Source organism: uncultured Planktomarina sp., assembly GCA_943788425.1.
Lineage (GTDB): Bacteria > Pseudomonadota > Alphaproteobacteria > Rhodobacterales > Rhodobacteraceae > Planktomarina.
In genome coordinates, this window is sequence record CALSQF010000001.1 from 56,626 (window position 1) to 112,910 (window position 56,285).

Here is a 56,285-nt window from a genome sequence, read left to right on the forward strand (position 1 = left end):
TCCATTCTTCAAAATATTGCAGGAGTATAAGTCCCGTTAGGTGTGGGCTATCTTTGGGCACGGGCCATAAACGCCAAACGCTCAAACAGATGTACGTCTTGCTCGTTCTTAAGCAATGCGCCGTGCAACCGGGGTAGGGCATTGACGCCATCCCGCCGCAGATCTTCAGCGGTGAGATCTTCGGCCAACAGCAGCTTGAGCCAATCGAGCACTTCGCTGGTAGAGGGTTTTTTCTTCAAACCCGGCGTCTCGCGCACTTCGAAAAACTGCGTCAGAGCAGCTTCCAAAAGCTGAGGTTTCAGCCCGGGGTGGTGCACTTCGATAATTTGGCGCAAAGTATCTGGCTCAGGAAAACTTATGTAATGGAAAAAACACCGGCGCAGGAAGGCATCGGGCAGCTCTTTTTCATTGTTGGAGGTGATAATCACCACTGGGCGATGGCGCGCTTTTACGGTTTCGCTGGTTTCATAGACATGAAAGGCCATTCGGTCGAGTTCTTGCAGCAGATCATTTGGAAATTCGATATCAGCTTTGTCAATCTCATCAATGAGCAAGACGACTTTTTTGTCGCTCTCAAAGGCCTGCCAAATTTTGCCTTTCTTAATATAGTTTGAAACATTGCGCACCCGTTCATCGCCCAGCTGACTGTCGCGCAGCCGGCTGACCGCATCGTATTCGTAAAGACCCTGTTGGGCGCGGGTGGTGGATTTGATGTTCCACTCTATCATGTCCATGCCAAGCGCGGATGCCACTTGCCGGGCCAATTCGGTTTTACCGGTCCCCGGTTCACCCTTGACCAAAAGCGGCCGTTCCAAAGTCACGGCGGCGTTCACAGCGACCGCTAAATCATCCGCGGCAATATAGGTATCTGTGGAGGTAAATTTCAAAGTACGACTCTCTACTTGTTTTTTTCGAACCTAACATGCTCTTGACGCTCTTCCAATCGCGGTTTTCTGCGTGACAAATGTATTAACCTTGGATACATCCGGCTCAAAGGCTGCATTATGGTGCGCCGCTTCGTTAAGAATAAGAGGTTTGCTGTATGAAAGCCGAGGTTATTGTGCCCGATAATTATCGCCCTGCTGACGATGAGCCGTTTATGAACGACACGCAGCTTGCTTATTTCCGCCGCAAGTTACTGGCCTGGAAAAGCGAGCTGATGTCCGATAGCAAAGAGACGATCGAAACGCTACAGGACAATACCCGCGCTATACCGGACATATCAGATCGGGCGAGCGAGGAGACAGACCGGGCGCTTGAATTGCGCACGCGGGACAGGCAGCGTAAATTGGTGTCAAAAATTGATGCGGCCCTGCGCCGGATTGAAGAGGGGGAATACGGCTATTGCGAAGAGACGGGTGATCCGATTTCGCTGCGGCGCCTAGACGCCCGCCCCATTGCGACCATGAGCCTTGAGGCGCAAGAGCGGCATGAGCGGCGCGAAAGGGTCCACCGCGACGATTGAGGCGGTTTGCGGTCATTCGCCCGCGTGGTCATATTTTGGTAAATTATTGAGTGTATTCTTTTTGGTATGGATCTAGATTTGTCTGTATCCAAAGTATGCGGAGGGGCTCGAAAGTGTATCCAACGGATATAGGGCAAAGTTATTCGACCACTGGTAAACTTCTTCACTGGGGCTTTATCGGAGTTTTTGCTTATGGAATTTTCAAACAAGTTGATGATTTAAGACAATTAGATGATCCCGCATTCCTGCGGTTTGAATTTATTTTCGCCTGTGCTTATCTTTTGATCTTGGCGCTGAGGCTTTGGATCATGCGCGGGCAGACCTCTGCATTGCCGCTATCCACCCCAACTTGGCAACGGGTCGCGGCAAAACTGGTGCATTACGGCATGTATATGGCTTTGATGGCCATTGCTGTCACAGGGCTGGCCATCGGGGTAGTTTTCACGCTTGGGATGCGCGACGGGGCGCTCATCTACTTATTTATAGAGGCGCATGAGGCCAGCATAGCCGGCAGCTACGGTCTGATAACCCTACATGTTGCTGCAGCTGTTTACCACCGTGTTTTGGGCGATGGGGTATGGTCTGCGATGGTGCCTATATTTAAGGAGCGGCCTAAGCGTCGAGCGTGATCCACACTGGCACATGATCTGATGGTTTTTCTCTGCCGCGAATGACCGAATCGATTTCGCATGCTTGCAATAGATCGGCGCAGCTCGGCGTCAGTAAGAAATGGTCAATTCTGATGCCATTATTGCGCTGCCAACTTCCTGCCTGATAGTCCCAAAAAGAATAATGGCCCGGTGCCGGGTGCAAACTTCGGAAGGCTTCGGTGAAACCTAGATTTAGAACATCGCGAAAAGCCGCGCGCGATTGCGGCAAAAACAGTGCGTCTTGCGCCCAAGCCTCGGGCTTTGCGGCATCTTCGGGCTGAGGAATTATATTATAATCCCCCGCCATCAAAGCGGGCTCTTCAGCCGCCATCAAGGCTTCAGCGCGAATTTTTAACCGCCGCATCCAGTCAAGCTTATAGTCATATTTCGGACCGGGCGTTGGATTCCCATTCGGCAGATAAAGCCCGCAAACCCGAATGGCTTGCTTGCCCATAACCGTGGCCTCAATCCAGCGGGCCTGTTCATCAGTCTCATCTCCGGGCAAACCACGCGTGACATCCTCAATAGGTAATTTCGACAAGATTGCCACCCCGTTGAAGCTCTTTTGGCCATGGGTTTCCACCTGATAGCCCATATCCTCGAAGTGCGCGCGTGGGAAATTCTCATCAACAGACTTGATTTCTTGCAGCAGAGCCACATCTGGCTGCGCTTCATTGAGCCAATCGGTCAGGGCTTGAATGCGGGCTTTGATCCCATTGATATTAAAAATTGCTATTTTCATGAGATCCATCGTAGTCGTTGAGGTTTGAGCGGTCTAAGAGCAATCGATGTGCGATTACATCGAAAAAGAAACACCGCAGCCGCAGCTAGAGGAGGCGTTGGGGTTGTCGATGATAAAGCGCGCACCAATCAACTCTTCGCTGAAATCAATCGTTGCAGAGGCCAAAAACGGCAAGGAAATCGCATCAATCACCACGGTCTCACCATGGCCTGACAAGATCAAATCATCAGGCTTTGGCTCATCAAGCTGGATCTCATATTGAAAGCCGGAACAGCCGCCACCCTCAACCGCCACGCGCAGCGATTTTCCCTGCGCCTGAGCGCCAATTTCGGCAAGCCGCTCAAAGGCGCGGTCGGTCACTTTGGGAGGCAGGGTCAACATTTATAAAAGCTCACATGACATTGTCGGTTAACTCCCATATAAGCGCTGCAAGAGCAGGCGACAAGATGGGCAATCATGACAGCAAGTTTCGCATCCAACCCGCATGATAGCCGCGGCCGTTTGTTTGAGGAGCCGGGAAGCGACTTTCGATCCTGTTTCCAAAGAGATAGGGATCGGATCATTCATTCCAGCGCCTTTCGGCGGCTCAAACATAAGACGCAAGTCTTTGTCGAACATGAGGGAGATTATTTCCGCACGCGTTTGACCCATTCCATCGAAGTAGCGCAAGTGGCGCGTACAATCGCTGGGGCTTTGGGGCTCAATCAGGAATTGGTCGAAGCCGTGTCACTGGCCCATGACCTAGGGCACCCGCCATTTGGCCACACGGGCGAAGAGGCGTTGGACGCAGAAATGAAAGCCTATGGCGGCTTTGACCACAATGCCCAGGCGATACGCATCGTTACTTCGCTGGAGCAGCATTATGCGCAGTTTGACGGGCTGAATCTTACTTGGGAGTGCCTTGAAGGGATTGCAAAGCACAATGGCCCCGTGCCTTTGCCCCATCCGCCTGCCTTGCGCGACTACAACCGGCAGCATGATCTTGAGTTGCATAGCTATGCGAGCGCAGAGGCGCAGGTTGCGGCATTGGCGGATGATGTGGCCTATAACAACCATGATCTTCACGATGGCCTGCGCGCTGGAGTGTTTTCGGATGCACAGGCAGAGCAACTGCCAATTGTGGGCCCGGCCTATGCGGCGGTCGATCGGCTCTACAACGGGTTGGACGTCCACCGACGGCGCCATGAGGCTCTGCGTCGGGTCTTTGGGGTGATGGTCGATGATGTCATGCGGACCAGTGCCGCGCTATTGGCTCAATCGGGCGCCGTAACGGCGCAGGATATACGCGATCTCGACTGTGCGGTTGTGCAATTCTCCCCAGAGCTGTGGAAAGATCTGAAAGTCATACGCGGGTTTTTGTTTCAAAACATGTACCGCGCGCCCCGTGTGGTGGTGCAGCGCGAACATGCCGCGAAGGTGGTGCGGGACTTGTTCGAAGTATTAATGAGCAATCCCAGCGAAATGCCTGGGGATTGGGGGGAGCAAATTGCAAATTTGCCCGATACACAGGCCCGTGCGCGGCTGGTGTCCGATTACATTGCCGGCATGACGGACCGCTATGCACAACAAGAGTATGACCGGCTGTTCGCCGCGCGTTGACCTTGCGGTAAAATTTGCTAAACGTCGGCTTCACTTTGGGATGATGATATGAACCTATTTGCCGAAATCCGTAGCCTTCTAATCGACAGCTTGCAGCAGATGCAGGCGCAAGGCGACTTGCCTGTTGGTTTGAGCTTTGAAGCAGTCACCGTTGAGCCACCACGCGATGCCGCCCATGGCGATATGGCAACCAATGCCGCAATGGTTTTTGCCAAGCCCGCTAAGTGCAAGCCACGCGATATTGCCGAGAGATTGGCGACGCTTTTATCTGCCGATCCGCGGTTGGCCTCTGTAGAGGTCGCAGGTCCCGGGTTTTTGAATCTGCACCTTTCGTCACAGCTTTGGGCCGATGTTTTGCGGGCAATTTTAACAGATCCCGTTGGCTATGGGCGCGCCACAATTGGCGCAGGCATCAAAGTGAACGTTGAATATGTCTCTGCCAACCCCACCGGACCTTTGCATGTGGGCCACACCCGCGGCGCGGTATTCGGCGATGCTTTGGCCTCGATGCTGGATTTTGCCGGCTATGAGGTGACGCGCGAGTATTATATCAACGATGGTGGCGCGCAGGTCGATGTTTTGGCCCGCTCGGTCTATCTGCGTTACCTTGAGGCCCATGGCCAAGATGTCGCCTTTGAAGATGGCACCTATCCGGGCGATTACCTGATTGCCGTGGGGCAGGCGTTGAAGGAAAAAGTTGGGGACAGCTATCTAGATAAAGGTGAGCAGTTCTGGCTGGAGGAGGTGCGAGAATTCTCAACCGGCGCAATGATGGATCTGATCCGCCAAGATCTTTTAGCACTTGGCATCAAAATGGATGTATTTTATTCCGAAAAATCGCTCTATGGCACGGGCCGTATCGAGGCGGCGATCGAGGATTTAAAGTCAAAGGGATTGATTTATCAAGGGATTTTGGAGCCACCAAAGGGAAAGAAACCACTAGATTGGGAGCCGCGTGAGCAGACTCTACTTAGGTCCACAGACCATGGGGATGACGTGGACCGGCCGGTGCAAAAATCCGATGGCAGTTGGACCTATTTTGCCCCGGATATTGCTTATCACTTTGATAAGGTGCAGCGCGGTTTTGACCAATTGATTGACGTGTTCGGTGCCGATCACGGGGGCTATGTCAAACGGATGAAGGCGGCTGTTTCAGCGCTGTCAAACGACAAGACCTCGCTCGATATCAAGCTGACGCAATTGGTGAAGCTCTTCAAGAATGGTGAGCCGTACAAAATGTCCAAGCGCTCGGGGACATTTGTAACTCTGCGTGATTTGGTGGATCAAGTCGGCGCTGATGCAACCCGTTTTGTCATGCTCACCCGCAAAAATGACGCGCCGTTAGATTTTGATTTCGATAAGGTGATGGAGCAGACCAAAGAAAACCCCGTGTTCTATGTGCAATATGCGCATGCTCGGATTTGTTCGGTAATGCGCAAAGCACAGCTGGCAGAGGTTCCGATCAAAGATGCAGAGTTGCGGGCTGCGGATCTTACAGTATTGACAGATCCCGCCGAGATGACATTAGCCGCAAAATTGGCAGAATTTCCACGATTGATTGAAATTGCCGCCCGTTCAAATGAGCCGCACCGAATTGCATTTTATCTTTATGACTTGGCGTCGGAATTTCATGCTTTGTGGAATAAAGGCAATGAGCAGCCTGAACTGCGCTTTCTTCAGGAGGGCAATCTGGCCACAAGTCAGGCAAAAATCGCACTGATTCGTGCCGCTGCGGTTGTTATTTCTAACGGTTTGGGTATCTTAGGCGTGCAAGCCGCTCAAGAAATGCGATAAAATAGCATCGACGCGGGTGTGAATGAGGCAATGTCAGTAGATCTGGGCCAAGACCCGGGCAGTGAGGCAACATGGCAAACGCGACCTATGAGGCGCAGGGGGACTCCGAGCGGTTCAACCCTGCAACCTATGCAAATATAGTTGGAGCCGTTATTTCCTTAGCGGTCTTTGTGGGAATAGTCACTTGGGGGGCGCAAACTGTTCTGCGAGACAGTTCGGGCGTACCTGTTGTGCGCGCTTTGGAAGGTCCATCGCGGGTTGCACCGGAAGATCCGGGTGGGATTTTAGCTCCGCATCAAGGGCTTACCGTGAATGAAGTGGTGGGCAGCCAAATCATCCCTGCGACAAATGACCCGCTGCAATTGGCCCCAAGGCCAATCAACTTGCAAGCCGAAGATCAACCTATTCAAGCGCTCTTAACTAGGGAAAGCCCTGCCGATGAGGGGCCTGCGTCTGTGGTGCTGCCTGAACCTGTTATGGATGTTGCCGAGGCTCTTGTCATTGACGATACGGCGGAACGTTTGGCCGCTATGATCGCGACCGGCACCCTGCAAGCGGATGTAAACGAGCCGCCCGCCGCGGTCATTCCGGCAGCGGCTGGAAGAGGTCTGACACAATCTTTGCGGCCGCGTCTGCGCCCCTTTGTGCAGGTCACTCGTCAACTGCCACGAGCCGTGCCGGTCAATATCCCGGCCGGGCAAATTGCCCGCGGCGCGCCGATGGCGCAATTGGGAGCCTTCGGAAGCAACGCTATCGCGCAACAAGCCTGGGCGGATCTCTCGGAACGCCATGGGGATTATTTAGTCGGTAAAGCGCATGTGATTTTGCGGGCTGAGGTTAGCGGAGGCACGATATACCGCTTGCGGGTTCACGGTTTTGCAGATCAGGAGGAGGCGCGACGTCTGTGCACTGCGCTTAATCGGCAGAATGCGGAATGCTATTCTGTGACTATGAACTAGGGCAGGATCCGTCATGGGCCTGTCTCCATTGATTTTTGGCTGCCAAGGCTCATCTCTGTCTGCCGCAGAGCGCCGCTTCTTTGCAAATGCCCAACCCTTTGGCTTTATTCTTTTTTCTAGAAACCTTGAAACCCCAAAGCAAATTCGGAAGCTCTGCACAGAATTGCGCACAGCCGTGGGCTGGCATGCGCCCGTTCTGATTGATCAAGAGGGTGGGCGCGTGTCACGGCTTGGCGCGCCGCATTGGTTTGAATTTCTACCAGCGCTGGATCAAGCCGCCGCGCCCCAATCCGAACGGCTGTTTTGGTTGCGGGGGCGGTTGATCGCGGAGAATTTGCGAAGCTGCGGAATTGATAGCAATTGCGCGCCACTGGGAGATATTGCCCAACCGGACACCCATGGTGTGCTGAAAAATCGGTGCTATGGGCGTGCGCTGTCTGCGGTTGTCACCCATGCGCGCGCGCTGCATCAAGGGCTGCGGCATGGGGGCGTATCGGGAGTTTTGAAACATATTCCGGGCCATGGGCGGGGCACTTTGGACTCCCATTTGGATCTGCCCCGCGTGCAAGCGGATCGCGGCAGTCTAGAGAAGCATGATTTTGAAGCCTTTCGTCAGCTTAATACTGTTGAGATGGGTATGACGGCGCATTTGGTGTTCGAGGATATAGATCCGAACCATCCCGCCACCCACTCAGTGGCGATGATTGACATTATCCGTAAGCACGTCGGATTTAATGGGCTTTTGATGACCGATGACATTTCGATGGAGGCTTTGTCCGGCCCATTGGATCTGCGGGCGCGGCGGGCGCAATCTGCGGGGTGTGATATAATTTTGCATTGCAACGGACAGATGGATCAGATGCAGCTCTTGGCGGGTAATATTTATGGCATGGATGAGGCAAGTCAAATGCGGGCGGCGCAGGTTTTGGCGCAACGACCGGAGGTTCAGCCTGTTGACATTCAGCAAGTGAAGGCAGAATTTGACGCATTGTTAGGTGAGATCCGGTGATGCAAGAAGAACTTTTTGACCACCAATCGGTTGCGGAACGCGTGGCAGCGGAGACTCTCATCGTTGATGTCGATGGGTTCGAAGGGCCATTGGATCTGCTTTTATCGCTGTCGCGCACGCAGAAGGTGGATCTGCGCAAAATTTCTGTTTTAGATCTCGCGGTTCAATATCTCAGCTTTATTGAAAAAGTGCGCGAGCTGCGCATCGAATTGGCCGCAGATTATTTGGTTATGGCCGCTTGGCTAGCCTTTTTGAAGTCGCGGTTGCTTTTGCCGCCAGATCTGACCATGGCCGGCCCGACAGGGGACGAGCTGGCGGCGCATCTTGCGTTTCAACTCGAACGGCTGCAAGCCATGCGCGATGCGGCGGCGAAATTGATGGCGCGGGATCGCTTGGGCCGCGATCGTTTTGTCCGCGGTGTGACGGAAGATGTCACACGCCGGAAGACTGTTCATTACACGGCCAATCTTTTGGATTTAATGCAGGGCTATGCACGCATTCGCACGCGCGACGATTTTCGTCCCTTTGTTATGGACCGCGACTCGGTGTTTTCAATGGAACAAGCCCTACGGCGCATGCGGGGGTTAATTGGCTTTTCCGGCCATTGGACCGATCTCCTCTCTTATCTTCCCGATGGCTGGACCGATGATCCAAAGAGACGACGATCCGCTGCAGCCTCAACTTTCGCAGCCTCTTTGGAGCTGGCCAAAGAAGGAAAGATTGTCATACGTCAGGATGAAATTTTCTCACCAATTCAAATTAAAAGGGCGGATCGTGATGGATGATACCCAAGAAGAAAGCCTGTTTGAAGCGCCGCCCATCGCAGAGCAAGAGCGTATGGTAGAGGCCATTTTATTTGCTGCAGCAGAGCCGGTTTCATTGCGAGAAATGGCTGGGCGGATGCCACATGGGTGTGATCCTGTCCAAGCGGTGGAGAACATCCAAAAGCGCTATGAAGGTCGCGGTGTTGCAGTTGTGAAGGTTCAGGAGTCCTGGGCTATTCGCACCGCGCCTGATCTTGGTTTTTTGATGCAGCGGGAGATCCTGGAATCCCGAAAACTATCGCGCGCCGCGATCGAAACTTTAGCCATTGTTGCCTATCATCAGCCGGTGACCCGCGCGGAAATTGAAGAGATCCGGGGGGTTGCGGTGAGCCGCGGCACGGTGGATCAGCTGCTTGAATTAGATTGGGTCAAAATTGGCCGTCGGCGCCAAACGCCTGGTCGTCCGATAACATTTGTGGTGACAGAGTCTTTTCTCGATCATTTTGGCTTGGAAAGCGCCCGCGATTTGCCGGGTCTTAAAGAGCTGCGAGCCGCTGGCCTGCTAGAAAATCGCCCCGCACCGGGCACTGTCGCTTTACCCGAAGCGGAAACGGATGCAGAAATACAAGAAAATTTATTTGATGACGCAATTGAGGAGCCCGAAGATGGACCGCTATATTAATATGTTCATAAACATTGTCATTCGTCGTTTGATGACGATCGGTATCAACAAAGGCATTGATGCCGCCACGAAAGGGCGAAAAAAGCCTGAGGATAAAGATCTCTCTGCCGAACAATAAAAGCGTTTGAAAGACAGCGCGAATGCCGCCAAGCGCATGCAGCAATTTTGAGGACCCTCTGGCGCGCCGAGACACCCGCGGCTGGCTACTTAAAATGCTTTGACAGTTTTAGCCCTTGCCCTTGGTAGTTTGATGCGAGCTCGCGGCCATAAAGCTGGCTGGGAGTTTCAAACATAGACTCATAGACCAAGCGTCCAACAACTTGCCCATGTTCCAAGACAAAGGGGGCCTCATGACAGCGGACTTCCAAAACGCCTCTGCTGCCCTGCCCATTGGCGGCGGCATGGCCGAATCCGGGGTCAAAAAAACCCGCGTAATGCACGCGAAACTCACCGACCATTGCCAAATAGGGGGCCATTTCAGCGGCGTACTCGGGCGGAATCGTCACTGCTTCCTGGCTCACTAAAATGTAAAACGCCCCCGGGTCCAGGATGATTTTTTGATCTTCCGTACGAATTTCTTCCCAAAAATCAGCCGGCTCGTAGGCACCAATTTTTCCAAGATCAATCACGCCAGTATGCGGTTTTGCCCGATAGCCAACCAGGCCGTTGCGACTGGCGCTGAGGTCAACAGAAAAACCAAGCCCGTCTTGGATCAAAGCCTCGCCAGAGACCAACGGTGTGTGCGCATGCAGCTCTTTGAGTGCCTGATCGATTAACACAGCATGACCCGCGCGAAAGCGAATCTGATTGAGGCGCATGCCGGGTCGCACCAAAACCGAAAAGGAGCGGGGGCAAATTTCAGCATAAAGCGATCCGGTGTAGCCCTTCACAATGCGGTCAAATTCTTTGCCGTGATCGGTGATCGTGCGGGTCAAGAGATCCAGTCGGCCGGTTGAAGATTTCGCATTGGCGACAGCCTCTATGTCCGGTGGTAGGTTGAGCCCCTCCATCAGCGGCACAAGATATACGCAGCCCTTTTCCAAGACCGCGCCCTCGGACAAGTCGATTCGATGCATTTCAAATTCACGCAACCGCTCTGCGACCGTTGCAGTTTGTCCGGCGAGAAAGGATGCGCGCACCCGGTAGGCGGTGGTTCCCAAACGCAGATCCAGCGATGCGGGCTGCACTTGGTCGTCTTGCAGCGGCTCAGAAACCAAAATTTGGCCCGAAGCGACCATCGTTTCAATCATATGACTTGGGATGACACCTTGGCGCATTAAGGTCCTCTTGCGTTCAAAAAACCGCCCATGCCTGGGGGCAGGGCGGTTGTTTTTTGGTCGGGCTAGCAGGACTCGAACCTGCGACCTTCCGTCCCCCAGACGGACGCGCTACCAGGCTGCGCCATAGCCCGAACATGAGGCCGTATATCAATCCCGGCGACGGGAGCAAGCGTATTATGTGTTCGAATTTCACTTATGCGCTCATCTTTGCATGTAAAGCGCGCAATCTGTCGACAAGATCTGGTGACGACTGAAGGGCGGCGCTTCTTGCTCTACTATTCGCCCAAAGAGCTTGAGTTATCAGCCCGGCGTTGCTCGGGAAACTGTTGACCTCTGCATCCTCTGCCGGGCAATCTGTGCCCAATGCCCGGACGGGGGCTGGATTGGGGTGCATCGGCGTGACTTCTGTTTGAGCCGGCGGCGGCGCCTCTGCCAATTCTGGAAACAACACAAGCTGCTCGTCATCCTCTGCCTGCTCCTCGCGCACGCTCAGTAAAACAGATTGGCTCAATCTTACTGGATCAAACTGTAAATCAACCACATTTTGTGCCGGCGTAGGTTCTTTTGTTTGGCCGGTCTGGGCGGGTGGATTTTTCTGTTTTGGGGTGCTCAATATGGGAGGCGAGAAGCTTTGCACATGCGCAATACCCTGTTTCTTTATCAAATTTTTCACGGACTTGATGGTCATGCCCTGTTCGTGGAGTAAAAACTTTATCCCTCCAAGCAACAGCATATCCTCTAAGCGATAGTAGCGCCGCCCCCCAGTGCGTTGCACTGGGGCGACAGCGTCAAACTTACTTTCCCAAAATCGCAGCACATGCGCTTGCGTCCCAAGCCATGTCGCAACCTCGCTTATGGTTCTGAAAGCATCCGGCGATTTGGCCACGATGATTACCCTTTGTTGCCTTTGGCAACCTGGTCTTTCATCAAATGAGAGGGGCGAAAGGTCAAAACCCTGCGCGGCGTGATGGGCGCCTCTTCACCGGTTTTCGGATTGCGGCCGATACGCGCGGATTTATCGCGAATGCCAAATGTTCCAAAAGATGAAATTTTTACAGACTCGCCTGCGACCAATGCGTCTGAAATATGCTTCAAAACGGATTCAACCAAATCGGCCGACTCGTTGCGCGACAATCCGACTTCGCGGAAAACCGCTTCACTGAGATCCATTCGTGTGAGTGTGTTCGACGCCATTTATGTTCCCCCTTGTTACTACACTATAATTATAAAGAGATAATAAGCCTTGGCAACTAAAAGTCCTGATATGCTGTCATTTACCAGCGAATAACCGCGGTTCCCCAGGCCAAACCGCCGCCAATAGCGCCGATGACCACAATATCGCCTTGTTTGATGCGTTTATCCTGGGCCGCCACTGCCATTGCAAGAGGAATAGAAGCGGCTGAGGTGTTGCCATGGTTGTTCACGGTCATGACGACTCGGTCCATGGGGACTTTGAGGCGTTTGGACATTCCTTCCAAAATGCGTTTGTTAGCTTGATGTGGCACGATCCAATCCACATCGTCCGTGGTCAGCCCGGCCGCTTCAATTGCCTCAAGCGCCGTGTTTGACAGCTTCTCGACCGCATGACGAAAAACCTCCTTGCCCTGCATGCGCAGGTGCCCTGTGGTTTGCATGGATACACCGCCATCGACGTATAGGATATCTTTGTAACGCCCATCTGAGCGAAGCGCAGTGGCTAGGATTCCGCGATCCGAGGTTTCATCCTGCTGCGCAGCAATCAACATAGCGCCGGCTCCATCGCCAAATAAGACGCAGGTTCCCCGATCGGTCCAATCCATCAATTTTGAGAAGGTCTCCCCACCGATCACCAAAATGCGATTAGCCTGGCCACTGGCAATCATGGAATTTGCGGTGTTCAAGGCAAACACAAACCCCGCACAGACCGCTTGCACATCAAAGGCGAACCCATGGTTCATACCAAGCCCATGCTGAACCATGGTGGCAGCGGAGGGAAAGGTGAGATCGGCGGTTGAGGTCGCCAGAATAATCGCATCGACGTCCGCAACGCTGCACCCTGCATTGGCCAAAGCCGATTGAGCGGCCTTGATGCCCATATCAGAGGTTGTTTCCCCGTCAGCTGCGAAATGGCGGCGTTCGATACCTGTGCGACTGCGGATCCAGGCATCATTGGTATCCAATGTTTCTTCAAATTCAGCATTTTCCACCACGCGTTCGGGCAGGTAGTGGCCAATAGATTCAACAACCGCTCTACGCATCGTTAGTTCCCGTCTTCTTCGTGGTCCTCTGCGAACCCGTTGACCGAAGCTACGCGCGCGGCAAGCTTGGTGCTAAACTTGGCTGAGCCTAAACGATAGGCCAGGCCGATCGCCGCCGCAACTCCTGTTGCGTCCGCCGCGCCATGGGATTTCACCACAGTGCCATTGAGCCCCAAGAAAACCCCGCCATTGACCCGGCGTGGATCTGTGGTTCGTTTGAGACGGCTTAACGGACCATAAGCTAGGATCGCTGAGAGTTTTGAGAGCAAATTATGTTTAAACGATTGACGTAAGGCGGTGCCGATGAAGCTCGCGGTGCCTTCGGCGGTTTTCAGCGCAACATTGCCTGTAAACCCATCGGTTACAATCACATCGACTCGGTCCGACGGAATATCCCCACCTTCGACAAAGCCCAGGAATTCAAATTGTCCAGTTTCAGCCGATTCCTTGATCAGGTCATGTGCCGCCTTCAGTTCGGCGCGGCCTTTATGCTCTTCCGTGCCCACATTCAGCAGACCAACCCTTGGCCGTTTCACAGCAAAGCCATTGCGCGAATAAGAGGCGCCCATCAGGGCAAATTGCAACAAATCGTTTTCATCCGCGCGCACATCTGCGCCCACATCGAGCATCACATTGGATCCGTTGGGACCGAAAGACGGCCAAAGAATCGCAATCGCGGGCCGATTAATTCCGGCCAATTTGCGCAACCGCACCATCGAAATGGCCATCAAAGCGCCCGTATTGCCGCAAGAGACACAGGCATCGGCCTCTTGTTGTTTGACAGAGGTCACGGCCGACCACATCGAGGTTCCCTTGCCATGGCGCATCACCTGGCTTGGTTTGTCATCCATGGAAACCGTACGCTCGGCATGCACAATGGTGCAAAATTCTTCAAGATCATGCTTATCAATCAGAGGCTTCAGAATATCTTCGGGGCCATGCACCAAAAAGCGAATATTGGAATGCTTGTGCACGGCACGCAAAAGTCCGGCGATAATCACACCGGACCCTTTGTCTCCCCCCATGGCGTCAACGGATACGACAACATTAGAGTTGGGTCCACTTGCAATGGGTTGGGTGTCCGACATTGAAATGTATTCCCTTCGAATACGGGCGCTTATGCCGCGTCTTCGTCGAGATCTACTTCTTCGGTTGTCACGATTACTTCGCGGTCATCATAATGGCCGCAAGCTGCGCAAACGTGATGCGGGCGCTTAAGCTCTCCGCAGTTTGTGCATTCATTTGGGTTCGCCGCAACAAGTGCGTCATGTGAGCGTCGCATGCCACGACGGCTCCGTGTAATCTTACTTTTTGGGACAGCCATGTCACAACCTCAAACTAGGGGCGCTATGCCCTGTTAATACCGAATTTGGCGCAATGCTGCCAAACAAAAGTACAGAGCCCAGCTCGGCACCTTAAGTTGCGCTTGCATACTTGTATTGAGTTTTATTTCAAGCCCCAAACAGCGCCAATCTTATATATTTCCTGCGATTTTTCAAAAAAAATCAGCAAACCTCCGTTTCACCAAGCAGTTAATGGAGTTTATCCTTTAAACCTGCTAGCGCAGAAAAGGGTCTGGCCGCCTCATCGGTCAGTGGCGTCACACCGGGTGGGCCAAATTCGGCACTGGTCAGCTCGGCCCCCTCTGCGCGGGGATAATCGGGCAGGGCAAGCGACAGTGTTTCACAAAATATTCCTTCGATATCAATGATATATTCCAACTGATCCTCACTGTCATCCTCTGGAATTTCATGTTCTGGACCCGTCTGGTTCAAGGCAATTGGCGATTTTCGAAAATTACGCGTCACCCCGGTGTCGATCCGGCTGCGCACAGGGGTGAGGGTCAGGCTGCAGGCCTGCTCCACCGTAGCGCCCAACTCTCCAGATAGCCGCCAATCACCCTTGCCGATCGGCAAAATTGTGCCTGAAAATTTTATTTTTCGTAGGCTTAGGAGGTCCAATTGCGTTACAATCGTGGCAATCTCCGCCTCAGACAGCGCCAGATCGAAGTTAACGCCTCTGTTTTGTATGAGGTGTTTCAACTCCAGACGTGGGTGAGTATGGTTCGGCGGCATTTGCGCTCCATCCTTGAATTCATTTTTCGGCTTCGCTACCATAGACATAATTGGCGAGCGCTCGTCTCGCAAGAGAACAGGGACACTCATGCTAAATAAAACAAAGACCATTGTGGTCGGGTTCTGTCTTTTTGCTATTATTTCATGCACGCCGGTCTACCGCAATCATGGCTACACGCCGTCTGACAAGCAGCTGGCGAATCTTGTGGTCGGGGTGGATACGCGTGCAACTGCAGAAGAAACATTGGGCGTACCCACGATTTCGGACACAGAAACAGGCCGCCTCTACTATATTTCAAGCCGCTGGCGGCACTATGGGATGAACCCTTCCAAGCCCATTTCCCGCGACATCGTGGCCGTGGCATTGGATTCGGCTGAGGTTGTTACAAACATCAGCCGTTACGGTCTTGAGGATGGTGAGGTTGTGGCCGTGACGCGGCGCGTGACCGATGGTGGTACGGAAGAAATTACCTTCCTGCAGCAATTGCTTGGCAACATCGGCCGCTTTGATGCCAGTGACATTTTAAGCGAACCTTAATCTGCCTCATCACCGTGAAAGGTGAGCGCAACGCCGTTCATACAATATCTCAAGCCAGTCGGCGCGGGCCCATCTGGGAAGACATGACCCAAATGTGCAGCACAGGCTGCGCAATGCACCTCGGTGCGGGTGGAGAACCACGAGTTGTCAATACTTTCACCAATAGGTGCTCCAGCCATGGGCTGGGTAAAGGACGGCCAACCCGTACCACTATCGAACTTATCATCTTGCGAAAACAGAGGCGTGCCGCAGCATACGCAGGAAAAGTAACCTGCCTCTTTCGGAAAATCGTCATGGCTAAACGCCCGTTCCGTGCCATGTTTCCGCGTGACCTTATAGGCCAATGGGGACAGCATTTCCTGCCACTCCCGATCCGATTTTACGATATCAACCATAGAACCTCCAAACAGTTTACCCAATCATACGCATTTAACTTTAGTGTACCAGCGGATTGCATACTAAATTGATGTTATTATTTTACAAATGGATAGTTATAAACCATGGGGCGCGCAGAGCTTCAATTCCAAAATTTTAGCTGCGGTGGTCTCAAGGTTGAGCTGTGCCAATCTGAGCGGAGCCTGCGGAAGGTTTGGCGGTTTCGCGCGGCGATTTTTCGCGGTGAAATGCAGAGGGAAGGTCGTGATATTTGGGACGAAACTGACCTAAATTTTTGCATTAAATGTTTTGATAAAAATACGATATTGGGATGTTTAAGGCTTAAAATTTTTCCGAATGGTGCGGCCGCAATTTTTTGATCTGTTGCCGCTTGCTATATATGACCGGCCCCTGTTGGAATTGGTGCGCTTTGCCATTGATCCACTCCATGGAAATTTGTGGGGAAATTTTGATGTTTTCGTTAGGCCTGGGGCGTTGTCACGCAGCTGGTCGATCAAAAAAATGTATCGTTTCTGTTTGGGTGCAGTTCATTTAAAGGCAAGCGCCCGGCCGCGCATAGAGCGACCTTTCGCTATCTTTATCGCAACAACCATGTCGCGCCGACCAGTTGGCGCCCCGTTTTTCATGGCGGTTATTCTTTGCTTGAGGCATTGGACACCCCCAAGCGTGGCAGTGTGACCGATTAACCGCCTCTGTTGCGGGCCTATTTCAGCCTTGGTGGAAAAGTGAGCGATCACGCAGTCATCGATGCAGATTTTGGAACCAAATTGCTCTTTACCGGGGTAAACGTGGCACAAGTTCCACAAAAAAGAGCCCAGCGTTTGTGGCAATCCTTGCAGCGCATTGACGCCGCGGCCCTGAGCGCCTAGCTGCGGGCTATGGCACGTGCTCCTTTGATCCAACTCTCCGAGATTTCGTTGACCTTTGGCGGTCATCCGATCTTTTCTGATCTCGGCTTCGTCGTTCAGACGGGCGATCGTATCTCGTTGGTGGGGCGCAATGGTTCAGGCAAATCTACTTTGATGAAGGTTATGGCCGGCTTAGTTGAGGCCGATACCGGACACCGAGTGATCCCGCCGGGCGTAAGTGTCGGCTATATGGAGCAAGATCCTGATTTATCACAGTTTGAAACTCTGGGAGATTTTGCCCTTTCAGCGCTGGACATCGCCGAGCACTATAAGGTTGAGATTGCCGCAGAAGGGTTGAAGTTTGACCCAGATCGCCCAGTGAAAACCGCCTCTGGTGGTGAGCGGCGGCGAGCGGCTTTGGCAAAGTTGATGGCAGAAGATCCCGAATTGATGCTGTTGGATGAGCCGACCAACCACCTTGATATTGAGGCGATTTCCTGGCTGGAAACCACTTTGCGTGAGAGCCGAAACAGTTTTGTAGTGATCTCCCATGACCGCGCCTTTCTGACAGCTTTAACCCGTGCCACCCTGTGGATCGATCGAGGTGCGGTTCGCCGCCTTGAGCACGGGTTTGGAAGTTTTGAAGCCTGGCGCGACAAAACCTGGGAGGAAGAAGATCAACAGCGGCACAAGCTCAATCGCAAAATCAAAGCTGAGGCCCGCTGGGCGGTCGAGGGCATCTCGGCTCGGCGAAAACGCAATCAGGGGCGAGTGCGTGCTTTGGGCGAGTTGCGCGCCGAACGTGCTGCGCAAATTAACCGGCAAACTACGGCCGCCATGGCGTTTGATTCGGGCCAAAAATCTGGGGCCAAGGTGATTGAGGCTAAAAACCTGGATCTGGCCTTCGGCGAATTGGAGATTTTGAAAGATTTTTCACTGACGGTTCAACGCAAAGATCGCGTGGCGCTTATTGGCCCGAATGGGGTCGGCAAAACCTCATTGATCAAAACCCTTTTGGGCGAGCAGGCGCCCGACCGGGGCAGCGTGAGGCTGGGTACGAATCTGCAAATTGCCGTATTCGATCAAGGCCGCGCGCGATTGGATCCCAATCTTAGCCTGTGGGAAGCGTTGACCAGCGATCCGACCATGGCGATCTCCGGTCGTTCCGATCAAATAATGGTGCGGGGCACACCGAAACATGTGGTGGGGTATCTCAAGGATTTCCTCTTTGCCGAGGAGCAAATGCGCGCGCCAGTGCGGGCACTGTCAGGGGGCGAGAAAGCGCGGCTTTTGCTGGCCCGTTTGATGGCCCAGGAAAGCAACTTGCTGATTCTAGACGAGCCGACCAACGATCTCGACATAGAGACCTTAGATCTGCTTCAAGATGTTTTGGGCGACTACGATGGCACGGTTTTGCTGGTCAGTCATGACCGCGACTTTTTGGATCGTGTCGCCACTACAACGATTGCTCTTGAGCCCGGTGGCAAGGCCACTGTCTATGCCGGCGGTTGGAGCGATTATCAGGCACAAAAACCCAGTGCCAAGCTCAGCAAAGCAGCCAAGCAAACGACGAAACCAAACGCGACCAGACCGAATAGGGAGACGGAGACGGCAGGGGCGAAAACCGCGCTGTCGTTCACCGAAAAACATCGCTTGGAGGCTTTGCCAGCTGAAATTGCCCGGATGGAAGCTGAAATTATGAAATTAGAAGATCTGCTGGGTCAACCAAATCTCTTTACCGAGCAGCCAGTAAAATTCAATAAAGCCACCACGCTCTTGCTCGAGCGGCAGGAGGCTTTGACGCGGGCAGAGGCGCAATGGCTTGAATTGGAAGAAAAAGCGGGCGGATAATCCGCCCGCGATCTTCCGCTCAATTTAGATGAATTTTGAAGCGCTGGCGAATTTGAGCGTCCACCTCCGGCGGCAGGGCGGCCGGTGTTGGAGCCACAATCAAGGCCTCTTTTCTAACCACTGCCTGTTCGATCAGGTCAGGCCGGTTTTTTTCTTGCCACTCTTTGGGGGAATTGCGATCCGCCAAGATCGGATAGACATATTCAGTTTGCATCAAAGAAAGGGTTTGATCGGAGCCCAGATAATGGCCCGGCCCGCCCAAACAGGTAGCCCGCATGGTATCCAAACCCACTGTGTCTTCACTGACCTCAATGCCGCGCACGCAGCGCATGGCCTGACCTAACAAATCATCCGCCAAGATAAGGGATTCGTGACAAAAACCCAGAAGGGAGGCGTGCATGCCAGCGGCTTCGTAGACCATATTCAATCCGGTCAACCCGGCCATGACGTTCGACATGGCTTGCTCCCATCCTGCTTGCATATCGGGTAGTTTCGCATCCGCAATGCCGGCCGCCGCGCCGCCAGGCAGACCGTAGTATTGGTGCATCTGCGCACAGCCCGCAGTGAGGAGGGCCTGTTCACCAGATCCGCCGGACATGGCGCCAGTGCGCAGATCCGAGACGAAGGGCCAAGTCCCGAATATGACCGGATGGCCCGGCTTGATCGCGTTGACATAGACCAACCCCGCCAAACATTCAGCCACTGCCTGCACAATCGCACCGGCGATCGGCGCAGGGGCCGTGGCGCCTGCTTGCCCGGCACTGAGCAGCAGAACAGGCATGTCACCAGCGATACATTTCTCCATGACCTGGCAGCTCTCAGTGGCGAATTTCATGGGTGGTACCACGAAGCAATTGGAATTGGACACAAAGGGGCGCTCGCGCCATTTGTCCTCTCCGCCAGCAATCATATGCAGCATTTCCAAAGCATCGTCGACAAAATCGGGCTCTGTAAAGGAGGTGCCGATGTGTTTTTCCGTACCAGTGGCGCAAGCATATATCGTGTTGAGGTCCATTTCTCGATTGTCGAAAATATCGCGGCACACCATAGGTCTTTGCACGAAATGGATATTGTTCAAATGCTCCACAATGCGCGCAGCGTTGTGCAAATCCCGCACGGTCGATTCGCGATAACTGCGGGTTTGGACGTCAACCATATGCACAGCGGCCCCGGCGGTGCCGTAATGTACTTTCTTTTCGCCGAGGTGTAGATCGTATTTCGGGTTGCGCGCGTTCAGAGTGATTTCGCGATTGGCTTTAGCCAACATATCTTGGATCAAGGCACGCGGGTAACGCAATCGGCCATCCTCACCAAGAATAGCGCCAGCGCCAACCATGATATCAATGCCTGACTGTGGCGCGTCGGCCAGACCAATCTCTTCAAGGGCGATGAGCGCCGCCTCGTTGATGCGTTCCATATCCAACTGAGTGAGTGGTTTGTAAGTGCCGCCTTGCATACCGGGGCGGACGGGACGCATAGCATCGGTAAGGGGAGCCGCTCTGGCCGCTTTCCGCGCGGCCCGGCCACCAGCGCGGCGGTTTTGGGTATCTGTCATGGGGAAGTCCTAGGAGTGGGGTTGAGAGTAAAGAAGCAGGCCCGTTTAGAGCCACGGCCGCCCACGCGCCGCGCGTCCTCGGCTCGCCCCAATCGTGCGCACCGTGAGGGTGAAGACCCAGCCAACTGTGTTAAATCTCGAAATCATGCCTTAGAGTTAAAAACTCCAAACCGACAATCTTTTCCATTTGCGACTTATGGTTCAAAAACGACTTTTGTCTGCCCAATTTTAGTGGCAAATGCCACTAAAATTGTGAGGGCCTTGAAAAACTGGTCATCGTCGACGGTCATGGCCACGCGGATGTGACCGGCGGCGGCCTGACCAAAGCTCTCGCCCGGCATGACGGCAATTTGATGGGCATCAAGCAAAGCATGGGCGAAAGTCTCACCGCTTAGCCCGGTGGCGCGCATGTCTAGCATCAGATACATCGCGCCTGAGCAGGGCACAGCGCGCACGATATTTTGCTGCGCCAAGAGATCAAGGGCGATGAGCCGCCGCCGCCGGAAGGGTGCGGCCACTTCATCCTCTAACTCTTGGCCCTGGGCGAGTGCAAACTCTGCGGCATCTTGTATAAAGCCTGGAACCCCATAGGTAGTATGCGTGGCTAAATTGGTCAGATGTTCAATCACAGGCACCGGCCCGCAAATCCATCCGATCCGGCTTCCCGTCATGGCATGGCTCTTTGACATAGAACCAATTACTAAGCTGCGCTCTTGCATCCCCTCAAGACTTCGAGGGCTTATATGCGCGCCATGCCAGACTTGGGTATCATAGACCTCATCGGAGATGAGCCATAGGTTATGGGCGATACAGGTTTGCGCGATGGTCTCCCATGTGGCGCGGGCATAGACCACCCCAGTCGGATTGTTGGGCGAATTGACCAGCAGAGACCGCGCCCCCTTAGCTGCCGGCTCTAAATCGGCTGCGCGCGGCTGAAAGTCATGGGCCGGATCGCATCGGACCGCATGATCTATAGCGCCAGTTCCACGGATCGTGCCGGGGTAAGTGGCGTAATAGGGATCGCAATATAGCGCTATATCACCGGGGTTGAGCACGGCCATATGGGCGGCAAATAGGGCAGATTGGCCCCCGGGCGTGATCAAAATATTTTCCGCGCTCGTGGGAACGCCGCTCTGCGCCTCAATGCGGCGGGCCACGGCGTTGCGCAGTCCCTCAGTGCCCGGCACAGCTGCGTAGCCTGTATGCCCCTCCTTGGCGGACCGACCCATTGCTACCAAAATATTCATATGGGTGCGAATGTCATGCTCCCCGATGGTCAACTCAACAATCGGATGGCCCTGTTTTTTCAAAGCCCGCGCCTTGTAAAACACATCCCACCCATCGGATCCGTCGCCGGTCAGGGCGGTCATGCGCTGTGCTATTTCCATCCCACAATTTGGCCTGAAGCCGATAGATTCGTCAAATTGGTTTTGAGCAATTGAAAGACGGGGGGCACAACGATATAAACGCCCTATGATTTGGCGTTGTTGACCATACTATGACTGCCGCGGTGAAATGCGCCCTATTATGGCGTCCCACCACTTCTTTTCCATGCCTTCCGTAACTCTGGGACATGTACGATGATCCAAATCAAGCTGCACAATAGCAAAACCCGCCGCAAAGAGCTTTTGGTACCCTTAGATCCCAAGAATTTGCGCATGTATGTCTGCGGACCAACCGTCTATGATCGTGCACATTTGGGCAATGCCCGCGCGGTTGTTGTATTTGATAGCCTGTTTCGTTTGCTGCGGGAGATCTATGGCACTGACCATGTCACCTATGCGCGAAATTTTACCGATATTGACGATAAAATAAACGCGAAATCGGCTGAAACCGGGCGTGATATTGGGCAGATTACAGAAGAAACCATTGGCTGGTATTTGGAAGATATGGGGGCTTTAGCAGCGCTTGAACCCACGGTGATGCCGCGTGCCACCGATTACATCGCGCAAATGATCTCTATGTCTGAGGATCTCATCGCGAAGGGCCATGCCTATGCGGCCGAAGGACACCTGCTGTTTGATGTGAACAGTTGCCCCGAATATGGTGCGCTATCGGGGCGGAGCGTGGATGACATGATTGCGGGCGCAAGGGTGGAAGTGGCACCCTACAAGCGCGATCCTATGGATTTTGTTCTCTGGAAGCCTTCTGACGCGCAAACGCCGGGCTGGTCCAGTCCTTGGGGACGTGGACGCCCAGGCTGGCATATCGAATGTTCAGCGATGTCTTACGAGCTTTTTGGCCATAGTTTCGATATTCATGGCGGTGGCAATGATTTGCTGTTTCCTCATCATGAGAATGAGATCGCGCAAAGCTGCTGTGCCCATCCTGAGGGCAGTTTTGCGCAGATCTGGATGCACAACGAAATGTTGCAGGTCGAGGGTAAGAAAATGTCCAAATCCCTGGGCAATTTCTTCACTGTGCGCGATTTGCTCGACCAGGATATCCCTGGAGAGGTGATCCGCTTTGTTCTGCTGTCGACCCATTATGGCAAGCCGATGGATTGGACCCAAAAGAAGGCGGATGAGGCTTCCAACACTTTGCGCAAATGGCACGAGCTCGTGCAAGAGGCAGAGCCTGCGGGTCTGGATTGTGATGTTCTTGCCCATGTCGCCAACGATCTAAATACACCGGGGGCTTTGGCAAGGTTGCATGAATTGGCCAAAGGCCGCGATGTTACGGCACTTCTGGCAGCCGGTCAATTTTTGGGCCTGTTGGGCTCAGATGAGACTTGGTGGCGCCCCAAACAAGCCGGAGGTGGGGCGGCTTTACAGGTGGAGGCGCTGATCGAGGCTCGCAGGCAAGCCAAGGCCGCACGCGATTTCGCGGCGGCAGATTCGATCCGCGCACGGTTAAGCGCCGCGGGCGTCGAAGTCGTGGATAAGCCCGGTGGCCTGTCTGAGGCGGTGATCACTGAGGCCTTCAATCCGGATTTGCTCGAATGAGTCTGCAGGCTTGCGCCAATCTCGTTGCACGCGCGGATCTGGAACGCTTCTCCGCTGCCATGGCGGCCCCCATTGCGGCGCGTGCGGTGCTTTTACCGGTCTATGCCGCCTCCATTGAGGTGGCGCGGGCACCGTGGTTGACGCAGGAACCTATAATTGCAGAAATGCGCCTGCAATGGTGGCGTGACGTATTGGAAGAGATTGAGACGGGCCGGCCGCGCAAACATGAGGTTGTCGATGCTTTGGCGCCAGTCTTAGGGCCCAAGGGGGCCGCGGCGCTCGATGCGATGGTTTTGGCACGCCGTTGGGACATCTATAAAGAAGGTTTCAACACCGCGGCGGATGTGTTGGCCCATGTGCAGACGATCACATTGGGTCCCATGCTCGCGGCACTTGAGGCTTTGGATGATTTGCCCGAAGATCTCTCGGCGCTGCATGCGCATGCCACCCAGCTGGGGCTGGCGCGGTTTTTGCGCGGGGTTCCCGCGTTGATAGAGCACAAAACTCCAGTTTGGGCAGAGGATCAAAAGGTTCAAATCTACCGAGATCTCTGTATCCAAGCGCTCGATATGACGCGCGATTTTATCCGCTCACCAGCGTTGATCGAAACCGCTTATTGTCGCAGGACGTTAGAGTTCGTCCGAAAAAATCCGGGGGCCGTGGAGGTCGGGGCAATTCCGGAGTTTCGCATTGGCGCGGCACTGGCACGGGGGTGGCTCGCCTGGCGCTGCGGATAAAATCTGTTTAGACGCAGCGTTTCTGCGTCATGATCAGCCACAGCAAAGCCGAACCAGCCAATAAAAGAAACGGCACCATCGCGTAATTGACCGCGGCCCAACCCGTGACCACTGAGCCGCCGCTGCAGTTCATGAGCCCACCCGAGGCAATGGAGGCGATGGTCACGCAGCCAAAGACGATGGCATCATTCATACCCTGCACCCGACCTATTTCATGCGGGGCGTGGGAGCGAGTCAGCAGGGTGGTGGCGCCGATGAACCCGAAGTTCCAGCCCACCCCAAGGAGGATGAGCGCGACATAAAAATTTTCCAGCTCCATACCGCTCAGGCCGACAAGCCCAGCAGATCCTAAAATCAGCAGGCCGATGCCCATGATTTTTTCCACACCAAACCGGCTGATCAGATGGCCGGTAAAGAACGATGGGAGGAACATTGCGATCACATGGGCCGAGACAATATCATTGGCGTTGTTCTTGGTTAAACCACAGCCAACAACGGCCAAAGGCGTAGAGGTCATCACCAAATTCATTAAGGAATAGGCCACCATACCGCAGGCAATTGCGACCAAGATTGAAGGATCGCGCAGCAGCTGCATGCGGCTGCGCGGTCCGCGTGTCGCCTGGGTGTTGGGTGCTTTGGCGGTGCCATTGGGCAGGCGTAGTAGCAAAAACAGAAACATGCCCACCAAATTAAGTGCGATGATCGCCATGTAACTGCCGAGAAACGGAACGACGGACGCATCCTGTACCAATTTGTTCAGCTGCGGCCCGAATATGGCTGAGATCAATCCGCCAGCCATAACAAAGGAAATGGCCTTTGGGCGGAAGCTGTCAGAAGCGGTGTCGGTGGCGGCAAATCGATAAAATCCCTGCGCCGACATGTATATGCCCGAGATATAGGAGCCGAGAAGGAATATTGCAAAGGAGGCGACATAGAGTCCATAGGCTGACACCGCAGCCCCCAGCGCGCCGGCAATTGCTCCAATAAAAAATCCAGCTTTACGGCCATATTTCTGCATCAAAGACGAAAGCCAGGGTGCCGTGGTCATCGAGCCAAAGACGATCAGAGAAATCGGTAAGGTCGCGAAACAAGGGTTGCCTGTTAACATCCCACCCGCCAATCCGCCGACAACAAACATCATTGTCATTTGTCCGCCCAATATGGCTTGAGCTGCGACCAGAACCGCCACATTGCGTTTGGCCAGGCGGTCGTCGGGGAGGGTTTGTATCATGATTGACTTCCTTGAGACTCAATGGCCTGAAATGATATGAGCGAAAGAGCCGCAAGTGTGCCCAACGTGCAACCCCATTTCGCCCAAATCGGTGTGATCGGCATCTTTTGCGGCAAAAAGAGCTGGGCCAGCAGCCTTTAAGGTGCGGGTGTAGTGAAACTCATGGGCCATCAAGGGGCGGTTGAAATGGTCGCTCAAGGGTGTCAACTGACGGTAGCCCAAATGCAATTTGCGGTGTTGAAAACTGGTTTCCAAAGGCAAAAGCCCAAGCATTTCGTGGCGCTGCCCATTTGCATCGATCAATCCATTGCCCAAAACCATGTAGCCGCCACATTCGCCATAGATGGGTGTTCCAACTGCCGCATGATGCGCAAGCGATGCTTTAAACTGAGCCGCGCTGGCCAATTTTCCCGCATGAAGTTCCGGATAGCCGCCCGGCAGAAAAATATATTGCGCCGCTTTTGGCGCCGGCTCATCGGCCAGCGGTGAGAAGAAAGACAGCGTCGCCCCAGCGTCCCGCCAAGCTTTTAATTGGTGCGGATAGCAAAACGCAAAGGCGCGGTCCGAGGCAATGGCGATATGTTGCGCTGGCGGCTTGGGCAGGGGCGCGTGAGAGGTGCAGGCTGCACCGGTCAGTTTTGACAGCGCGGCCAAATCTAAACTGGGTTGCAGCGCGCCGGCAATGTGATCGATCCAATGCTCCAGCTGATCGATTTCACCAGCTTGAACCAAGCCCAGATGACGTTCTGGCAGCGCAAAACTCTCTGATCGCGTTAAATGACCAAAAATATTTATATTTTGCGCGCGCAAAGCCTGCGTCAGCATATCGAGGTGGCGTGCGCTTGCGACACGGTTGAGAATAACACCCGCTACGGTGACCCGCGGGTCAAAATCTCTGAACCCTGTTACCAGTGCGGCAATAGAATGGGCGGTTTTGGCGGCATCAACAACCAAAATCACTGGGATATCCAAAATGTGAGCCAAGTCTGCTGCGGAGCCTTTGCCCGCCCTGCCGGCGCCATCATACAACCCCATCGCAGCCTCTACCACCAGGCCGCCGGAACCGGCCAGGGCGCGGATCACATCCGCAGGCATAGCCCAGGCGTCTAGGTTCACGGAAGGGGTGCCCGCGGCTGCGGAATGAAAGCCAGGGTCGATGTAATCTGGGCCTGATTTTGCCGGCTGAAATTCAATCTGAGCCCGCTGCATAAGCCGCATAAGTGCCAGCGTTATTGTGGTTTTACCGGCGCCCGAACTTGGTGCGGCAACCATAAAGCGGCTCATGCGCTTTCCGCAGGGCGTCCACGATCCAAAGGATCTAGATTGCGCGGTGCTGCGCCAGACTCAAAAGATTGCCAATCCAAGACCTGCCGCATGAGAACCGAGCGCCCGATACAGATAATTGCGGGCGGCTCTATGCCAGCGGCCTTGGCGTCATCCACTGCTGTGCCGAGCGTGCTTTCGACGACATTTTGATGATCTAAGGTGGCGGAGGTGACAAAAGCCACAGGTTCGGACGGGCTGCGGCCCGACTCCATTAACTGTTGTGTAATTTGAGCGATATGTTTCATGCCCATATAGATCACGATTACTTGGCTTCCTTGGGCGATGGCGCGCCAGTCGAGGGATCCGGGCGTATCACCCGTTTGGTCGTGACCGGTCACAAATGTGACCGATTGGTTGACGTCTCGGTGGGTCACGGGAATTCCCGCATAGGCCAATCCGCCGATACCGGCCGATATGCCGGGAATAATACGGATGGGCACCCCATGCTGAACCAGCGTTTGTGCTTCCTCTCCGCCGCGGCCAAAGACAAAGGGATCACCGCCCTTGAGCCGCAGCACCCGTTTACCCGCGCGGGCCAGTTCCACCAAATGCAAAGAAATATCGCGTTGTTTGGCCGAAGGTTTGCCGCCCCGTTTGCCGGCATAAATCAATTCGGCAGTTCCGGCCCAGGATAAAATATCTTTACCCACCAAAGCATCATAGACGACAACATCGGCTTGGCGCAAAGCGTTGAGCCCATGCAAAGTCAGAAGGCCGGGATCGCCAGGTCCCGCACCACAAAGCCATACCCAGCCCGGGCGCAGCTCGGGCCATGCGTTTTTCGTAAGGGGAAGTGAATCGCTCATAGGTCTCTTTATGGCGAAAATTCTCTGGAGAGAATAGAGTGCAAGCGACACGCGCTTTGTGATTGGCGGCATGAATTGCCCTGCTATAGTGGCGCAATGGAGACCCGTGAATCCCCCCCTTTGCGTCGCGGTTGGACGACTGGCGCTTGTGCCACCGCTGCCGTGCGTGCTGGGCTATGCGCGCTATGGGGCGGCGAGCAATTGGACGAGGTGCAGATTACCCTGCCAAAAGGCGAGACACCGGTTTTCAAAATCGCGCATCGCGAGGTGACGGCGGAGTGGGTGGAAATTGGCATTACCAAGGATGCCGGTGACGATCCGGACGTCACCCACGGCGCCTTAATAATTGGGCGCGTTGCGCGCTCCTCGGGCGGTGTGAACTTTCATGCCGGCGATGGGGTCGGCACGATCACTAAGGCAGGGCTCCCGATTGCGGTAGGAGAGCCTGCGATCAATCCCGTGCCGCGACAAATGATGCAGGCTCAGGTTGAGGATTTGGCGCTCCGCTTCGGGCAGCCGCCCAATGTCGACATCACCATTCGTATCCCCGGGGGCAAGGCTCTGGCCTTGAAAACCTGGAACCCCAGATTGGGCATTGTTGATGGTCTGTCGGTGCTGGGCACAACGGGGATCGTGCGGCCATTTTCTTGCGCCGCCTGGATCGCCTCCATTCACCGCGGCATTGATGTCGCTCGGGCTTGCGGAGCGCCGCATGTGGCCGGCTGCACGGGGGCAACCTCTGAGCGCGCCGTGCAGGCACTGCATGGCTTGCCCGACACTTCGATGCTTGATATGGGAGATTTTGCCGGCGGGTTGATGAAGTATTTGCGGCGCCACCCGGTTGTGCGGCTGACCATTGGCGGCGGCATTGGCAAAATGACGAAATTGGCGCAAGGCGCACGCGATTTACATTCCGCCCGATCTCAGGTGGATTTCACAGCCCTGGCGCAGGCACTTGAGCAACCAGAGCTTGCAAAGGCGAATACGGCACTTGAGGCCTATGAACTGGCCGGTCCAGATATGGCCCAATGGGTGGCGATCTCTGCCTTGGCCAATTGCCAACTCATTTTACAGGGTGCCGATATAAAAGTGGATTGCGTGGTTATCGATCGCTCAGGTCGGATATTGGCGCAGTCATGACGGTGTTAATACTGGCAGGGACGGGCGATGCCCGGCAATTGGCGCAATTTTGCGCAGATCACTCGATTGCCGCCTGTGCCAGCTTGGCCGGGGCAACGCGTCGGCCGAAACCATTGGCCGTGCCCACGTATCATGGTGGGTTTGGTGGCGGTGAAGACTTTCGTACTTTTTTGCGGCGTCACGAGATTCGCGCGGTTTTGGATGCCACCCATCCCTTCGCCCGTCACATCACCCAGCGCAGCTATGACATCACCAGCGAGATTGGTCTGCCCTATGTGCGGTTTGAACGGCCGGCATGGCAGCCTGGACCGGGCGATCAGTGGATCTCTTTGCGCGATGAAACAGAGGCTGCGCCGCATATTTCGCCGGGTGCAGTGGTGTTTCTTGCCACGGGACGGCAAACCCTGCCAAAGTTCGCCAATCTTGCCCATGCGCAGTTGATTTGCCGGCAAATTGATCCGCCTCAGGGCGCCTTTCCCTGGCCCAATGGCGACTATTTAATCGGACGACCACCATTTTCCGTTGCAGATGAAGAAGCCTTATTTCGCCGGCTGAATGTCGATGTGCTTGTGGTCAAGAATTCCGGCGGTGCTGCCAGTCGCACGAAATTGGATGCGGCGCGGGCTTTGCGATTGAAAGTGTTGATGATTGAACGCCCACCCTGCACGGCCAGTCCATATCTGGCAGAGCGATCAATGGCTCAGGCTTGGTTGACGCAATGGGCATTGTAACGATTTCCAGCCTGGAGGACATTGATCGCGCGGTGGCCCAGCTCGACATCCCTGAATTCCAAGCAATTCATGAAACATGCAGCCCCATTCCCTTGCGGCGCAAACCACCCGGTTTTGCCAGCTTGCTTCAAGCCATCGTAGGTCAACAAGTCTCGGTGGCCTCTGCGGTGGCGATTTGGGAACGCATTCAGGCGGCTGGCCTAAGCTGTGAGACCGCATTGGGGCAGGCCAGTAAGGTGCAGTTGGCGGCTTGGGCTTGTCTCGCCCCAAAATTCGCTATGCGAAGGCGCTAGCTCTGAGCGGGCTTGATTATGAGCGCTTAGCGGTTTTTCCCGACGCGGAGGTCGTGTCGCGTCTGACCGCCATTACAGGTATTGGGCGTTGGACCGCGGAGGTTTATGCATTGCAAGCCCTGGGTCGGGCGGATGTCTTCCCACATGGGGATTTGGCCCTGCAAGAGGCGGCAAGACAGGTGTTTCATTTGCCCGCGCGCCCTAGCGAGACTGAAATGCGCACCTTGGCTGAAAATTGGGCGCCGTTTAGAGCCGTTGCAGCGCGCCTGCTATGGGCCTATTACAAACATCACAAATCACGGGAGGGGATAGGATGACACGGGTTTTGAAATCAATGAGTCACTTGCCGCAGGATCAAGACGGCGATGTCACCTCGGCAGTTATTTTTTTACATGGCTATGGGGCGAATGGTGCCGATCTGGTCGGTCTGGCGGAGGTTTTGGCTGACCATATGCCGGGCACATTGTTTCTTGCGCCCGATGCTCCAGAGACAACGGTTATGGCGCCGATGGGTCTGCAATGGTTTCCGATCCCTTGGATTGATGGATCTTCAGAAGAGGATTCCGCCAATGGCCTGCGCGCGGCGTCAGAGGATTTAAATGCCTATCTGGATGGGGTTATGGTGGACTATGATCTCCTCCCAGAACAAGTGATCATTTTTGGGTTTTCGCAAGGCACGATGATGGCGCTCCATGTGGCGCCGCGCCGCGAGGATCCGGTGGCTGGGGTTGTGGCCTTTTCGGGCCGATTGCTGCAGTCGGAGGCATTGCAAGATGACGTGCAATCCAAGATGCCGATCCTTTTGGTGCATGGCGATGATGATGAGGTTGTGCCAATCGACGCATTGCCCCATGCAGCCGAATCTTTGGAGGCTGCGGGTTTCAAAGAGGTTTATGCCCATATTATGAAAGGCACGGGCCATGGCATCGGTCCGGATGGGCTGCAGGTGGCTTTGGCCTTTATGCGCAAACAGCTTGGCATGGAATGATAGGGATATACCAGATACAGGGGTTGTCTGGTCAATTTCCCAAGATATAGTGCTTCTATACAGAGAGTGGGACGCCATCTATGACTGGAGACTTTAGAACGCAATTTGTCAAAGAAGCAGCCACGCCGGCGCAGCGGCCAGCTTTAGTGCTGAACGCGGATTATCGCCCTTTGTCCTATTACCCGCTGTCGCTTTGGAGCTGGCAAGATGCCGTCAAAGCCGCTTGGCTTGATCGGGTGCAAATTGTGGCTGAATATGACGATATTGTGCGCTCACCCACCACCGAAATTCGTATTCCGTCGGTCGTTGTGCTGCGCGATTATGTCAAACCGCAAAGCACAGTGGCCTTTACACGTTTTAATTTATTTCTGCGCGATGAGTTTTCTTGCCAATATTGCGGCGCGCGCGGGGATTTGACCTTTGATCATGTGGTGCCGCGTACACGCGGGGGGCGCACCAGTTGGGAAAATGTGGTCGCGGCCTGCTCGAAGTGTAACTTAAGAAAAGGATCCCGCAGTCTGAAGCAATCGGGCCTCAATCTGCGCAAACCGATCCGAAAACCACAGGCTGAAGAGCTGCGCAATCTCGGGCGAAAGTTCCCACCGGGTCATCTGCATGAAAGCTGGGTTGATTTTCTGTATTGGGATGCCGAGCTTGAGGCCTAGGCGGAGCAGCTGGCACCACCGAGCACACAAAATTTTGCACAATGCGGGTGGTTGAGCGCGACGTCTTGTTCGGCCTCTTGCAGGGTGGTGCCCAATTCAAATTCCGGCGCATAGGCCAAAAGTGTGCAGGCCAAAACTGCGGGGCGCGCTGCGCCCTTGCGTTTGACCACCATACGCGAAGAGGCGCACATTAAACTGTCGGGATCTTTGTTCAAAATTCCCCAGCAGGCTGTGGTGATCTCTGGCACTTTGGCACGTTCGTCCAGCTCAGGAAACAATACGGTGGCCCCAGGGTTAAAAGCGTCAATATCATATCCGTTTTGCTGGAAAACTGCGCCGTAGCCCGCGCGGCTGGCAGCTTCGCTATCGCCCCAGACGGTGCGCCCAGCGACATGCATGCGGATGCCGACATCGCGCAGCCAGTTCATGCCCTGGAGTGTTTTGTCATAGGCGCCCTTGCCGCGCTCCGTGTCATGGTTGGCGCGATCAAAGTGATCGAGCGAGATCCGCAGCGTCAGCTTACCGGGGTAGGCGGTATTGAGATGTATAAGCCCCTGTTTAACCTGTTTGCGCATCATCGGTAGCATAGCATTGGTTAAGATAAGGACCTCGTAGCCGGCCGCGAGGCTGCATTCCGCGATATCAATCATTTCCGGATTCATGAAGGGTTCACCACCAGTGAAAGCGATCTCGCGCACGGGCCAGTTTTGGCTGATCAATTGTTGCAGATAATCTCTCACCTCATCGGCAGTGATATAGACCAACGCATCATTGGTGGGGCTGCTTTCGATATAACAATTGACGCATTCAATATTGCAAAGAGTACCAGTGTTAAACCACAAGGTCTCAGGGTGGGTCAGGGCCACCCGCGCTCGCGCCTCACCTTTTGCGGTCACATTCGGGTCGGAGAATTCTTCGAGATGGGACATAGGTTTGCGCTCCTTGAGATCATATGCGGCACCGCCTGTGACCCCTATAATACGGCGTGACACAGAAAAAAAGCATTGATGAAACATGCTGACAGAGAATTGATCGTGCCCTATAAGGTGGACAGGGGTCGCGCGCCGTTGTAATGCACCGTTAGCGCAAACATTTCAGAGGATTTGTCCATGGTCTCCAGAGTAATTCCCGTTGATCCTTTTGATCTTGTCATTTTTGGTGGCACGGGTGATTTGGCCCGCCGAAAAATACTGCCCGGGTTGTTTCGCAGGTTTTGCGCCGGTCAAATGCCGGCTGATGCGCGCATCATAGGCGCGGCGCGCGGGGATATCGGCCAGCATGGCTATCAAGACTTGATCCGCAGTGCCATCAATGAATTCGGTGCGCCCTCCGCTGAGAGTCTTGAGTATCTTGACGCCTTCATTGCACAGTTGCACTACGTAGCGGTCGATATTCGCGGAGACGGTGGTTGGGATGAATTGTCAAAATTGATCCGAGAAGACCTGGTGAATGCCTATTATTTCTCCGTCGCTCCCAGCCTGTTTGGCGACATAGCGGCGAGTTTGAACTCATGGAAGATTGCCACGCCAGAAGCGCGCATTGTCGTTGAGAAGCCCTTTGGCCGCGACTTGCAAAGTGCCAAAGCTCTCAACAGCGTTTTGTCGCAGCAATTTGATGAAAGCCAAATTTACCGAATTGACCATTATTTAGGCAAAGAAACGGTACAAAATCTCATGGCCGTCCGCTTTGGCAATCTCTTGTTTGAACCCTTGTGGAACGCGCAGTATGTTGACCATATTCAGATCACTGTGGCCGAGACTGTCGGCGTCGGTGGGCGCGGTGCCTATTATGACAAATCGGGTGCGATGCGCGATATGGTGCAAAACCATTTGATGCAGCTGCTGTGCTTAATCGCGATGGAGCCGCCGTCTCATTTCGATCCTGATGCGGTGCGCGACGAAAAGCTCAAAGTGATCCGAAGCTTGGCACCTGTGGCCGCACATCACGTTGTGCGCGGTCAATATGATGCCACCACCTTAACCACCAGCTACCGCACCGATGCGGAAAACCCGCGCAGCTTTACGGAAAGCTATGTTGCCATAAAGGCCCATATCGAGAATTGGCGTTGGGCTGGGGTTCCGTTTTATCTTCGAACTGGAAAGAAGCTCAAGGCGCGCACCTCTGAAATCGCAATTATATTCAAAAAGTTGCCTCATTCGATTTTTGAGAAATCGGCAGATAAAAAACAAAACGTGCTGGCCATTCAGCTTCAACCTAATGAAGGAATGACGCTGGATGTCACCATAAAAGAGCCTGGTCCAGGCGGCATGCGTTTGGTCCACGTGCCCCTGGATATGACTTTTGCGGATGCTCTTGGCGATCATTCAGAAGACACGCCAGATGCTTATGAACGGTTGATCATGGATGTGATACGGGGTGACCAAACGCTGTTTATGCGCGGCGATGAGGTGGAGGCGGCCTGGAAATGGACTGATCCAATCATCGAAGCCTGGGAGACGCGCAATGATGTGCCCAAGCTTTATGACGTCGGCTCAGCTGGACCTGAAGACGCAATGTCTCTCATCCATCGGGACGGTCGACGTTGGCGCGAGGTGAAGTGATGCAGCTGACATCGTATGAATCTGCATCCGAAATGATGCAAAGCCTTTCGGTTCAAATCACATCACAGCTGTCCGCTGCGATTGCGCTGCGCGGACGGGCCTGTTTGGCTGTTCCTGGCGGCAGCACGCCGGGGCCGCTGTTTGATCTGCTCAGTCAAGCGGAGTTAGATTGGGCCAATGTGACAGTCATGTTGACAGATGAACGTTGGGTGCCATCAGACAGTGCGAGATCAAATACGGGATTGATAAAAAATCGGCTATTGGTCAATGCCGCAAGAGCAGCGCAATATATCCCGCTCTATGCGGAGGGCTTAGATCACGTCTTGGGTGCGCGGACACTTTCAAAGCAGGTGGCGCCGAATTTGCCGATAGAAGTGGTGGTTCTGGGAATGGGGGCGGATATGCATACAGCCTCGCTCTTTCCCGGAGCTCCAGAGTTGTCTTTCGCGCAAAATGAGCTGGCCGATGCGGTCATGCCTATGGTGCCGGTAGGATCTGATCTCGAGCCGCGCGTGACCTTGAGTGCCCGGGTGCTTGAGATGGCGCGTCAGATCCATGTTTTGATCTTGGGAGATGAGAAAAAAGCAGCTCTTGCGCAGGCGGAAACCCTGTCGCCTATTGAGGCACCAATTGCACAATTTTTACCCAATGCAACTGTGCATTGGAGCCCGGTTTAGGACGAAAAGATGTTCGCAGACTTAAAAGACAAATATACAGCCGTGAGCGGCCGTCAGATTATCAGCTTATTTGATGACCAAAGAGCCGCTGAATTTTCGGTGCAGGCCGATGGTTTGTTTTTCGACTACTCCAAAACCAATATTGATGATGAAACTCGAGATATGCTTTTGGCACTCGTCGACAAGGTCGATTTACTGCGTAAACGCGCTGCGATGTTTTCAGGCGAAAAAATTAATATCACCGAAGATCGCGCGGTTTTGCACACCGCTTTGCGCCGCACATCTGGTCCGCTCATGGTGGAGGGCTGCGATGTGATGGAGCAGGTTCTGACCACGCGCGCGCGCATGCTGGAATTTGCCGAGGCCGTACGATCTGGAGAAGTGAAAGGGCAGGGTGGTGCCTATACGGATGTGGTGAATATCGGCATTGGCGGCTCCGATTTGGGTCCTGCTATGGCCTGTTTGGCACTCAAACCCTACGCAGGAATCCCTCGGTGCCATTTTATCAGCAATGTGGATGGCGCTCATGTGACGGATGTTTTGGAGAGTTTGAATCCTCGCACCACTTTGGTGATTGTGGCATCCAAAACTTTTACCACGATCGAAACTCTCACCAATGCTCAGACAGCCTTGCGCTGGATGGCTGAGGCGGTGGAGCGGCCGGCCGATCAATTTGTGGCCCTGAGTACCGCAGAGGATAAGACTTCTGCCTTTGGGATTGCCGCACATCGTATCTTTGGTTTTGAAGATTGGGTCGGTGGACGTTATTCGGTTTGGGGCCCGATTGGCCTGAGTCTGGCCATTGCCATTGGGGCAGAGCATTTCCGAGCGTTTTTAAGTGGTGCTGAGGCAATGGATGCGCATTTCCAAACTACGGCGGCGCAAGACAATTTGCCCATCATGTTGGCCTTGGTGGGAGTGTGGCATGCCCAGGTAGCTGGATATGCCACGCGCGCTGTGTTGCCCTATGAACAGCGCCTTTCTCGCTTTCCTGCGTATCTACAGCAGCTTGAAATGGAGTCTAATGGCAAGGGCGTGGGGATCGACGGCCAAGACCTCACGGATCCCTCTGGGCCAATTGTTTGGGGAGAGCCGGGCACAAATGGGCAGCATGCCTTTTATCAATTGATCCACCAAGGCCAGCATATCATTCCGTGCGAATTTATGGTGGCCACCGAGGGCCATGAGTCAAAATTATCTCATCAACACCAATTGCTTCAGGCCAATTGCTTGGCGCAATCACAGGCATTGATGCTCGGGCGGGACCTGCCCACAGCGTTGAAGATTGCAGAAGGCAAAGGGTTTGAAGGCGCGGAATTGGAGCGCCAAGCCCGGCATCGGGTATTTAAAGGCAACCGCCCGTCCACGACATTGGTCTATCCCAAACTCACGCCCTTTTGTCTTGGACAGCTGATTGCACTCTATGAACACCGGGTCTTTGTCGAAGGGGTGATCCTTGGGATTAATTCTTTCGATCAATGGGGTGTTGAGTTGGGCAAGGAATTGGCCACTGCTTTGGAACTGGTGCTCAAAGGCAGCCATGCCGGGGGAGAAAATGACCCCTCAACATTGAACCTTGTGGCACAGCTGCGCGCTTAAAGCTCCACAACCCGGTTCTCCAGCGCCGAAAGCTGGGCCGCTTGCCCCATTCGCACGGCCCAAATTCCATCGGTCAGGCTGACCTCTGGCACCGCGCCTTGCAAGACAACCTTTTGAAACCTTTGATGTTGATAAAAGGTTGAACCATTGTGATCACCCGCTGCAAGCAGCGTTTTGGGCACGGGGGTGTCGATCCGGCGTGGGCCCATCGGGCAGCGCGGGCTGATTACAACATGAGGGACGGGCGGGGATGCCATGTGTGCTGGCCAAAACCGCGCCGGACCAGGCACATTGCAGGCAATCTTCCCTTTAGGACCAACGGCGTGAATTTCCTCCTGATATTCTGAACCTTCTGCGAACATGCTCAACTCTAGCATGGCGCGGGCCCCGCTCGCAAAATCCATGATCACATAACCAGAATCCCAGATGTCTGAACGTCGCCCCTCATAGACCTCATCGAGGTGATTCACTTCCTGGCCAGCGCTGGCCATCACCCGTATTGGGTCGGATTTCAAAATCAGCCGCATGAGATCAAAGAAATGGCAACATTTTTCGACCAATGTGCCACCAGAATTTTGATTGAATCGATTCCAATCGCCAACTTTTGGCAGAAACGGAAAGCGATGCTCGCGAATGGTGAGCATTTTGATCCCGCCCGTGACGTCTTCGGCTTGATCAATCAGCGCCGCAACAGGCGGCATATAGCGATACTCCATCGCAACCCAAACTGGGGCGGGATAGGTTTGCGCCAAGGCAGTGGCTTGCGCCAAATCAGTGGGATCGGTGAAGAGGGGTTTTTCGCATAAGATTGGCAAAGCACGCTGGGCTGCAATCTGTTGCAGCTGCTGCATATGGCAGTGATTGGGGCTGACGATGACCAGGCAATCAAGGGCTTCGAAAGTTAAGAGTGCGCCCAAACTTTCAACCATTGTGGCGTTTGGCAAGGCCTTCGCCGCGCGTGCGCGCATTTGAGAGTCCGGTTCAAACACGACCGTAATCTGCGTGTCGTCTAACAGCTCAATGTTGCGAATATGCTCCTGGCCCATCATGCCGCAGCCAATTAATCCATAGCGTAGTTCCATTATCTGTCCTTACTTGATACGAGCGACATAGCGTGAAACGGAAGGATCGTACCAATTTCTTGAAAACTCGAGGGCGGCGCCTGTGTTGGCCCATGCGATTCTTTCGACATAACCGGCCGTTTCTCCTGGACGCAGACCAAATTGATCTACACCCCAGGTTGGTGTTGGGGCAAAAGACACGCGATCTTCGGCCCGGACGATCCAAAGTCCAAAACGGGTTTGATAGGTGTGATAGAGCGATTCTGAAATTTCTTCGGGCGCGATATGATCGGCCACTGAACCATCAAGCCAGATCTCTTCTAGAGCCGCGGGCTGGTGATCCAAAAACCGCAGGCGGCGAAACCGAAAAGCTGCTGGGTTTGCCCCAAAATAGGGAGCATCTATTGGTTTTGGAAGCCGGTCAACCGACAAAATATGCGCGGTGGGAAGGCCGGCCCCACTCAGAGATTCCAACCTAAAAAATGAATAAATATTCGCGGTTTGTGGAGCGATATTAATGTAATTTCCTGATCCTTGGACACGGCGCAAAAGATTTTGATCTTGCAGACGGTTCAAGGCTTTACGCAGCGTGCCAACCGCCACGCCAAATTCTGCCGCCATAGTGCGTTCCGGCGGCAAGCGTTCTCCATCAAGCCATTGCCCCGCGGTGATGCGCCGCGCGATAGCTTCGCTGATCTGCACATAGGTTGGCAATGCGCCGGGTGAGGGGTGTGGACTGGCCATGGGGGTGAAGATTGATACACTATTGATTTACGTCTTGATGTGAGATTTAAACGTGAAATGCAAGTCTTCTTTTTGAGATCACAATGACCGTCGTTCCTATAACATCCGCTGATCTGAAGGCGGCCGAAGTCTCTTGGTTTTCGGCCCTGTGTTCTGATGACTACCGATATCTGGGCGTGCCTGATGGCACATTGCGCTCCTCATGGGCCCATTGTAGCAAAATTGTTCAGCAGTCAGAGACCAATGGCTTTCGCAATATTCTGTGCCCATCCTCTTATCAGGTTGGGCAGGATACTTTGTCTTTCGTGGCTGGATGCGCACCGATCACCGAGAACATAAATATGCTAGCGGCTATTCGCTGTGGAGAGATGCAGCCCATTATGTTGGCGCGAACCGTTGCAACTTTGGATCACATGCTCAAAGGGCGTTTGACCTTGAATGTGATTTCGTCGGATTTCCCGGGCCAAAAGGAACCGAGCCCCTATCGTTATCAAAGATCGCGGGAAGTGGTACAGATACTAAAGCAAGCCTGGACGGCAGATGAGATAAATTTTGAGGGTGAAATTTATAATTTCCAAGGGGTCAGCACAGAACCGGCGCGGCCCTATCAACAAAACGGCGGCCCGCTGCTTTACTTTGGCGGTTACTCTCCCGATGCGGTCGAACTTTGCGCCGAACATTGTGATGTCTATCTGATGTGGCCCGAGTCTCGCGAAGATTTGAGCCAAAGGATGCAGGCGGTCGATGCGCGGGCAAAGACTTATGGGCGAACGTTGGATTACGGGCTGCGCGTTCACATGATCGTGCGCGATTCGGAGCAAGAAGCGCGTGAGTTTGCACAGGAATTGGTCTCGAAACTCGACGATGAAACCGGCAGCGTCATCCGCAGCCGGGCCTTAGATAGTGGATCTTATGGGGTGTCGCGGCAAGCGCGGAATCGAGATTTGGCTGATATGGATGGGTTTATCGAACCGCATTTGTGGACCGGGGTAGGGCGGGCGCGCTCGGGCTGCGGCGCCGCACTTGTGGGATCTGCCGATCAAATATTGTCCGAGCTCGAAGCCTATCAAAAAATGGGCATGCGATCATTTATCTTTTCAGGCTATCCGCATTTGGAAGAATGTGACTATGTTGGCAAGTTGGTTTTGCCTGAATTAAAAACTTGTTCTCTGCCACATGAATATGGTCGAGTTCCTGCAGACTCCCCTTCAACACCTCTTGGAATTGGACCCCGGTAATAATGGAACGTATTTCTTTGAGCGATAACGTCACGCTGAGCCGCTTGGTCTATGGAATGTGGCGGCTTGCTGATGACCAAAATACCAGCCCTTCTCATGTTCAGGCAAAAATTGAAGCCTGTTTGATCCAGGGTATCACGACGATGGATCAAGCCGATATTTATGGTGGTTATGAGGCGGAAGAGGTATTGGGGAATGCTCTGCGCGCCGCGCCGCAGCTGCGTGACCAGATTGAAATTGTTACGAAATGCGATATTTTGGTTGGGGCTGGGCGATATGCCAGTACACGTATCAAACATTACGACACTTCGGCGGCTCATATAGCGGCTTCTGTCGACCACTCCCTGCGTTTGATGGGTATAGATTACATTGATCTTTTATTGGTTCATCGTCCAGACCCACTGATGGACCACTGGGAGACAGGTGCTGCCTTGGATATGGCAGTGAAATCAGGTAAAGTGCGCAGTGTTGGGGTTTCAAATTTCAAATCGCATGATTGGTCTTTGCTGCAATCTGCAATGCAGAGCCCTTTGGTCACCAATCAAATTGAAATCAGCGTGCTTGAAAATAGTGCTTTTACAAATGGTGATTTAGCCTTTTTGCAAGAACGTAATTTACCGGCAATGGCTTGGTCTCCACTCACAGGTGGTGCTTTGTTTTCTGGAGAAAATTCTCGACTTTTGGCATTGCTGTCCGATTTGGGGCAGGGTGACGCTGCAGCTGCAGCTGTGGCATGGCTCTTGGCGCATCCGTCCAAGATAGTGCCAGTGCTTGGAACCAATAATCTAAACCGTATCAAAAAACTTGGTTCTGCCCTAAATATAAGCATTAACAGAGAAACTTGGTTCGAGATCTATACCTGCGCCATTGGGCAAGAGGTGGCGTAATGACCCTAAAAAGCAAATTACTGCGAAACATATTAAGAGTTCGAAATGCTCTCATAAAGTTTGTATTAGCATCATGACTTTGTTTTTTTTATTGCTGCAGCCATTTCAATTTTTTAATGACTTAGCGGGTCGTATTGGACGTTTTATATCTGTAATCGCCTTGGCGATGATGGTTTTTGTTATTTTGCTTCAGGTATTTTGTCGTTACATTTTAAACAATGCATTGCCATGGCCTGATGAAGCAGCACGTTTTCTTATGCTATGGTTAACCAGCCTGATGGCACCAATTGCGCTGCGCCAAAGCGGCTTTGTGGCAATTGATACACTTCATCGATACTTTTCAAGCCATTTAGTTTCAGCAATTGCTTTATTATTATCATTAATTTCCTTAATTGTGCTTTTAGTAGCTTTTCAATTAGGCTGGAAACACGTCGGTTCTGGATCGATGTTTTCGAGTGCCTCATTAAAAATACCGTTGTATTTAATTGGCTTGAAAACGATAAAAATGAGCCTTTTTTATATGTACCTGTCTTTGTTTACAGGAGTGACTTTAATGATATTTGTTAATATTGAGATGATTTTACGCCAACTTTTATTAATAATAGATAAAAATATCTTCCTTAGGCCTATTCCGAACCTAGAAATTGAAAGGATAGACTAATTTTACTGTGGTTTCTCCCCCTCTTTTTAGTGTTTTTAATCGTAGGGTTACCTGTGTTTTTTGGCTTGCTTGCAGCACCGGGATTATTGTTGTGGTTGAACGGCCAAGAACGAGACATTGGTCTATTATACAGAAATGTGTATAACGGTATTGATAGCTTCCCTTTAATGGCAATACCTTTTTTTATGCTTGCCGGAGAGCTGATGAACCGGGGTGGTATTACTGGAAGATTAGTTGAATTTTCGCAAGCTATGCTTGGCCATTTGCGAGGCGGATTGGCACACGTCAACATTCTATCTTCTATGTTGTTTGCAGGTTTGTCAGGCTCAGCTGTGGCCGACACTTCGGCATTAGGTTCAATGTTAATACCTGCGATGGAAAAGCAAGGTTACTCGCGTCGTTTTGCTGCTGCCATTACTGCTGCTAGCTCCGTCATTGGACCAATTATACCACCATCTGGAATAATGATAATATACGCATATGTCATGGGAGAAAGCGTGGCTGCATTGTTTTTGGCTGGAATTGTACCCGGTATTTTAGTCGGTTTAGGATTGATGATTACTGTAAAATTTATGGCTGACCGATATGATTTTCCAGTGGCCAGCAATAAGTACAGTTGGAATGAAAGAGGGAAAGCTAGCCTGAAAGCGTTTTTTCCGCTTTTAACGCCTATTATAATTTTAGGTGGAATTCTTGGCGGCGTGTTTACTCCCACGGAAGCCGCGGCGGTTGCAGTTGGATATGCAACATTTATTGGCCTATTTGTGCTTAAGACCTTGCGTATAAAAGACCTCCAAAATGTACTAACGAAGGCTGCGATGACGTCGTCGGTAGTTTTGTTGTTAGTCGGAGCAGCAATGGCTTTTAAGACTGTTGTTAGCCTTAGCCATGCGCCGGAAATTCTGGCTGTCTACATTGTTTCTTTGTCCAATAATCCTCTAGTATTGCTGTTTTTAATTAACATTTTACTTTTTATAGTCGGAATGTTTCTTGACGCCGGTCCTGCTATTATCATTTTGGGCCCAATACTTGGCCCTATATTTGTTAGCCTTGGCGTAGATCCCATCCATTTTGCAATAATTATGAGTGTTAATCTCACAGTAGGCCTAGCAACGCCGCCTATGGGGTTAGTCCTTTTCGTGGCATCATCAGTGTCAGGTGAGCGTGTTGAGGCTATCGCTAGAGCAATTATCCCATTCTTGTTGGTTGAAATATTAGTGATCTTTCTAATCACATATGTTCCCGCCATCTCGATGACCATCCCCCGTTTGACGGGGTTTTTAAACTAGACCTTAACAACAAAAAACTAGGGAGGACAACATGCTAAAAGGTACAATTAAGTCACTTACTGTTGCTGCAATACTTGCAACAGGTGCAATCTCAGCTCAGGCTGCAGATTTCACAATTCGTGCTACAGCAAATTCAAATGAAAACGACGAGGATTATGACGGCCTTATCGTTTTTAAAAATTATGTCGAGAGCGCGTCAAACGGGGCTATAGAAGTTGAATTATTTATTGGCACGCAGCTTTGCTCAAAAGGTGCTGAATGTCTTCAAGGTGTAGCCGATGGCTCTATAGATGTGTACATTTCCACGTCGGGTGGCGCGGCAGGGATTTTTCCATATGTTCAAGTACTCGATTTACCATACTTAATGGCGGATGATCGTGTCGCAGAACATGTTTTATCGGGCGAATTCACGCGCACAGTCCGCAAAATGGCTCTTGAAAACTCTGGAGACAAAATTCGCTTGATGACAATCGGTAACACGGGTGGATGGCGTAACTTCGCCAATACTAAACGTCGTGTGCAAAGCCCGAGTGATATGGACGGCCTTAAGATCCGTACTGTTGTCGCGGATTTGCCACAAGAATTAGTGCGGGCACTTGGTGCTTCTCCAACGCCCATCCCTTGGCCGGAACTTTTCACGTCCTTTCAAACAGGAGTTGTTGAAGGATCTAAAAATGGCATTACTGACATCATGGGCATGAAATTTCCTGATGCTGGTCTGCAATATGTAACTTTAGACGGTCACGCGTACATGGGTGCACTTTGGTGGATGTCCAACGACAAGTTTATGTCACTACCAAATGACATGCGCACAATAGTGGTCGATGGTTTTGCTCAACTTCAGCAAGCAACTTTTGCCTCACCCAAGCGTAAATCGATTCAAGCATATGCTGATTTTGTTGCAGGTGGTGGCGACCTCTATGTTCCAACACCAGAAGAAAAAGCTGCGTTCAAGAGTGCCGCGGCGCCAGTGTACGATTGGTTTAAGGCTAATGTTGATGGCGGAGAAGAGGTTTTTGACGCTCTAACATCCGCAGTAGCTGCAGCCGAAGCAGAACTAAATTCTGGTAGAGCGAGCGATATAAACTAACATTTCTGAAAGTGTCGCGCGAGTTTGTTCGCGCGACACAACTATTAAAGTCGTCTATAAAAACTTAATGTTGAATGGTAAGGAGCCTATTTAAATGGATAAAGCCAAACTCTATAATCATCGATTAAAAGATGTGCTTTAGCTATCTGATCGCTGGACATTTTTTTAACGACCTCCTCCTGACTTATCATCGCATCAGGGTCATTGCCAATTGCGGACAAAACATACCACATGTAAGCTCTCGTCAGATCTATCGAGGGCATTCCGAGTCCGACTTCATAATACCATGCCACTCCCGATTGTGCTCCTGGATGTCCTTTCATTGCTGCTCGCAAATACCATTCAAAAGCGCGTTCGTAGTCTTGTTCAACACCAAGCCCCATCGCATACATTATGCCAATGAGCTCTTCCGCTTCGGCGTTTCCAGAACGAGCAGCAGGCCAAAGAGCCGCACGAGCCTCCATAAATTTGCCAGCCTCCATCAAATCACGGGCTTCCTCAAGCTCTGCCTGCGCCATAGATCCAATAAAACTAACAAATATAAAAATCTGGGTGATAATTGCCCTACGCAAAAATTGTGGCCAAAAATACTTCAATGTCTTACCCTATATCTACTTGCTTCAAATCCAAGTTATGCGGAAAAATATAGTCTTTCTCAAGAGCACTTTCTTCCCACGCAAATTGCAAGAGTAAAGATAGGACAACTATTGTTCTATGATAAAATTTTATCTGGAAACCGCAATATAAGCTGCAGTACCTGCCACCATCCCAAACATGGTGGAGGAGATGGATTGAGTTTGGGTATTGGTGAAGGTGGCGTAGGTCTAGGACCAAAAAGGTCCGCTGGTATTGGCGATAGTAAAATTTTAAAACGAATACCAAGGAACTCAAGTTCCCTATGGAATCTTGGTCATGAATCAATAAAAGTCGTTTTCCATGATGGTCGTCTTGAAATTAGTGATATTTATGAAAATAGATTTAACTCGCCCGCGCAAGAATGGCTCCCAGACGGTTTAGATACTATCATCGCAGCTCAGGCTTTATTTCCTCTCGTTGCTCAATTTGAGATGGCGGGAAACCCGAAGGAAAATGAGATAGCTGGCGCTGTTCACGATCGAATTGATGCGGCGTGGCCAATTTTAGCAAAGCGCGTTAGGATAATACCTGAATATGGCAAAATGTTTGTCAAAGCATTCTCCAATATTGATTCACCCGAGCAGGTAAGTATTGTTGACATAGCCAACGCCTTGGGTGATTTCATAAATTTTGAGTGGCAGAGTTTTGACAGCCCTTATGATGAATTGGTCGTCAATGGTATCAATTTAAGCGATGGCGCAGAACGTGGCAGAAAAATATTTTTTGGTCGTGGTGAGTGTTCAAGTTGTCATAGTGGGCCGTTGTTTACTGACCAAAATTTCTATGCACTGTCCTTACCTGCTTTTGGACCAGGCCGCACCAGGCTTTTCGATCCAATAGCGCGCGATACTGGCCGCATGGGCGAAAGTGATAAATCTGAAGACGCTTATAGATTTAAAACCCCAAGCCTGCGAAATGTAACACTAACAGCTCCGTATGGCCATAACGGAGCATATCCCTCGCTGGAAGGAATTGTGCGTCACCATTTGGATCCAATTGGAATGAGTGCTAAATGGACACGTGATATGGCTAATCTGCCGCCAGCTCCTTGGCTTGAGGACATTGATTTCGTGGTGCAATCTGATCAAAGAGAGATTAATCGTCAAAAGCAACTAATTGATATTAATAAAATCCATTTAAGTGATGATGATGTATCTGATATTATTCTATTTTTGGAAAGCTTGACAGGTAAAACCGCTGAATTGGGCAGGCTCGGCATTCCTGATAAGGTCCCAAGCGGATTGTCGATTGATTAATGTTTGTGATAACCGATTTTAGGCGCATTTTAATCTATAAGAATAGTTTATGTTTAGATTAAGATCCAGCCTTGTAAACGTTATACAGCTGCTGCCAGACGAATGAGAACTCGCATCGAATTACTGGTAGGGCTTATATCTATGCGCTCAATAATTTGCGCCAGTCTGCTTAGCGGCACTGCGTGACCATATTGAAATTGTTATGAAATGCCACAGGATGCGCGGGGCTGGGCGATATGCCAGAACACGAGTGAAGCACTATGATACCTCTGCGGCGCCTATTGCCGCTTTGATCGATCATTCATTACGCCTCATGGGCAATTAAAAAATTGACCTTTTACTGGTGGACAGGCCAGATCCAATGATGTCTCTTCACGAGACAGGAGCGGCTCTGGATTCTGTGGTGGCCACTGGGAAAGTGGCGTCAGTGGGTGTATCGAACTTTAAACGCGATAACTGGACCTTGTTGCAATCGATAATGAAAACGCCTCTAGCCACCAATCAGATCGAAATAAGCGTTGTGGAGAATAGCGCATTTACCAATGGCGATTTAGTTTTTTGCAGGAATTTGGTGTGTCGCCCATGGTTTGTTCCCGCTGGCTGGCTGCGCATTGTTCCGGGGGGAGAACCCCAAGCTTCTGATTTTGTTTCAAATGATTGGTGCTCGTGATGTGGTCGCGGCTGCAGTGGCTCGGCTCTTGGCGCATCCAGCGCGCATCATGCCTGTGCTGGGCACCAACAATCTCTCGTGCATCGCTAAATTGGATGCAGCTTGTGCCATTACGTTTGACCGCGAACGGTGGTTCGAAGTTTTTGAATCTGCTAATGGCTGCGAGGTGCCATAGCGGTTTGCTATCGCAGGCGCGGTGGTTTGGTGGAGGAGCCGAGAATTAAATCAGCATCCAGCAATATACCTTCAGGGTCTCGGCTGGGGTCGGCGATGGTTTTGAGCAAAAGATCCGCGCTCAGGCGGCCGGCTTCGCGCACGGACGAGCGGGTGGCGGTGTAGACGGGCACGGCAGCGGCGTCGCGAAAATAAGACAAGTCATCATCATGGGTTATCACAGAGACATCCCGTCCGAGTTTCAACTCCCGTTCATCGAGCGCGCGCTTTATACCATGGGCCATAATGATCGAAGAGGTGACGATGGCCGTCGGCGGGTCGGGCAAGTCTAGAAGCGCAAGGGCATTTTTATAGCCATTTGGCTCGGTCATTTCGCTATGGGTTACGTAGGCATTAGCGAGTTCGATGTTGTTTTCTTTGAGCGCACGCAGATAGCCCTGCGTTCTGCGCACGGCAAAATCCACACCCGCCATACCGTTGATCAAACCAATGGTGGTATGGCCCAATTCGATCAACAATTGCGTCGCTCGAAAAAAGGATCGCTCATTGTTGACGTCCACCCAATTGTATTTCTCCGGTGTATTGCTTGAGCGCCCATGCACAACAAAAGGCAGATTGAGGCTATTGAGCTGGGCAATGCGTTGTTCGTCGACGCGCGGTGCGTGCACCACCACACCATCCACCGTAGACCGCGCGGCCAATTCCTTATAGCTGGTAAATTCATCTTCATCGGGCACCAGTGAGAGTAACAAATCATAGCCGCTTTGCGCATAGCGTGCACTGGCGCCGGCGATGAAATCTGCAAAAATCGGATTGACCAGTTCATATTCTTTGGAAACCGAGACCAAATGCCCGATTGTCATCGATTTCCCGGTGGCCAGGCGACGGGCGCGCGTGTTGGGTTTGTAATTGTGTTTTGCCGCTGCTTCCAGGACCACCTGGCGGGTTTTTTCACTGACCTCTGGGAAGCCATTTATCGCGCGACTCACTGTGGTCTGAGACATGCCAAGCTCTTGGGACAGAGATTTCAGATTTGTTAAATTAGTCAAAGCGCTTCCAATATTTTACAAAACTTTCTTGGCGACCAGGCAAAAATCCAATTTTATAGAAATTTTGGCCAATTTTTGCTATTTGTGTCTCATTTTTTGAAAATAATAAAGGTATATTTTTTCTTTAAAGAGCTTTTTTGTGAGTTGACAGCGCGTAGATCGCAGAATAACCAGACAATATCCAAAGCGCTTTGATAAATTTAAGGCGTAAAAAATTACTTGCGTTTTGACTCGAAATCTATGTTGTGTTTTGAGAAACCATGCTGGTTTTTAGGGTGCCGCTTTGAGAGGCGTTTGGAAATGTTTGAGGCGCGTTTTGAGGGGTAAAAACTGTGAATAGGATAGACTTTTGGGAGGAATAAATGTCTTTTTCGAATAAATTTTTGAGCGGAGCTGCCGTGGCGGCTTTGTCCATGTCTTTCGCCGGAATGGCGCAAGCGGATGCTTGTGATACGCCCTCTGAGCTTGGTGATCTGGGCAATTTTGCTGGTGAAGTCATCACCATTGCTGGCTCCATGGAGGGCAAGGACGAAGAAATGTTGCTGAACACCGTGAGCTGCTTTGAAAAAGCAACTGGCGCGGTTGTGCAATATTCTGGTTCGCGCGATTTTGCTGCGCTTGTCGTTGCCGATTTGCGGTCCAACAACGCGCCAAACATCGCGATTTTTCCGCAGCCCGGTTTGGCTGCTGATATGGCCAAAGAAGGTCACTTGGTGCCGCTGGGTGACGATTTGGCCAATTGGATGTCCGATAACTACGGCGCTGGGTCTTCATGGGTTGATCTGGGCACATATGCCGATGCCGATGGCAAGGAAGATTTTTACGGTTTTGCCTTCAAAATGGATCTGAAATCCTTGGTTTGGTATTCTCCAGAACAGTTTGAAGACAACGGCTATGAAATCCCTACCACGATGGAAGAGCTGATTGCTCTGTCCGATCAAATGGTGGCCGATGGCAACACCCCATGGTGTATTGGTGTGGAATCGGGCAATGCGACCGGTTGGACAGCGACCGATTGGATGGAAGATCTGATGCTGCGCACAACGTCGCCAGAAAACTATGACCGCTGGGTTTCCAATGATCTGCCGTTTAACAGCCCTGAAGTGCTGAACGCGATGGAAGTTTACGGCCAGTTCTCACGCAATGATGACTATGTTGCCGGGGGCGCTTCCTCTGTTGCAACAACATTCTTTGGTGACGCGCCGAAGGGTCTTTTCTCATCGCCGGCCAGCTGTCTGATGCACCGTCAAGCGTCTTTCATCCCAGCGTTTTTCCCGAAAAAAGGCGAAGAAGTGGCAAATGGTGAAGCGGATTTCTTCTACTTCCCGCCCTATGCCTCTGCAAACCTCGGCAACCCAGTTTTGGGCGCGGGTACGCTTTGGACCATGGCAAAAGACTCCCCAGCAACACGGGCGTTCTTCCAATACATGACCGAAGCTTCTTCACATGAAGCTTGGATGTCACAAGGCACATTCCTGACCGCCCACAAAGGTGCAGACTTGAATGCCTATGCGACACCTGCCTTGCGCAAACAGGGTGAAATCCTGTCCAACGCCACTACATTCCGTTTTGACGCATCTGATTTGATGCCAGGGGCGATTGGTGCCGGTGCTTTCTGGTCAGAGATGACTGCTTTTGCAAATGGCCAGGATGCGAAAACCACAGGTGACAACATCCAAGCCGCATGGGATGCCATCAAATAAGATGGACCTAAGGTTATAAGCTTGAGGAGCGCAAAGTGTATTTGCGCTCCTCTTTTTCTAAGCACCTCTATTACCAGATATGATTTAAGGATCATGCGATGCGCGCCCTCAGCCCGATCATAGCCAGTAATGGCCTTGCGATTTTTTTGACAATTGTGTTTCTTTTGCCCATCACAGCAATTTTCGCTTTTGTGGTAACAACGCCATTAGACGATGCAATGGCAAACTTGGGCCTTTGGATGCATGCGCATTGGCAATGGTCTTTTCCCGAATTTGACACGCAAGAGCGATTTGCAAAAATTGGATTTGCCCTGAGATCGGTTGTGATTGCAGTGGGAATTTCGTTCTTTTATTTTGGCATTTCGAATTGGCTCAACGCCAGTATGGCGCGGGTGTGCTGCAAAAATTCTCTTGGCCGCCAATCTAATATAATTGAAGCGATACAGCCTTGGATTTTTGTGGGTCCGACTTTGGTTTTACTGCTGTTGTTTTTGCTTGTTCCGGCCTTATCCACGCTTTCATTGTCGTTTCAAGAATATGATGGCACGCCCTCAGTGCGCAACTATGCCTTTCTCTGGGATCCTGAGTCACTGGGATATTTGCAATTCCGCCTGGCGATGCGCAACAGTCTGATGTGGCTCATTTTAGTGCCCTCGACCTGCATCATCTTCGGCCTTTTGATCGCCGTGCTGGCCGATTCCGTCTCTTGGGGAGTTGTGGCCAAAACCTTTATCTTTGTGCCTTTGGCGATTTCCTTTGTTGGGGCCGCGGTGATCTGGCGCAATATATTTGCCGGCGGCGGGATTGAGCCGCTCGAGACCATCAATGGCATGACACCCTCCTATCAAATAGGATTGCTCAAATCCTTGTTGGGACATACGGCGGAATATAATGAGCCGCTGTATAGCCTGAAGTTTTGGGGCAATTTCTTTTTGATGTGGATCTTGGTTTGGGTTCAAACCGGCTTTGCCATGGTGATCTTTTCTGCGGCGCTGCGCGGTGTTCCGATGGACACCATTGAGGCGGCAAAGATTGACGGAGCCAATCCGTTTCAGATGTTCTTCCGCGTGAAGCTGCCGCAGATCTATTCCACGGTTTTGGTGGTTTGGACGACATTGGTGGTCTTGGTACTTAAGGTATTCGATATCCCCTATGCGCTATCGGCCAATGACGACGATAAATTATTACTGGCGACCATGATGGAAAACGCGCGTAACAATTGGTCGATTGGTGGTGATAATGTGGACAATCTTTATGCGTCTATCGCGGTGATGCTCATGCTGACAGTTGTGCCCAATATGGTGTTCAACGGCTGGCGCATTCGCCGCGAACAAAGAGAGCTTGGGAATTAAGGTATAGATAGATGACAAAAACTCTCAGCCATATTGTCCTTGCCCTCATCGTATTTATTTGGGTTGTGCCCTTTGTGGCCCTTGTTTCAACATCGATGCGATCTGAAGTGGCCGCGAAAACCTCTGGGTTTTGGACCTCTTTCACGCCCACGGAATTGGGGCATCGGTTTGCCACCCATGAGCGGGGCGGAACCGAGCCTATTATGGTCATGCGCGGGAATATTCTGGAGCGGATCAATGCTGGAACCTCTGGCTATGAGGTCTCCGGCGATGTGAAATCCATTTTGATCAAGACCCGGATAGCCGATCCGGAAAACCCCGGTAAAACTAAATTGGTCCGCAAATTGGTTCCGGCGGGAGAAACGATGGATGTTCGCGGCGGGGCGCTCGTCTTTGACACCAACGGCGATTTCACCTGGACCTTTGACGAGGCCACGGCGCCCAAGCCCAAAAATCTTGATGTCTTTATCGATCAAGACCCAGCGTTTGGGGCTGATGCCTATGTTGAAGTCTTGTTCGACAATAAAAACGTCCCCAATGCGTTGATCTCCTCATTCATCGTCACCATTCCTGCAACGATCATCCCAATCACTATTGCCGCTTTTGCTGCCTATGCCTTTGCTTGGATGCAGTTTCCGGGACGGGACTGGTTGTTTGTAATCGTGGTCTCGCTGATGGTGGTGCCGACGCAATTGGCCTTCCTGCCCATTTTGCAAGGCTTCAGTGGAATCGCCTCATGGGCCACCGCCTTAAATCAATGGTTGACTGATTGTGAGCTCACTGACAGCTGCCAAGTGGCTTCGAAATCCTTTGCCAGTCTTTGGATCACCCATACGGCCTTCGGCCTGCCTTTGGCGATTTATCTGCTCCGAAACTACATCGTGGGCCTGCCTAAAGAGCTTTTGCAAAGCGCGCGGATTGATGGAGCCAGCCATTTGCAAATCTTCACGCGGATCATCGTGCCGTTGTCCGTACCGGCTTTGGCTTCTTTTAGCATCTTCCAATTCCTTTGGGTTTGGAACGATTTGATCGTGGCTTTGTATATCGGGCCGAACAATTCGTCAGATTTGGTCTTCCCCATTCGCCTGCAAAAACAATTGGGAACTTTCAAAGATCAGCTGCATTTGCTGAATGCGTCTGCGGTGATTTCTATGATCGTGCCGGTTGTCGTGTTCTTGTCGATGCAGCGATATTTCATTCGTGGGCTGCTCGCTGGCTCGGTAAAAGGTGGTTGACTATGCCTGATCTTAAATGGTGGGAAACCGCTGTTATTTACCAAATCTATCCCCGTTCTTTTCAGGATTCCAATTCTGATGGGATTGGCGATTTGCCAGGGATCACCACGCGGCTTGAGTATATCGCCAATCTCGGGGTTGATGCGATCTGGATCAGCCCATTCTACCCTTCGCCGCAGAAAGACTTTGGCTATGATGTCTCCGACTACTGCGATATCAATCCTGAATATGGCACCTTGGCAGATTTTGACGCGTTGATTGCCAAGGCCCATGGGCTTGGCCTTAGGTTGATGATTGACATCGTGCCGGGACATTGTTCCGATCAACACGCTTGGTTTGAACAAAGTCGGCAGTCGCGCGACAATCCAAAAGCGGATTGGTTTCACTGGTCCGATCCATTGGCAGACGGCTCGGCGCCCACCAATTGGCTGTCATTCTTTGGCGGGCGGGCGTGGACATGGGAGCCGCGGCGCCAGCAATATTATTTACACAATTTCCTACCAAGCCAACCCAACCTCAATCACGCCAATCCGAGTGTTGTTGAAGCTTTTCGCCAGATTGCACGCTTTTGGTTTGATCGTGGCGTTGACGGATTTCGCATGGATGCGGTGCATACGGTCAATGCAGATACCGCACCGTATCGCGACAACCTGCCGAAACCAAACTTTAAGCTGGGCAACTTACCCCAGGAACAACAACCATTTTTCCGGCAATTGCATGACAGTGCGCAGCTCAATCAACCGGCAATTCAAAGCTTCATCGAAGCCTTTCGCAAAGTTGCAGATGAATACGAGGGAGACCGCTTCTTAATGGGTGAGTTGCACGGTGATAATCCGGTTTTGGCCAGTGAAACCTTCACGGCCCCGGGCCGTCTGCATGCCACTTACAACTTTAATCTACTTGAATGGGCCGGGCTTGATGTGGGTGGACTGGAGCAGGCTATTTCAAACGCGATTGAGGCCTTTAATGGGACTGGGCGTCTAACCTTTGCCTTTTCCAATCACGACGTCCCGCGCTCTGCGACGCGCCAATTGGCGCCGCTGGGACTTGGCCACGAGCATCAAGAGGCGTTGCAATTGCTTTTGCTGAGATTGGAAACAAGTCTGATTGGTTCGACCTGTGTCTATCAAGGTGAGGAATTGGCCCTGAGCGATGTGCAAGATATTCCACTCGATCAAATGCAAGATCCCTGGGGGATTGAATTTGCGCCGGTTTTCCTTGGCCGTGACACCTGCCGCACGCCTATGGTTTGGCGCAAGTCTGACAATAGCTGGGGTGGATTTTCCGATGCGGTCAACACTTGGCTGCCCGTAGCGGAGCCCCATCTGTCGCGTGCGGGCCTAGACGAGGCTGAGCGACCCGGTTCAGTCTACTGTAAATTTGCCGAATTTTTGACCTGGCGAAAAGCACAGCCGGCCATGATGCGCGCCAATAATATGACGTTAGTGGCCAGTGGGCCGAAAGAAATTGTCTTTGATCGTATGTCCGAGACGCAAAATCTAAGATGTCGCTTCGATTTTGAAACATTAACAGCATCCATCGCGGAGATTTAAATGGCTCAAGTAGAATTACAGGATGTGAATAAGGCATTCGGTAAAACGGAAGTTATTCGCAATGTCGGGTTGGAAATTGAAAAAGGCGAATTTGTGGTCTTTGTTGGCCCCTCAGGCTGCGGCAAGTCGACTTTGCTGCGGTTGATTGCCGGGCTTGAGACGCTCACGAGCGGCGATATTTGCATTGCTGATAAGACCGTGACCGATCTACCGCCGTCCAAACGCGGCATAGCCATGGTTTTTCAATCTTATGCGCTTTATCCGCATATGACGGTTTATAACAACATGGCCTTCTCTCTGGATCTGCAAGGCGTGCCAAAAAAAGAGATCCGTGAACGGGTTGAGGCGGCGGCGAAGATTTTGCAGATGGAGACATTGCTGGACCGCCGCCCAGCAGCTCTATCTGGCGGGCAACGGCAAAGGGTGGCGATTGGTCGGGCGATTGTTCGCAATCCGGATGTGTTTTTGTTCGATGAGCCGCTGTCCAATCTTGATGCGGCTTTGCGCCATGACACAAGGGTCGAAATTGCCCGGCTGCATGCGCAGCTGGGTGCGACGACCATCTATGTTACCCACGATCAAGTTGAAGCGATGACTTTGGCCGATAAGATTGTTGTGCTCAAAGCGGGTGAGGTAATGCAGGTCGGCGCGCCGATGGACCTTTTCAACAAGCCGGCTAATGAGTTTGTTGCCGGATTCCTGGGCTCTCCCACGATGAATTTCTTTCACGGCACGTTAATTGGGAAGCCTGAAACGCCAGAGCAGGGGCGGTTTTCTGGTGGCGGCATTGAAACGGGTGACGTTCGCTTGGTGTCCACGGAAAAATCCATTGGCGATTCCGTAAAACTCGGCATTCGTCCGCAGCATTTGATTTTGGATGACAAAGGCCCACTTGAGGGTACTGCGTCCTTGGTGGAGCATCTGGGCACTGACACAATCATCGAATTAATGGCTGCTGACAACACGCTGTTCCGCTTCGCGACGGCAGATGCCATAAATGTGACGGCAGGAGATGTTGTGCGCTTTGGCTTTGACCCCGAAAAGGTACATATCTTTTGATAAAGCGCAGCGAATTTCCAGAAGGGTTTCTATTTGGAACGGCCACATCGGCATACCAAATTGAAGGGCATGCCAAGGGTGGGGCCGGGCTCACCCATTGGGATAGTTTTGCCGCCACCCCTGGAAATGTCGTGCGTGCTGAGCATGGGCAATTGGCCTGTGACCACTATCACCGCTTTGAGCAAGATTTGGATCTTGTGGCTGCGGCCGGTTTTGACACCTATAGATTTTCAACTAGCTGGGCCCGCGTGATGCCCGAGGGCAGGGGGCCGGTCAACCAAGAGGGCTTGGATTTTTATGATCGCCTCACGGATACGATGTTGGAGCGCGGATTGAAACCCGCGGCCACGTTGTACCATTGGGAAATGCCCTCTGCTCTTGAGGATCAGGGCGGTTGGCGCAATCGTGATATTGCCCATTGATTTGGCGATTTTACCGATGTCGTCATGGGGCGGATTGGCGATCGGATGGTTTCGGTCGCCCCTATCAATGAGCCTTGGTGCGTCAGCTGGTTGTCACATTTTGAAGGGGCACATGCGCCCGGTCTGCGTGATATTCGCGCGACGGCACGCGCAATGCACCACGTGCTTTGCGCCCATGGTACTGCGATTGCCCGGATGCGGTCTTTGGGCATGACGAACCTTGGGGCTGTGTGCAATTTCGAATTTGCCAATCCCGCAGATGATAGCGCAGAGTCCGCCGCGGCCGCAGGGCGCTATGACGCGATCTACAATCGTTTCTTCATGGGTGGTATATTCCACAAGTGCTATCCAGATTTGGTGTTAGAAGGGCTTGAGCCGCATTTGCCCAAGGGTTGGGACAGTGATTTTGATTTGATTGGGGCACCAGTCGATTGGTGCGGCATTAATTATTACACCCGTTCAAATATCGCAGTCAAAGACGGCGCTTGGCCAAATATGCAAGCGATTGAGGGGCCTTTGGAGAAAACCCAAATGGGGTGGGAGATTTATCCCGATGGGCTTTATGAGTTTATCATGCGCACCCACCGCGAGTATACCAAGGGCCTGCCGATCTATGTCACCGAAAATGGCATGGCCAATGACGATCCGATTGTGTCAGGCAGCATTACAGACGATGCCCGAGTTGCCTATATTGAGGCGCATCTGCAAGCGGCGATGCGCGCGATCTTGGACGGTGCGCCTTTGATGGGATATTATATCTGGTCGCTACTGGACAATTACGAATGGGCCCTGGGTTATGAGAAACGCTTCGGCCTGGTGCATGTGGATTTCGACACCTTGGAGCGCCGGCCCAAAAAGAGCTTTGAAACCCTCAAAGGTTGGATTGAACGGTAGGGCGCAGGAGCGTCTGATTGGTTGGATTGCGGCAATTTGAATTGTTGGTTGGTATTTTGCAACCGGTTGCAAAAAAAGCGAATCGGATTATAGTCCTGTTATGTTTCGAGCCGCGCGGTGGGCGCTGTCTTTTGGTGGCTGCTCTTTGGGAGGTTTGAAACCTTTTTTTAACGGTTTCCGCCAAAATATCCTTGGCAAAGAGGAAGAGTTGGCGGGCAGCAAAAGCTCAAAATATTTTGGGCAATCCGGAAAACTTCATTGTGCGCCGGGCACATTTTGGGAGAGAACTATGAAAAAACTACTATTGGCGACTGGCCTGACAGCCTTAATGGGCACAACAGCTGCGGCGCAAGAAATTGGCGCGACATTTTCGCGGTTTGATGACAATTGGTTGACCGTTTTGCGCACGGGTATGGTCGAATACGCCGGCACAATCGATGGCCTATCCTATCAGCAAGAAGATGCCTCCGATGACTTGGCCAAGCAAATTGACCAGGTGCGCAACTTTGTGGCCTCCGGTGTGGACGCCATTATTGTCAACATCGTGGACACATCTGCCGGTGCAGCGGTTTCTGCTGCCGCTGGGGATACGCCACTGGTTTATGTAAACCGTGAGCCTGACAACGTGGATGTTTTGCCTGCGACCCAAGCGTTCGTAGCCTCCAATGAGATCGAATCTGGCACATTGTCTGCATTTGAAATCTGCAAAAACTTGCGTGCCGATGGCAAAGCTGGCGGTGCGCGCGGTTATCTGATGAATGGTCAGCTGTCGAACCAAGCCGCTGTGCAGCGTTCGAAAGACGTGCATGACGTGATTGGCATGGATATGTGTAACTTCATGACCATCATTGATGAGCAGACTGCCAATTGGTCTCGTGACGAAGCGCAAGATTTGATGACAAACTGGATGTCCTCTGGTGAACCATTTGACTTTGTTTTGGGCAATAATGATGAAATGGCCATCGGCGCTATCCAAGCCATGAAAGCCGCCGGCATGGATATGGCTGATGTGCAGGTTGGCGGCGTTGACGCCTCGCAAGACGCGCTTCTGGCAATGGCTGCTGGCGACTATGATGTCACTGTATTCCAAGACTCCGTTGGCCAAGGCACAGGGTCCATTGACACAGCTTTGCGTTTGATCGCTGGCGAGAAGGTCGACAAGAAAGTCT

58 protein-coding genes, 1 tRNA gene and 1 pseudogene (1 of these 60 running past the window's edge) are annotated in these 56,285 nt (G+C 52.3%); 38 read left to right on the forward strand and 22 right to left on the reverse strand.

Annotated elements, in window-relative coordinates:
* Positions 1–47: 47 nt before the first annotated feature.
* On the reverse strand, positions 48–887 hold the full coding sequence (locus ABLW18_RS00295) for a MoxR family ATPase (protein WP_347822910.1): 840 nt from the start codon (positions 885–887) through the stop codon (positions 48–50).
* Positions 888–1,042: 155 nt separating this feature from the next.
* Here ABLW18_RS00295 and dksA point away from each other — a divergent pair, with 155 nt between their 5' ends.
* A complete protein-coding gene (gene dksA, locus ABLW18_RS00300; protein ID WP_347815985.1) occupies positions 1,043–1,465 on the forward strand; it encodes an RNA polymerase-binding protein DksA in 423 nt (140 codons plus the stop codon).
* 113 nt (positions 1,466–1,578) lie between these two features.
* Complete coding sequence (locus ABLW18_RS00305; RefSeq protein WP_347822911.1) at positions 1,579–2,094, forward strand: cytochrome b/b6 domain-containing protein; 516 nt, start codon at positions 1,579–1,581, stop codon at positions 2,092–2,094.
* On the opposite strand, the gene xth is transcribed toward ABLW18_RS00305, so the two are convergent.
* Positions 2,078–2,857, reverse strand: coding sequence for an exodeoxyribonuclease III (xth, locus tag ABLW18_RS00310; protein ID WP_347822912.1), 780 nt, complete (start codon positions 2,855–2,857; stop codon positions 2,078–2,080). The genes ABLW18_RS00305 and xth overlap by 17 nt on opposite strands.
* Positions 2,858–2,911: 54 nt before the next feature.
* Complete coding sequence (locus ABLW18_RS00315; protein ID WP_347822913.1) at positions 2,912–3,238, reverse strand: iron-sulfur cluster assembly accessory protein; 327 nt, start codon at positions 3,236–3,238, stop codon at positions 2,912–2,914.
* A gap of 75 nt (positions 3,239–3,313) precedes the next feature.
* On the opposite strand from ABLW18_RS00315, the gene ABLW18_RS00320 reads away from it, so the two are divergent.
* The 7 genes from ABLW18_RS00320 to ABLW18_RS00350 all read left to right on the forward strand — a co-directional run bounded on the left by ABLW18_RS00320 (position 3,314) and on the right by ABLW18_RS00350 (position 9,782).
* The gene (locus ABLW18_RS00320; RefSeq protein ID WP_347822914.1) at positions 3,314–4,456 is read left to right on the forward strand and encodes a deoxyguanosinetriphosphate triphosphohydrolase; all 1,143 of its coding nucleotides are present in this window, start codon (positions 3,314–3,316) and stop codon (positions 4,454–4,456) included.
* Between the two features lie 48 nt (positions 4,457–4,504).
* Positions 4,505–6,250: an arginine--tRNA ligase gene (gene argS, locus ABLW18_RS00325; RefSeq protein WP_347822915.1), complete on the forward strand. Its 1,746-nt coding sequence runs from the start codon at positions 4,505–4,507 to the stop codon at positions 6,248–6,250.
* A 71-nt stretch (positions 6,251–6,321) separates the two neighbouring features.
* A complete protein-coding gene (locus tag ABLW18_RS00330; RefSeq protein WP_347822916.1) occupies positions 6,322–7,209 on the forward strand; it encodes an SPOR domain-containing protein in 888 nt (295 codons plus the stop codon).
* A 13-nt stretch (positions 7,210–7,222) separates the two neighbouring features.
* On the forward strand, positions 7,223–8,218 hold the full coding sequence (locus ABLW18_RS00335; RefSeq protein WP_347822917.1) for a glycoside hydrolase family 3 N-terminal domain-containing protein: 996 nt from the start codon (positions 7,223–7,225) through the stop codon (positions 8,216–8,218).
* Positions 8,218–9,003, forward strand: a complete 786-nt coding sequence (locus ABLW18_RS00340) for a ScpA family protein (protein WP_347822918.1) — start codon at positions 8,218–8,220, stop codon at positions 9,001–9,003. Before ABLW18_RS00335 ends, ABLW18_RS00340 begins: the two co-directional genes overlap by 1 nt.
* Positions 8,996–9,664: an SMC-Scp complex subunit ScpB gene (scpB, locus tag ABLW18_RS00345; protein WP_347822919.1), complete on the forward strand. Its 669-nt coding sequence runs from the start codon at positions 8,996–8,998 to the stop codon at positions 9,662–9,664. Before ABLW18_RS00340 ends, scpB begins: the two co-directional genes overlap by 8 nt.
* Positions 9,648–9,782: a hypothetical protein gene (locus ABLW18_RS00350; protein ID WP_347822920.1), complete on the forward strand. Its 135-nt coding sequence runs from the start codon at positions 9,648–9,650 to the stop codon at positions 9,780–9,782. Before scpB ends, ABLW18_RS00350 begins: the two co-directional genes overlap by 17 nt.
* Positions 9,783–9,867: 85 nt before the next feature.
* On the opposite strand, the gene ABLW18_RS00355 is transcribed toward ABLW18_RS00350, so the two are convergent.
* The 8 genes from ABLW18_RS00355 to ABLW18_RS00390 form a co-directional block, all read right to left on the reverse strand.
* Positions 9,868–10,941 carry a 2'-deoxycytidine 5'-triphosphate deaminase gene (locus tag ABLW18_RS00355; protein WP_347822921.1) on the reverse strand — a complete coding sequence of 358 codons (1,074 nt, stop codon included), beginning with the start codon at positions 10,939–10,941 and terminating at the stop codon, positions 9,868–9,870.
* Positions 10,942–10,998: 57 nt separating this feature from the next.
* A tRNA-Pro gene (locus ABLW18_RS00360) sits at positions 10,999–11,075 on the reverse strand.
* 62 nt (positions 11,076–11,137) lie between these two features.
* Entirely contained in the window at positions 11,138–11,830 is a 693-nt protein-coding gene (locus ABLW18_RS00365) for a MerR family transcriptional regulator (RefSeq protein WP_347822922.1), read from the reverse strand.
* Positions 11,831–11,835: 5 nt separating this feature from the next.
* Positions 11,836–12,138, reverse strand: coding sequence for an integration host factor subunit alpha (ihfA, locus tag ABLW18_RS00370; RefSeq protein WP_347822923.1), 303 nt, complete (start codon positions 12,136–12,138; stop codon positions 11,836–11,838).
* Positions 12,139–12,218: 80 nt separating this feature from the next.
* The gene (locus tag ABLW18_RS00375) at positions 12,219–13,181 is read right to left on the reverse strand and encodes a beta-ketoacyl-ACP synthase III (RefSeq protein ID WP_347822924.1); all 963 of its coding nucleotides are present in this window, start codon (positions 13,179–13,181) and stop codon (positions 12,219–12,221) included.
* Between the two features lie 2 nt (positions 13,182–13,183).
* Positions 13,184–14,269 (reverse strand): phosphate acyltransferase PlsX, encoded by a 1,086-nt coding sequence (plsX, locus tag ABLW18_RS00380; RefSeq protein ID WP_347822925.1) that lies wholly within the window; start codon positions 14,267–14,269, stop codon positions 13,184–13,186.
* Positions 14,270–14,298: 29 nt separating this feature from the next.
* Positions 14,299–14,505, reverse strand: coding sequence for a 50S ribosomal protein L32 (gene rpmF / locus ABLW18_RS00385; protein ID WP_347822926.1), 207 nt, complete (start codon positions 14,503–14,505; stop codon positions 14,299–14,301).
* A 208-nt stretch (positions 14,506–14,713) separates the two neighbouring features.
* Positions 14,714–15,256: a DUF177 domain-containing protein gene (locus ABLW18_RS00390; protein ID WP_347822927.1), complete on the reverse strand. Its 543-nt coding sequence runs from the start codon at positions 15,254–15,256 to the stop codon at positions 14,714–14,716.
* Between the two features lie 88 nt (positions 15,257–15,344).
* Between ABLW18_RS00390 and bamE the strand changes: the two genes are divergently transcribed.
* Positions 15,345–15,794, forward strand: coding sequence for an outer membrane protein assembly factor BamE (gene bamE / locus ABLW18_RS00395; protein WP_347822928.1), 450 nt, complete (start codon positions 15,345–15,347; stop codon positions 15,792–15,794).
* Here bamE and msrB read toward each other — a convergent pair.
* Positions 15,791–16,189, reverse strand: a complete 399-nt coding sequence (gene msrB / locus ABLW18_RS00400; RefSeq protein ID WP_347822929.1) for a peptide-methionine (R)-S-oxide reductase MsrB — start codon at positions 16,187–16,189, stop codon at positions 15,791–15,793. The two genes, bamE and msrB, sit on opposite strands and share 4 nt — an antisense overlap.
* Before the next feature lie 726 nt (positions 16,190–16,915).
* Here msrB and ABLW18_RS00405 point away from each other — a divergent pair.
* On the forward strand, positions 16,916–17,059 hold the full coding sequence (locus ABLW18_RS00405; protein WP_347822930.1) for a hypothetical protein: 144 nt from the start codon (positions 16,916–16,918) through the stop codon (positions 17,057–17,059).
* A gap of 9 nt (positions 17,060–17,068) precedes the next feature.
* On the forward strand, positions 17,069–18,889 hold the full coding sequence (locus ABLW18_RS00410) for an ABC-F family ATP-binding cassette domain-containing protein (RefSeq protein ID WP_347822931.1): 1,821 nt from the start codon (positions 17,069–17,071) through the stop codon (positions 18,887–18,889).
* A gap of 19 nt (positions 18,890–18,908) precedes the next feature.
* On the opposite strand, the gene ABLW18_RS00415 is transcribed toward ABLW18_RS00410, so the two are convergent.
* Both ABLW18_RS00415 and ABLW18_RS00420 read right to left on the reverse strand, forming a co-directional pair.
* Positions 18,909–20,444: a trimethylamine methyltransferase family protein gene (locus ABLW18_RS00415; protein WP_347822932.1), complete on the reverse strand. Its 1,536-nt coding sequence runs from the start codon at positions 20,442–20,444 to the stop codon at positions 18,909–18,911.
* Positions 20,445–20,638: 194 nt separating this feature from the next.
* Complete coding sequence (locus tag ABLW18_RS00420) at positions 20,639–21,832, reverse strand: pyridoxal phosphate-dependent aminotransferase (protein WP_347822933.1); 1,194 nt, start codon at positions 21,830–21,832, stop codon at positions 20,639–20,641.
* Between the two features lie 192 nt (positions 21,833–22,024).
* On the opposite strand from ABLW18_RS00420, the gene cysS reads away from it, so the two are divergent.
* Both cysS and ABLW18_RS00430 read left to right on the forward strand, forming a co-directional pair.
* The gene (gene cysS / locus ABLW18_RS00425) at positions 22,025–23,389 is read left to right on the forward strand and encodes a cysteine--tRNA ligase (RefSeq protein ID WP_347822934.1); all 1,365 of its coding nucleotides are present in this window, start codon (positions 22,025–22,027) and stop codon (positions 23,387–23,389) included.
* Entirely contained in the window at positions 23,386–24,126 is a 741-nt protein-coding gene (locus ABLW18_RS00430) for a squalene/phytoene synthase family protein (protein ID WP_347822935.1), read from the forward strand. The genes cysS and ABLW18_RS00430 overlap by 4 nt, the downstream gene beginning before the upstream one ends.
* 7 nt (positions 24,127–24,133) lie before the next feature.
* On the opposite strand, the gene ABLW18_RS00435 is transcribed toward ABLW18_RS00430, so the two are convergent.
* The 3 genes from ABLW18_RS00435 to cobA are packed head-to-tail and all read right to left on the reverse strand — an operon-like array spanning position 24,134 to position 27,489.
* Positions 24,134–25,357, reverse strand: a complete 1,224-nt coding sequence (locus ABLW18_RS00435; RefSeq protein ID WP_347822936.1) for an MFS transporter — start codon at positions 25,355–25,357, stop codon at positions 24,134–24,136.
* A gap of 18 nt (positions 25,358–25,375) precedes the next feature.
* The gene (locus ABLW18_RS00440) at positions 25,376–26,641 is read right to left on the reverse strand and encodes a cobyrinate a,c-diamide synthase (RefSeq protein WP_347822937.1); all 1,266 of its coding nucleotides are present in this window, start codon (positions 26,639–26,641) and stop codon (positions 25,376–25,378) included.
* On the reverse strand, positions 26,638–27,489 hold the full coding sequence (gene cobA, locus ABLW18_RS00445) for a uroporphyrinogen-III C-methyltransferase (RefSeq protein WP_347822938.1): 852 nt from the start codon (positions 27,487–27,489) through the stop codon (positions 26,638–26,640). The genes ABLW18_RS00440 and cobA overlap by 4 nt, the downstream gene beginning before the upstream one ends.
* 96 nt (positions 27,490–27,585) lie before the next feature.
* Between cobA and ABLW18_RS00450 the strand changes: the two genes are divergently transcribed.
* From ABLW18_RS00450 to ABLW18_RS00475, 6 genes are all read left to right on the forward strand, one after another.
* The gene (locus ABLW18_RS00450) at positions 27,586–28,629 is read left to right on the forward strand and encodes a cobalt-precorrin-5B (C(1))-methyltransferase (RefSeq protein ID WP_347822939.1); all 1,044 of its coding nucleotides are present in this window, start codon (positions 27,586–27,588) and stop codon (positions 28,627–28,629) included.
* Positions 28,626–29,360, forward strand: a complete 735-nt coding sequence (locus ABLW18_RS00455; RefSeq protein ID WP_347822940.1) for a cobalt-precorrin-6A reductase — start codon at positions 28,626–28,628, stop codon at positions 29,358–29,360. Before ABLW18_RS00450 ends, ABLW18_RS00455 begins: the two co-directional genes overlap by 4 nt.
* Positions 29,348–29,653, forward strand: coding sequence for a hypothetical protein (locus ABLW18_RS00460; protein ID WP_347822941.1), 306 nt, complete (start codon positions 29,348–29,350; stop codon positions 29,651–29,653). The genes ABLW18_RS00455 and ABLW18_RS00460 overlap by 13 nt, the downstream gene beginning before the upstream one ends.
* Positions 29,617–29,970 carry a DNA-3-methyladenine glycosylase 2 family protein gene (locus ABLW18_RS00465; RefSeq protein WP_347822942.1) on the forward strand — a complete coding sequence of 118 codons (354 nt, stop codon included), beginning with the start codon at positions 29,617–29,619 and terminating at the stop codon, positions 29,968–29,970. The genes ABLW18_RS00460 and ABLW18_RS00465 overlap by 37 nt, the downstream gene beginning before the upstream one ends.
* Positions 29,967–30,641, forward strand: a complete 675-nt coding sequence (locus ABLW18_RS00470) for a dienelactone hydrolase family protein (protein ID WP_347822943.1) — start codon at positions 29,967–29,969, stop codon at positions 30,639–30,641. The genes ABLW18_RS00465 and ABLW18_RS00470 overlap by 4 nt, the downstream gene beginning before the upstream one ends.
* A gap of 80 nt (positions 30,642–30,721) precedes the next feature.
* A complete protein-coding gene (locus tag ABLW18_RS00475) occupies positions 30,722–31,306 on the forward strand; it encodes an HNH endonuclease (RefSeq protein ID WP_347822944.1) in 585 nt (194 codons plus the stop codon).
* On the opposite strand, the gene ABLW18_RS00480 is transcribed toward ABLW18_RS00475, so the two are convergent.
* Positions 31,303–32,235, reverse strand: a complete 933-nt coding sequence (locus tag ABLW18_RS00480) for a radical SAM protein (RefSeq protein WP_347822945.1) — start codon at positions 32,233–32,235, stop codon at positions 31,303–31,305. The two genes, ABLW18_RS00475 and ABLW18_RS00480, sit on opposite strands and share 4 nt — an antisense overlap.
* Before the next feature lie 180 nt (positions 32,236–32,415).
* On the opposite strand from ABLW18_RS00480, the gene zwf reads away from it, so the two are divergent.
* Genes zwf through pgi form a run of 3 tightly spaced genes read left to right on the forward strand, consistent with a single transcriptional unit; the run spans position 32,416 to position 36,143 of the window.
* Positions 32,416–33,867, forward strand: a complete 1,452-nt coding sequence (zwf, locus tag ABLW18_RS00485) for a glucose-6-phosphate dehydrogenase (protein ID WP_347822946.1) — start codon at positions 32,416–32,418, stop codon at positions 33,865–33,867.
* Complete coding sequence (gene pgl, locus ABLW18_RS00490; protein WP_347822947.1) at positions 33,867–34,544, forward strand: 6-phosphogluconolactonase; 678 nt, start codon at positions 33,867–33,869, stop codon at positions 34,542–34,544. Before zwf ends, pgl begins: the two co-directional genes overlap by 1 nt.
* Positions 34,545–34,553: 9 nt before the next feature.
* Positions 34,554–36,143, forward strand: a complete 1,590-nt coding sequence (pgi, locus tag ABLW18_RS00495) for a glucose-6-phosphate isomerase (RefSeq protein ID WP_347822948.1) — start codon at positions 34,554–34,556, stop codon at positions 36,141–36,143.
* On the opposite strand, the gene ABLW18_RS00500 is transcribed toward pgi, so the two are convergent.
* Together ABLW18_RS00500 and ABLW18_RS00505 are read right to left on the reverse strand one after the other, a co-directional pair.
* Positions 36,140–37,225, reverse strand: coding sequence for a Gfo/Idh/MocA family oxidoreductase (locus ABLW18_RS00500; protein WP_347822949.1), 1,086 nt, complete (start codon positions 37,223–37,225; stop codon positions 36,140–36,142). The genes pgi and ABLW18_RS00500 overlap by 4 nt on opposite strands.
* A 9-nt stretch (positions 37,226–37,234) precedes the next feature.
* The gene (locus ABLW18_RS00505; protein ID WP_347822950.1) at positions 37,235–37,948 is read right to left on the reverse strand and encodes a GntR family transcriptional regulator; all 714 of its coding nucleotides are present in this window, start codon (positions 37,946–37,948) and stop codon (positions 37,235–37,237) included.
* An 83-nt stretch (positions 37,949–38,031) separates the two neighbouring features.
* On the opposite strand from ABLW18_RS00505, the gene ABLW18_RS00510 reads away from it, so the two are divergent.
* The 5 genes from ABLW18_RS00510 to dctP all read left to right on the forward strand — a co-directional run bounded on the left by ABLW18_RS00510 (position 38,032) and on the right by dctP (position 43,113).
* Entirely contained in the window at positions 38,032–39,186 is a 1,155-nt protein-coding gene (locus ABLW18_RS00510) for an LLM class flavin-dependent oxidoreductase (RefSeq protein ID WP_347822951.1), read from the forward strand.
* 2 nt (positions 39,187–39,188) lie between these two features.
* Positions 39,189–40,073 (forward strand): aldo/keto reductase, encoded by an 885-nt coding sequence (locus ABLW18_RS00515; RefSeq protein ID WP_347822952.1) that lies wholly within the window; start codon positions 39,189–39,191, stop codon positions 40,071–40,073.
* Between the two features lie 73 nt (positions 40,074–40,146).
* Positions 40,147–40,734, forward strand: a complete 588-nt coding sequence (locus tag ABLW18_RS00520; protein ID WP_347822953.1) for a TRAP transporter small permease subunit — start codon at positions 40,147–40,149, stop codon at positions 40,732–40,734.
* Positions 40,734–42,023, forward strand: a complete 1,290-nt coding sequence (locus ABLW18_RS00525; RefSeq protein WP_347823233.1) for a TRAP transporter large permease — start codon at positions 40,734–40,736, stop codon at positions 42,021–42,023. The genes ABLW18_RS00520 and ABLW18_RS00525 overlap by 1 nt, the downstream gene beginning before the upstream one ends.
* 31 nt (positions 42,024–42,054) lie before the next feature.
* Positions 42,055–43,113: a TRAP transporter substrate-binding protein DctP gene (gene dctP, locus ABLW18_RS00530; RefSeq protein WP_347822954.1), complete on the forward strand. Its 1,059-nt coding sequence runs from the start codon at positions 42,055–42,057 to the stop codon at positions 43,111–43,113.
* A gap of 86 nt (positions 43,114–43,199) precedes the next feature.
* Here the strand turns inward: dctP and ABLW18_RS00535 are convergent, their stop codons facing one another.
* A complete protein-coding gene (locus ABLW18_RS00535) occupies positions 43,200–43,631 on the reverse strand; it encodes a tetratricopeptide repeat protein (RefSeq protein ID WP_347823234.1) in 432 nt (143 codons plus the stop codon).
* 177 nt (positions 43,632–43,808) lie between these two features.
* Between ABLW18_RS00535 and ABLW18_RS00540 the strand changes: the two genes are divergently transcribed.
* The 3 genes from ABLW18_RS00540 (at position 43,809) to ABLW18_RS00550 (ending at position 45,850) form a co-directional block, all read left to right on the forward strand.
* Complete coding sequence (locus ABLW18_RS00540; RefSeq protein ID WP_347823235.1) at positions 43,809–45,005, forward strand: cytochrome c peroxidase; 1,197 nt, start codon at positions 43,809–43,811, stop codon at positions 45,003–45,005.
* 340 nt (positions 45,006–45,345) lie between these two features.
* Entirely contained in the window at positions 45,346–45,675 is a 330-nt protein-coding gene (locus ABLW18_RS00545; protein ID WP_347823236.1) for an aldo/keto reductase, read from the forward strand.
* Complete coding sequence (locus ABLW18_RS00550) at positions 45,617–45,850, forward strand: hypothetical protein (protein ID WP_347822955.1); 234 nt, start codon at positions 45,617–45,619, stop codon at positions 45,848–45,850. The genes ABLW18_RS00545 and ABLW18_RS00550 overlap by 59 nt, the downstream gene beginning before the upstream one ends.
* 7 nt (positions 45,851–45,857) lie before the next feature.
* On the opposite strand, the gene ABLW18_RS00555 is transcribed toward ABLW18_RS00550, so the two are convergent.
* A complete protein-coding gene (locus tag ABLW18_RS00555) occupies positions 45,858–46,853 on the reverse strand; it encodes a substrate-binding domain-containing protein (protein WP_347822956.1) in 996 nt (331 codons plus the stop codon).
* A 407-nt stretch (positions 46,854–47,260) separates the two neighbouring features.
* On the opposite strand from ABLW18_RS00555, the gene ABLW18_RS00560 reads away from it, so the two are divergent.
* The 7 genes and pseudogenes from ABLW18_RS00560 to ABLW18_RS00590 all read left to right on the forward strand — a co-directional run.
* Positions 47,261–48,601, forward strand: coding sequence for an ABC transporter substrate-binding protein (locus ABLW18_RS00560; RefSeq protein WP_347822957.1), 1,341 nt, complete (start codon positions 47,261–47,263; stop codon positions 48,599–48,601).
* Positions 48,602–48,699: 98 nt separating this feature from the next.
* A complete protein-coding gene (locus tag ABLW18_RS00565) occupies positions 48,700–49,953 on the forward strand; it encodes a sugar ABC transporter permease (protein WP_347822958.1) in 1,254 nt (417 codons plus the stop codon).
* Between the two features lie 11 nt (positions 49,954–49,964).
* On the forward strand, positions 49,965–51,188 hold the full coding sequence (locus ABLW18_RS00570) for a carbohydrate ABC transporter permease (protein WP_347822959.1): 1,224 nt from the start codon (positions 49,965–49,967) through the stop codon (positions 51,186–51,188).
* Between the two features lie 2 nt (positions 51,189–51,190).
* The gene (locus ABLW18_RS00575; protein ID WP_347822960.1) at positions 51,191–52,741 is read left to right on the forward strand and encodes an alpha-amylase family glycosyl hydrolase; all 1,551 of its coding nucleotides are present in this window, start codon (positions 51,191–51,193) and stop codon (positions 52,739–52,741) included.
* Positions 52,742–53,800, forward strand: coding sequence for an ABC transporter ATP-binding protein (locus ABLW18_RS00580; RefSeq protein WP_347822961.1), 1,059 nt, complete (start codon positions 52,742–52,744; stop codon positions 53,798–53,800).
* Positions 53,797–55,116: pseudogene (locus ABLW18_RS00585) on the forward strand (GH1 family beta-glucosidase). The gene ABLW18_RS00580 and the pseudogene ABLW18_RS00585 overlap by 4 nt, the downstream one beginning before the upstream one ends.
* Before the next feature lie 289 nt (positions 55,117–55,405).
* Positions 55,406–56,285, forward strand: the 5' portion of a protein-coding gene (locus ABLW18_RS00590; RefSeq protein WP_347822962.1) for a substrate-binding domain-containing protein. Its footprint extends 59 nt past the window's final position; the window shows 880 of its 939 coding nt (coding positions 1–880); the start codon lies at positions 55,406–55,408; its stop codon lies off the right edge, out of view.

Coding starts and splice junctions, on each gene's coding strand:
- dksA (WP_347815985.1), top strand. CDS start 1,043: ATGAAAGCCGAGGTTATTGTGCCCGATAATTATCGCCCTGCTGACGAT.
- xth (WP_347822912.1), bottom strand. CDS start 2,857: ATGAAAATAGCAATTTTTAATATCAATGGGATCAAAGCCCGCATTCAA.
- ABLW18_RS00315 (WP_347822913.1), bottom strand. CDS start 3,238: ATGTTGACCCTGCCTCCCAAAGTGACCGACCGCGCCTTTGAGCGGCTT.
- ABLW18_RS00320 (WP_347822914.1), top strand. CDS start 3,314: ATGACAGCAAGTTTCGCATCCAACCCGCATGATAGCCGCGGCCGTTTG.
- argS (WP_347822915.1), top strand. CDS start 4,505: ATGAACCTATTTGCCGAAATCCGTAGCCTTCTAATCGACAGCTTGCAG.
- ABLW18_RS00330 (WP_347822916.1), top strand. CDS start 6,322: ATGGCAAACGCGACCTATGAGGCGCAGGGGGACTCCGAGCGGTTCAAC.
- ABLW18_RS00335 (WP_347822917.1), top strand. CDS start 7,223: ATGGGCCTGTCTCCATTGATTTTTGGCTGCCAAGGCTCATCTCTGTCT.
- ABLW18_RS00340 (WP_347822918.1), top strand. CDS start 8,218: ATGCAAGAAGAACTTTTTGACCACCAATCGGTTGCGGAACGCGTGGCA.
- scpB (WP_347822919.1), top strand. CDS start 8,996: ATGGATGATACCCAAGAAGAAAGCCTGTTTGAAGCGCCGCCCATCGCA.
- ABLW18_RS00350 (WP_347822920.1), top strand. CDS start 9,648: ATGGACCGCTATATTAATATGTTCATAAACATTGTCATTCGTCGTTTG.
- ABLW18_RS00355 (WP_347822921.1), bottom strand. CDS start 10,941: ATGCGCCAAGGTGTCATCCCAAGTCATATGATTGAAACGATGGTCGCT.
- ihfA (WP_347822923.1), bottom strand. CDS start 12,138: ATGGCGTCGAACACACTCACACGAATGGATCTCAGTGAAGCGGTTTTC.
- ABLW18_RS00375 (WP_347822924.1), bottom strand. CDS start 13,181: ATGCGTAGAGCGGTTGTTGAATCTATTGGCCACTACCTGCCCGAACGC.
- plsX (WP_347822925.1), bottom strand. CDS start 14,269: ATGTCGGACACCCAACCCATTGCAAGTGGACCCAACTCTAATGTTGTC.
- rpmF (WP_347822926.1), bottom strand. CDS start 14,505: ATGGCTGTCCCAAAAAGTAAGATTACACGGAGCCGTCGTGGCATGCGA.
- ABLW18_RS00390 (WP_347822927.1), bottom strand. CDS start 15,256: ATGCCGCCGAACCATACTCACCCACGTCTGGAGTTGAAACACCTCATA.
- bamE (WP_347822928.1), top strand. CDS start 15,345: ATGCTAAATAAAACAAAGACCATTGTGGTCGGGTTCTGTCTTTTTGCT.
- msrB (WP_347822929.1), bottom strand. CDS start 16,189: ATGGTTGATATCGTAAAATCGGATCGGGAGTGGCAGGAAATGCTGTCC.
- ABLW18_RS00410 (WP_347822931.1), top strand. CDS start 17,069: ATGGCACGTGCTCCTTTGATCCAACTCTCCGAGATTTCGTTGACCTTT.
- ABLW18_RS00415 (WP_347822932.1), bottom strand. CDS start 20,444: ATGACAGATACCCAAAACCGCCGCGCTGGTGGCCGGGCCGCGCGGAAA.
- ABLW18_RS00420 (WP_347822933.1), bottom strand. CDS start 21,832: ATGGAAATAGCACAGCGCATGACCGCCCTGACCGGCGACGGATCCGAT.
- cysS (WP_347822934.1), top strand. CDS start 22,025: ATGATCCAAATCAAGCTGCACAATAGCAAAACCCGCCGCAAAGAGCTT.
- ABLW18_RS00430 (WP_347822935.1), top strand. CDS start 23,386: ATGAGTCTGCAGGCTTGCGCCAATCTCGTTGCACGCGCGGATCTGGAA.
- ABLW18_RS00435 (WP_347822936.1), bottom strand. CDS start 25,357: ATGATACAAACCCTCCCCGACGACCGCCTGGCCAAACGCAATGTGGCG.
- ABLW18_RS00440 (WP_347822937.1), bottom strand. CDS start 26,641: ATGAGCCGCTTTATGGTTGCCGCACCAAGTTCGGGCGCCGGTAAAACC.
- cobA (WP_347822938.1), bottom strand. CDS start 27,489: ATGAGCGATTCACTTCCCCTTACGAAAAACGCATGGCCCGAGCTGCGC.
- ABLW18_RS00450 (WP_347822939.1), top strand. CDS start 27,586: ATGGAGACCCGTGAATCCCCCCCTTTGCGTCGCGGTTGGACGACTGGC.
- ABLW18_RS00455 (WP_347822940.1), top strand. CDS start 28,626: ATGACGGTGTTAATACTGGCAGGGACGGGCGATGCCCGGCAATTGGCG.
- ABLW18_RS00460 (WP_347822941.1), top strand. CDS start 29,348: ATGGGCATTGTAACGATTTCCAGCCTGGAGGACATTGATCGCGCGGTG.
- ABLW18_RS00470 (WP_347822943.1), top strand. CDS start 29,967: ATGACACGGGTTTTGAAATCAATGAGTCACTTGCCGCAGGATCAAGAC.
- ABLW18_RS00475 (WP_347822944.1), top strand. CDS start 30,722: ATGACTGGAGACTTTAGAACGCAATTTGTCAAAGAAGCAGCCACGCCG.
- ABLW18_RS00480 (WP_347822945.1), bottom strand. CDS start 32,235: ATGTCCCATCTCGAAGAATTCTCCGACCCGAATGTGACCGCAAAAGGT.
- zwf (WP_347822946.1), top strand. CDS start 32,416: ATGGTCTCCAGAGTAATTCCCGTTGATCCTTTTGATCTTGTCATTTTT.
- pgl (WP_347822947.1), top strand. CDS start 33,867: ATGCAGCTGACATCGTATGAATCTGCATCCGAAATGATGCAAAGCCTT.
- pgi (WP_347822948.1), top strand. CDS start 34,554: ATGTTCGCAGACTTAAAAGACAAATATACAGCCGTGAGCGGCCGTCAG.
- ABLW18_RS00500 (WP_347822949.1), bottom strand. CDS start 37,225: ATGGAACTACGCTATGGATTAATTGGCTGCGGCATGATGGGCCAGGAG.
- ABLW18_RS00505 (WP_347822950.1), bottom strand. CDS start 37,948: ATGGCCAGTCCACACCCCTCACCCGGCGCATTGCCAACCTATGTGCAG.
- ABLW18_RS00510 (WP_347822951.1), top strand. CDS start 38,032: ATGACCGTCGTTCCTATAACATCCGCTGATCTGAAGGCGGCCGAAGTC.
- ABLW18_RS00515 (WP_347822952.1), top strand. CDS start 39,189: ATGGAACGTATTTCTTTGAGCGATAACGTCACGCTGAGCCGCTTGGTC.
- ABLW18_RS00520 (WP_347822953.1), top strand. CDS start 40,147: ATGACTTTGTTTTTTTTATTGCTGCAGCCATTTCAATTTTTTAATGAC.
- dctP (WP_347822954.1), top strand. CDS start 42,055: ATGCTAAAAGGTACAATTAAGTCACTTACTGTTGCTGCAATACTTGCA.
- ABLW18_RS00535 (WP_347823234.1), bottom strand. CDS start 43,631: ATGGCGCAGGCAGAGCTTGAGGAAGCCCGTGATTTGATGGAGGCTGGC.
- ABLW18_RS00555 (WP_347822956.1), bottom strand. CDS start 46,853: ATGTCTCAGACCACAGTGAGTCGCGCGATAAATGGCTTCCCAGAGGTC.
- ABLW18_RS00560 (WP_347822957.1), top strand. CDS start 47,261: ATGTCTTTTTCGAATAAATTTTTGAGCGGAGCTGCCGTGGCGGCTTTG.
- ABLW18_RS00565 (WP_347822958.1), top strand. CDS start 48,700: ATGCGCGCCCTCAGCCCGATCATAGCCAGTAATGGCCTTGCGATTTTT.
- ABLW18_RS00570 (WP_347822959.1), top strand. CDS start 49,965: ATGACAAAAACTCTCAGCCATATTGTCCTTGCCCTCATCGTATTTATT.
- ABLW18_RS00575 (WP_347822960.1), top strand. CDS start 51,191: ATGCCTGATCTTAAATGGTGGGAAACCGCTGTTATTTACCAAATCTAT.
- ABLW18_RS00580 (WP_347822961.1), top strand. CDS start 52,742: ATGGCTCAAGTAGAATTACAGGATGTGAATAAGGCATTCGGTAAAACG.